Origin of the sequence: Streptomyces sp. NPDC007907 (genome assembly GCF_042959365.1) — a bacterium.
GTDB lineage: Bacteria > Actinomycetota > Actinomycetes > Streptomycetales > Streptomycetaceae > Streptomyces > Streptomyces indiaensis.
In genome coordinates this window covers 168,825-225,672 of the sequence record NZ_JBIBKR010000002.1, presented here as the reverse complement: position 1 = coordinate 225,672, position 56,848 = coordinate 168,825, and the positions used below count along the sequence as shown (strand labels likewise).

Genomic DNA, 56,848 nt, shown 5'->3' with positions numbered 1-56,848 from the left:
GAGCGGTCGGGGACGTCGCCCATGGGGGTGGGTGACGTCCTCGACCACGCCATGTGCCCGGGGGGCACCGGCTCGCACGCCCTGTGCCGGGCGGGCCGGCTCCGCACCATCTGCGAGGGCCCGCTCGCGCACGCCGGTTGCGGCGTGCCGGGCGCGTGCGCCGACGTCCGCGCCCGCACGCCGCCGCCCGCCCGGGGCCGGGGGCGCACAGCCGTCGGACGGGCGCACCGGCCGGGGCGCCGTGGATCCACCCCAGGGGTGAAGAGCGTTCAGCGGCCGTCGCCACCGGGCATCGTGCAAGGGAACGGCCGGCAATGGTGTTACGCCGTCCGGGTGCTCACATCTAAGCTTGGTTGCTCTCGCGGTTGCACGTCCGTATCGATAAGCGCACGAGGTGCCTACGGCCCGACTACGCTCGCGGCGTACCACCGGGGGATGGGGGGAGCAGGTGGAGAGGTCACGACCCGACGAAAGCCGGCGACGCAAGCTGCCGGCGGTTCCGGCCGTACTGCTCGGAGCGCTGGGCGCGCTGCTCCTGGGGACGTCGGTCGGCCTGGTGGCGGACCCGACGCGCCTGGTCGGCACCACCGGGTACGTCATCGCCACCGGGCTGCTGCTCGCCGTGGGACTGTACGGCAGCACGTACGGCATCGAACTCGCCGATCTGCGACGTGATCTGCGGGGCGTGGTGGCGGCCGTCACGCTGGGGGTGGTCCTCAAGGCGGCGATGATCTCGGGCGTGATGGTCTGGGCCTTCGACCGCCCGCAGTACCTGGTCCTCGGCATCGTCGTCGCGCAGATCGACCCGTTGTCGGTGGCCGCCCTCACCAAGGACGGGCACATGTCGCAACGCGCCCGCTCCCTGCTCACGGCCTGGGCCGCCTTCGACGATCCGATGACGGTCCTGCTGACGCTGTACGTCGCCGGGTACGCCTACACGGCCGCGGGGCACACGGGCACGCCCTCGGTGGTGGGGGGCGGAGCCCGGGGATACGCCCTCGGGCTGGTGCTGAACGGGCTGCTGCTGGCCGGAGCCCTGCTGGCGTGGTGGGCGTGCGGCAGGCTGTGGCCGGCCCGCCGGGAGGACGAGGAGCCCGTGCGCCCGAGGCGCCCGGTGACGCCGCTCGCGGTCCTCGTGGTCGTGGTCATGCTGGGGCTCGCCGCCGCGAACATGCTCATGCTGGCCGTCGCGGTGGCCGGACTGTTCCTGCGCGCACCGGTGTTCGCCCGCCCTCTCGCACGGGCGGTCACCGGTGCCTTCCTGCTCGCCACCGTCCTGCTGGGCCTGTTCGTCGCCCAGGGGGTGGCGTTCAAGCCCGGCCTGCTGCTGGGGGGTTCGGCGTTCCTCGCGCAGGCGGTGGTGGCCATCCTGCTGATGCCGCTCTTCGTCCGCGGCCTGTCCGCGAGGGACCGCATCCTGCTGGGGATCGGTCAGCAGAACGGGCTCACGGCCGTGCTGCTCGCCCTCACCCTGGAACGCGACTTCCCGAAGACGGTCGGCGTCGTCGCACCGGCCGTGGTGACCGTCAATCTGCTGCACTACGGTGCCCGGATCGGGTTCGGCTGCTGGTCGCGTCACCGGGCCGGGAAGAAGCGGCAACCCGCGGCCGGGCCGAAGCGTCTCCCCCGGCATCCGGACCCCGCCGACCGCACGCCGGGCGGGGCACCGGCCACGAGCGACGGACTGCGGTCCTCCGCATAGCCGCAGGGGTGTGCGGCGTCCCGGGGACGGGTCGCGGCCAGGAGAACGGGGAGGCCGGATGGTCGAGCGGGGTGGAAGCGGCGGGGGGCGCCCCCGCCGCTGCGGACGTGTCCACCGCGCCGGGCGCGGGTACGGCGTCCAGCGCCCCTCCCCCGCCCCTCGCTGGCGACCCGTCCTGCTCGGCGCCCTGCTGCTCCTCCCCGCCACCGCCGGGCAGGCCGCGGCCGACAGCGGCGGCAGTGACGTCCGCCTGGTGTACTGCCTGGCCGACGACCACCGTGACGAACTCGGGCAGGCCGCGTTACGCCTGGGCGTGGTGCGGCGCCCGTCGCGCCCCGCCGGCCCGGACACCGTCCGGGTGCCCGGTTCCGAAGGCGGCGTGATGTCCCTCGACGACTGGGCCCACAAGCATCAGAGTGACTTCGAGCGGGTCTGCGACGCGGTCATGGCCGCGGCGGGCGACCCGCCGGGGGCGTCCGCGGACAAGGGCGGCTCCGGCGGCCTGGGGGGTTTCCTCGACGGGGTGTACCTGCTGGCGGCCGGCGCGGTCCTCACCCTGGTCGGACAGGCGACGGAACGGATCTCGGCGGAGCGGCGCACGCGGGACCGGCAACTGACGGCGGCCGTGCAGGAATTCCGGAGGATCTCATGGCTGTATCTCGCGGCGTACGAACAGGATCCCGAGACGGACCACGCCGAGGCGTTACGGGCCCGGGAGACCCTCACCGGTCTCCTCGCCCAGGTGCCCGGCCCCGCTCCGCGCCGCGAGGCGGCCCGGCGGCTGGCCGATTCCCTGCCCCTGACGGACAGACTGCCGAGCAGCCGGGAGGGTCAACTCCTGCTGCCGCGCCAGAGAAAGAGCGAGGCGGACGCCGTGCGCACGACCCTGGACCTGCGGATCCGCGAGGTGGCGGATCTGCGACGCCCGGCGCCCCTGTGGTGGCTGCCCGGAACACGCGGCAGCGACCGTCCCACCAGCGCCGGAGGACCTCACGCATGACCAGCTCCGACTGGGCCAACCCCTACGGAGTGCGCAAACCGTACGGCTCGAACGGTCCGGCGAACGGTTTTCCGGATGCCGACGCCCGCGCGACGTTCAGCGCCGACCACCCCCTGGTGCCGTGGAAGCAGCCGGACCACATGGACCAGTGGGTGGACGTGGATCACTCGGGCGAGCAGCTGAAGCGCTTCCTCGCGCGCTGGCCCACCCTCGACGAACTCCTCGACGGGGGCTCCGGGGACGGCCGTGTGGTGATCGTCAGCGGACTCCCCGGCATGGGCAAGACCAGCCTCATCCACCGGTGCATCCACGAGGCGCGGCAGCGGGTGGCGAAGGGGGCGTCCGAGGCGGGCGACCCGCTCGCCGTGTGCGTGCCGACCGCGGGCCTGATGAACGACGGCCACCGCATCAGCGTCGGACCGGACGGGTCGTTCGCACCGGTCGAACTGATCAACACCCGCATACGCAAGGAGATCGCGAAGAGGCTGTTGCGGCACGCCTTCCCCGAGGAGCGCGTCCGGTCGATCGTCGCGGAGGAGGATCCGTACCAGGCCTACGGCGACATGCGGGATCTGCTGGACCAGCACAACGCCCTGCTCTTCGCCGTGATCCCGCACATACGGTGGAACGACGCCGGCCTGCGAACCGACTTTCTGCGCTCCTGCCTGAGCGCCGCGCACCCCAGGATCGTACTGTTCGTCGAAGTGAGTCACGGTGCGGCGGAGACGGCGAGGGAAGAAGTGGCCGCCACCCTCCATGGTTCGGCGGCGGTCACCCATCTCGCGTTGCGCGAGCTGGACGCCGAGGACATCTGGCGGTTCAGTCACAGCGCCCGGGCGGCGAACGGCGGCCCGGGCGGTCTGGTCGAGCCGGACAGGAGCTCCCTGGTGGCGGCGCACTCCGAATGGAGACCGTCCGACGTACGCGAGCTGCGGAGGGTGTTCCACTCGGCAGCGGACGCGCTGCGCAGCGCGCCGCATCCCTGGCCGATCGACGCCGACGCGCTCAGACCCCACTGGGAACGGCGGCGGGCCGGACGCGCCTCCCTGCTCCGTGACCCGATCCCGCCCCGCTCCGGTGGCTGACGCCCACCCCCGACCGCGCCCTCACAGGACCCGCAAGGAGTGCCATCGTGGCCGCAGCAGACAATGCAGACACCTGGTACAGCAACCCCTTCCCCCTGGTGCCGGTCGTGCGGCTGGGCCCGTCGGCGGACCTCGGCGAGGCCCCGGTGGAGGCCGCGGACTCGGGCAACGCCCATGTCCCGACCCAGATCCTTGAGGATCTCCAGGGCCTGGTGCGCGACTACCTCCGGGACCGCCCCCGGGGTGGCCGGCGGGGCCGGGCGATCGCCGTGGTGGGCGAGTTCGGCCTGGGCAAGTCCCATGCGGCCCGGGAGGTCTGCAACGCGCTGGCCCGCCCGGACGGCCCCGCCCTGTGGATCGTCGACGAGCCGGCGCAGGACTTCGGCCGGATGTACCGCGACCGGCTGCGGGGCCCTGCCGACAGCCCTGAGGGGCGTGCCGCGTTCGAGGAACTCGTCCGGGACTACTACGCGTACGTGACGGCGGTGCGGGTCGGCGAGCAGAGCGCCGACACGCGTCCTGGCCGGCCGGACGACATCCCGTTGGGTGACATCGCCCTCGACGACATCGCCACCGGGCTGCGCGACCGGGTCCTCGACCCGGACAAGGTGGTGTCCGCCCTGCGCTACGACCCCGAGGTGATGCACGCGGACCTGCGCGTCACCCTCGGCGAGGTGACGGAGCACCGGCGCTTCGCCACCGCGTTCGCCCTGCTCCAGGATCCGCGGTTCACCTCGCTGGTATGGGCGTGGCTGAGCGGCGACGAGCCCGCGCAGCAGTTGAAGGAACGCGGCATCAAGGACGCCGTCTCGGGCATCGACCCGGTGTTCGACGCGCTGGCCGTACAGGGCTTCCTGCACGGCCGGGTGGGCAAACCGTACGTGCTGCTGATCGACTCGCTGGAGAAGGTGCTGGACTGGCCGGAGGAGTCCCGGCGCACGTTCGTGGACGCCTTCGAGCGGCTGGTCAACGTGTATGTCAGCCGGGGCGGTCTGCTGCTGTTCTGCACCTCGCCGCGCGGTCTGAACGCGTTCCGGCCGAGCCTGCACGAGCGGGTGGTGCAGCTGTGGCCGACCCGGTTCGGCGCGGAGCTCACCGGGCGGCTGGTCGCCGAGTACGTGGGGTCGGGCCCCCGGCCCGAGGCGGCCGCGGGGTCGGACGCGATCGAGCGGTGGCCGGCGCCGTTCGGGTCCGAGTCGGTCGGCATCCTCCAGGAGCTCACCGGCGGTGTGCCCCGGGAGATCCTCAAGACCTGCCGTCACGCCTGGCAGTTGAGCGAGGACGGCGGCGGCGCGGTCCGGGAGGTGAGTGCCGCGACCGTGCTGCGGGCCGTGCGCGAGCTGCACGACAACGTCTCCGAGGACCAGGTGCTGTCCACGGTCCACGACGCGCTGGCGCTCGGACAATGGCGCATCGCCTCATCCGACCCGGTCCCGGCACGCGGTTCCGACGCCGACGGGCCGTTGGCGGTGGCGTACTGGCTGGAGCCGGTCCCGAACGCCTACATCGCGATCGTGGTCACCCCGTCGGTGCTCGTCGCGGACGACGAGGAGCGCATCACCGCACGGGTCCGGGCCCTGCGCGGCGCCCTCCATCCGGCGCAGGCCGAGGTGCTGCTGGTGGTCAACGGCCATGTCTCGCGCACCCTGCGGGACCGGCTGGCGCGCTCCCTGGGCTCGCAGCCCCTGGTATACCGCCCGGGTGACTTCGCGCAGGCCGTGAACCAGGCCTTGGACCGGCTGCGCGCCCGCCTCACCCAACTGCGCCAGGAGGCCGATCTCGCCGAGCTGACCACCGAGTTGCGCAGTGCCCTGGGGGAGCACGGTGCCCAACTGGGGCAGCTGCGGCGGACGGTGAGCGATCTGGCCCGCCGTGATCTGGTCGCGGCGGCGCCCGGCCCGGTGCGTACGGCGCTGCCGGAGCCCGTCGAGGGGCGCTTCGAGGAGGTGTTCGCGCTGCTGGACGCGTCCGTGGAACGGCTGGCCGGTCATCCGGCGGGCGGTGACGCCGCCGCCGGTCCGGCCCTGCGGGCGGGGCCGGCGGAGCTGGCGGCGCTGGGCTGCGCCACGTTGGTGCGGCAGTTGACGGAGACGTTCCGTACGGGCGCCGACGCCTGGTTCCGTGCCGTCTCGGCCGGTGTGCCGAGCGAGGAACAGTGGGCGCGGCTGCGCGGGGTCTGCCGGCAGTACGAGACGGCGGTCGAGGTGCTGCCCGTGCAGGCCCTGGGCGGGGCGGGCCCGGTGCACCGGCCGACCGTGGCACGGGCGGTGGAGGCACTGGCCGACGAGGTGTGGGGCGACCTGGTCAGTGCCGTGCGGGCTGCGTGACCTCGCGCAGGGCGCCCGCCAGCAGGTGCAGCCGGTTCTCGGCATGGGCGACCTGCCGCTGGTCCAGGGTCACCCCGAGGACGTAGTCGCGCGGCGTGAGCCAGACCACGTACACGGCGCCCTCCTGGACGTCCAGGACGAGGCGGTCGACGGGCGGTGCCACCACCAGCCGCAACGCGTCGGTGAGCCGGGCGAGATGGCCGCGCAGACTCCGGGCGAGGTCGCGGTAGGAGGTGCGGCGTGAGCGCACGCTGGTCTCCAGGAAACGCGGGCCGAGCTCGGGGCTTTCGAAGACGTCGCCCGCGCAGACGAGTTTCCAGTCCCGGTAGTACGCGGCGTACTGCAGGTCGAGGGGGTTGACGTGGCCGCCCCACAGGGCCCGCAGCCGCATCTCGGAGAGGCCGTCGTGCCCGGCCGCCGCCGTCCCGAAGTCGATCCGCAGCCGGCCCTTGTCCTCCGGCAGGGGTTCCATGACGTCCATGAGGCCGCCGGGCAGTTCGTCGGGCAGGTGGTGCACCTGGGTGCGGATCGCGGCGACGAGGGAGTTCATGGCCTCGTCCACGGCGGGCATCCCGCCGGCCGTGTCGGTGTGCGCGGACAGGTACTCCCCCGCCTTGACGCGCCCGCCCCACAGGCCGCCGTGCGCGTTGGCCACCACGACCCGCATCAGCTCACCGGTGCCCAGCGGCCGCATCAGCGCGCCCAGGTCCTGGGTGCACAGCAGCAGCCGGCTGCCGGGCAGCGCCTCGTTCGCGATGTCCTCGCCGCCCACGGTGATCAGGCTGCTCAGCGGCGGGCAGTCGCCCCGGCGGACCACGAAGTCGATGATCCCGTTGCTGTAGTGGGACACCGACCTGAGTGCGGGGACACCGGCGAAGGTTCCTTGGCACAGCGCTGTTATGAGGCCGTGGCCCTCCGGGGACCAGTGGGACTCCGTGAAGAGCTCGGTCTCCGGGTGCGGGGCTGCTGCCACGTACGCTCACCTTCCGTCGGGGAACCGCCGGGGCGACGGCGCCGGTCCTAGATGCCGGGCAGTTCCAGGTCGATGTCGAAGTCCCTGGCCGGTGCGGTGGAACCGGAGGCCCGGGAGGCGAGCCAGGCGTGGTGCGCCCCCACGCGCCGCCCGTCGGGGCGATGCCCCATGTCCAGGTCCCGCAAACGGCGCAGGGCGCTCTCCGCGAGCCGGGTCGCCTCCTCGGTCCGTCCGGCCGCGGCGAGGGTGGCCGCGAGGGAGTTCTCCGCGGCGGACACCCAGGCGTGGCTGTCGCCGAGCCGGTCGGTCAGGAGGTGCAGCGCGGCCCGGCCGGTGGCCTCCGCGTCGTCGACGGCGCCGGTGGCCCGCAGGTACACCGCGTGCCGGACTCCGGCCAGTGCGGCGTAGGGGTGCCCGGCACCGAGGGTGCTGTCGACGGCCCTGCCGCACAGCCGGGCCTCGTGTTCGGCTTCGTCGTGCTTGCCGAGGGCGTGCAGGTCGGCGGCGAGACTGAAGCGGCAGCGCAGACTGATCAGATGGTCGGCACCGAACCGGCCGGTCGTCTCGGCGAGCACCCGCCGGTCGCGTTCGAGGGCCTTCTCGTAGCCGTAGACGCGCTCGTGGGAGCGGGCGGAGTTGTAGGTGATGCGGCGTTCGCTGACGGCCAGGCCCAGTTCGATGATCAGGCGGGTGCCGGTGGTGACGTCGCCGTGGCGGTGCAGCCACTGCCGCAGCAGGTCCTGGGACTCCGCGTCGCGTCCCAGGGTCCGGTAGACCCAGGCGAGCAGGTCGGCCGCGTGCCAGACGGCCGGATCGTCCTCGCCGCCGACGGCCTGGCGGTTGCGGAACCGGGCGAGGAGCCGGGCCAGCGCGTCGGGGGCCCGTCCGCTCAGGGCCTCGGTGAGGGCGAGGTTGTGCTCGACCTGGACGGTCGCGGGGTGCTGCGGTCCGAGCAGCAGCGTCAGGCCCTCCAGGACCGGGCGGGCCTGGAACAGCGCGTCGGAGAACCTGCCCAGGGAGCGCAGGTTGGCGCCGTAGGAGTCGGCGGACAGCAGCGTCCTCGGGTGCAGGGGGCCGAGCAGCCGGCGGTGGCCGCGCAGGGCTTGTTCGGACAGCCGGCGGGCGGAGTCGTAGGCGCCGGTGAGGCGGTGGGCGCGTGCGGTGAAGTTGAGCAGACGCAGGTACTCCGGTGACGGGTCGTCGTCGTCCGCCGGGGCCCAGGACGCCTGGGCGCGTTCGGAGATGTCGAGGAGGCGGGCGAGGTCGGCGCTCTCACCGCGCTGGCTGAGGGCGTTGAGGTGGCGCAGCAGGGAGCGCCGGACACGGGGGCGGTGGTCCTCCCACAGGCGCAGGGAGTACACCTCGCGGGCCCAGTCGGCACTCAGGCCGCGGTCCTCGTCCGGGGTGAACTCGGCGAGGGTGCCGCGCAGCACCTGCTCGATGTGGGCGCGCTCGGCCGGGTCCATGGCGGTGCGGACGGCGTCCCGTACGGCGTGGTGCTGTCCGAGGGGCTGGTCGGGCCGGTCGAAGTCGACCTCCAGGAGTCCGACCCTGGACAGGGCCCACAGGGCGACGCTCACCATGTGCTCGTCGGGCATCCGCGCGTCGGCGGGGATCCGGCGTACCGGTGCGGCCTCGGGCCCGTCGTCACGGGCGAGTTCGGAGAGGATGCGCCGTGAGCGGAGCAGTTCCAGGCCCATGCCGCGGCCGGTGAGCAGGGAGGCCGCGTTCAGCAGCCACCCCAGGGCGTCGCTCGTACGGCTCTCCGCACGCCAGGCGGCGGCGCCCGGGGTGTGCAGCACGGTCTGCCGTGCCACCCGCACCATGACGGGCACCGGCGGGGCGGTGCCGTCCTCTTCGAGCAGGGCCTGCTGGGCCGTGCGGTATTCGGCGAGGAGGTGGGCGACGGCAGCCCGGGCGGCGGCCTGGTCGCCCATGTTGTCGTCGCGCCGGTGGGCCGCCGCGCGTTCGGCGAGGCAGAGGGCGGCGATGCGCAGGGCGAGCGGGACGAAGCCCAGGACCTGGCCGACCCGCTGGGCCTGCTCCTCGTCGATCTCCGCGAGCCGTTCGCCGAGGACGGCCCGGCACTCGGCCGGTGACATGGGAGGCAGGGCGAACGACGCCATGCCGGGCGTGGCCGGGGCGCTGCGGCTGGTGATCAGCACGTGCCCGCGGGTGTGCGGGGTGGGCAGCATGTCCTGTAGCCCGTCCGGGGATTCGGCCCCGTCGTACACGAGCAGCCAGCTCTGCGTGTCGGTGCGGGAGAGGTGCTCGAACAGGGCCGGGGAGGCGCCGTCGCCGGTGGTGATCAGGTCGAGCCGGCCGGCGAGCCGGTGCAGGCCGCGGCGGGCGCGCGGGATCTCCCAGGAACGCACCCACCACACCACGTCGTAGGCGGAGCCGAAGCGGTGGCACAGCTCGCGGACGATCTCGCTCTTGCCCCAGCCGCTCGCGGCGTGCACGACCAGCGGGGTGTGGTCCCGGCCCGCCGCGTGCAGCTCCTCCAGGAGAGCGCCGATGACGTCGTCCCTGCCGACGAAGCCGCTGTAGCGGGGGGCGACGTTGGTGACAGCGGGCAAGCGGGGGAACCGGGCGCCTGGCGTGCCGTCCGCCGGGGGCGGGGCGCCGAGGCCGAGCCCCGCGTACAGCCGTCGCACCGCCTCGTCCTCGTCGGTGCCGCGCAGGTCGATGCGCTCGTGATGGGCTGCGCCCGGGTCGGGGAAGGGCTCGTCGGCCAGGACGATGCGGACGTCGGGGTGGGACAGCGCGGCCAGCTGGGCGAGGCCGGCGTGGTCCATGTCGGCCGGGGAGAGGAAGAGCAGGGCGGTGCCCGGGGCCGGCCGGTCGCCGGAGTAGGCGTCCAGGGCGCGCAGTTCGGTGCGGATGCCGCCGCGCCGGAACTGGTCCTCCAGCCAGGCCGCCCAGGGCGCGTGGCGCTGGGAGTGGACGAGGGTGACCCGGCTCAGCGGCAGCGGGCGACGGTTGCGGAGCCAGTCGGCCAGCCGCTCGTAGTAGGGACGCAGCCCGGTCACCGAGCCCTCCGGCTCGCTCTCGACGGCCAGTTCCCGGGTGTCGAGGTAGAGCGGGTGGTACGGGATCTCCAGGAAGGCGACCTCGGAGGTGCGGGAGGCCCGTGAGAGGGGCCCGAACTTGCTGCGCACCCGTTCGCGTGCGCCGCGCAGCCGGTCGTGCGACTCGACGTTGCTCTTCAGGCCCAGGGCCAGCAGCCGCACGGGCCGGCCGGACCGGCCGCCGCTCATCTGCTCGGCCAGCGCGGCGGCGCCGTCGATGGACCAGGCGGTCATGGCGAAGCAGAGCACGAGGGAGTCGGCGAGCGAGCCGAATCTGCCCTCGGCCGGCGCGTCGATCGCGTCGGGCAGCGGCGCCTCCACAAGGACGTGGTCGTGGCCGAGGGCCCGGGGATCGGAGGTGAGGGCGAGCAGGGAGGCGGCGTCCGGGCGGGCGACGGCGTGGATGCGCCCGGGTTCGGGCTCGGGCACCGGGGCGTCGCCCGGCGTGGCGGTGGCCCGGCCGTCCACGACGAGGACGCTGCGGTTGCCGGCGGCCAGCAGGTCCGCGACGTTGCGCACCGTCGTGCTGACGCCGAGGTTCTCCGCGGTGGAGCAGAAGAGGGCGAACCGTCCCGAGCGGTCGGCTGCGTGGATGTCGGGCATGGCCACTCCGCTTCGGACGGCAGGTGCTGGACGGTGGGGCACGACAGTCAGGGACGGCCAGTATAAGACGGGTTGCCCCTGATCAGACGGTTTCGCGCGAGGGCCGCGTCGGCGCGGGGGCCGGTCATTGGCTCTCGTTGTGGCCGGTGACGAAGGGCTCGTCCGGGTCGCCGCCGGTGCGCAGCCTGCGCAGGGTCTCGCCCAGTACGGAGGGCGGCAGCGCGGCGAGGTCGTCCAGGGGAACGGCGGTGAGGTCCAGTACGACGGACTCCAGGTCGGCCTCGTCCCGCTCGGCACCCGCTTCCTCGAGCTCTGCCATGGCCCATCCTCCGCGGTGCCCGACGGACCGCCGTGTGGCGGCTCTCCACGCCCGGCGCATGCGTGTCCCGGGACTCGGTGTCCAGTGTTGACGTCCCCACGGGCCGCCGCTGGAAAACGGCGACTTTCGGGCGGTGGCGGCCTCTAACGACGGATTCTCGATGTTGACGGCCTGTCACCCCCACCGAATACTGGGCCCCATGGCGTGGACCGGCCGGGCGGGCACGGGCCGGTCGCATGCGAACCGGGGGTGCGTATGAATCGGCTGCGCCATGCGGAGCCGCCGTGGCCGGCCGCGGCCGACGTCGTGGCCAGGGAGGCGGCCGGCTGGGTGCCCGCGCCGTTCCACTCCTTCGTCCTGAAGGTGCACAGCCGCTGCGACCTCGCCTGTCAGTACTGCTACATGTACCGCTCCCAGGACCGGAGTTGGCGTGAGCAGCCGCGCACCATGGCGCCGGAGGCGGTGGACCGCACAGCCGACCGCATCGCGGAGCACCTCGCGGCGCACGGTGTGCGGGAGGCCGCGGTGGTGCTGCACGGGGGTGAGCCGCTGCTGGCCGGTGAGGCCGCCGTCGGACGCACCGTCTCGGTCCTGCGTGCCGCGGCCGGTCCCGGCGTACGGCTCCACCTCGCGCTGCAGACCAACGGCGTCCGGCTGACCGAGCGCTGGCTCGACCTGTGCGCCGAGCACGGGATCCGGGTCTCGGTCAGTCTGGACGGGGACCGGGCGGCTCATGACCGGCACCGCCGCGGCGCGGACGGGCGCGGCAGCCACGCCCGGGTCGCCGACGCGCTGCACCGCTTGGCCGACGGGCCCCATCGCGGGCTGTTCGCGGGCCTGTTGTGCACCATCGATCTGCGCAACGATCCGGGGCGCTGCTACGAGCACCTGCTGACGTACCGCCCGCCGGCCGTGGACTTCCTGCTGCCGCAGGGCAATTGGGGGACTCTCCCACCGGGGCTGCGCCCGGGGACACCGTACGCGGACTGGCTGTGGCAGGTGTTCGAGCGGTGGTACGGGGCGGGACGGCGGGAAACCCGGGTGCGGCTGCTCGAGGACATGATGACGCTGCTGCTCGGCGGGACACCGCAGACCGAGGTGCTGGGCCTGGCCCCGGTGAGGTACGCGGTGGTGGAGACGGACGGTTCGCTCGCCCAGGACGACACGTTGCGCACCGCGTATCACGGCGCCGCCCGGACGGGTCTGCACGTGGAGCGTGATTCCTTCGACGCGCTGCTGCGCCATCCGGGTGTCGCCGCCCGGCAGTGGGGGGTCGACGGGCTGTCCGCGCAGTGCCGTGCCTGCCGGCTGCGGCAGGTGTGCGGGGGCGGGCACTACGCCCACCGCTACCGTGCGGCCACCGGGTTCGCCAATCCCAGTGTCTACTGCGCCGACCTGACGGCTCTGATCACGCGGGTCAGGGGGCGGCTGGCCGCGGACCTGGACGGGCTGCGCGCCGCTGCGGCGGAAGCGGCATGACGGGGCCGGTGCCGCTGCGTGTGCCCGGCAGGCTCTTCACCGCGCTCGCTTCGGGAGGCGGCGGGGCCGACGCCCTGCGTCTGCTGGCCCGTGCCGAGCACAGTCGCCGGCTGGCCTGCGCGCTGGCGGTGACGGAGACCGCCGGTGAGGTCGGCGGTGGCGTGGCCGATGCCGTCGCGCGCGCGTGGGACGTGCTCACGGCCGCCCACCGGACCGATCCGGAGGCCGTGGCCTCGGTGCTGTCCCATCCGTCGGCGGGTACCGCGCTGACGTGCCTGCTGGCCCGGCTGGACAGGGTCGTCGCGGGCGGGCCCGGGGTGGCGTGCGCGCCGCCGGTCCACTGGTTCAGTGCTCTGTCCGCGGCCGCCGCGGTCCGCGCGGGGGTGCCCGGACGGGTGCGGTGGGCCCTGGCGACGGACGAGGTGTTCCTGCCCTCGCTCGGCGGTGCCCGCTTCCCCGGTGCCCGGCCCGGTGACGTGGCCGAGGTGGTGGTCGACGCGGACGGCGCGGCCCGGCTCCAGGTGGCGGCAGGCAGTCGTCCCGCCCGCCCGGTCGAGGTGCCGCGGGTCCCGTCCGGGCCGTCGGGCCGGTGGCGGGCGGCGCACCGGCTCGTGGTGCCGGACGCCGGTGGGCCGCTGCTGCTGGACGACGCCGACCCGCTGCGCTTCCCCGGTGTCCCCGCGCGGCCGCTGGGACTGGCGGAGGACGACCTGTGCCGGTGGCGGAGCACGGCCCGGGAGGCCTGCCGGCTGCTGCGGGCCCACCACCCGCAGACCTACGCCGAACTCACCGCCGGTCCGCGCACGTTGGTCCCGGTCGACCGTCCGGGCAGCTTCAGCGGCAGCAGCGCGGAGGCGTTCGGCGCCATGGCGCTGTCCCGGCCGCGCTCCGCACGGGGTCTGGCCCTGTCCCTGGCGCATGAGATGCAGCACGCCAAGTTCGCCGCCGTACTCCACCTGTTCGACCTGTTCGAGCAGGACGGCGAGGAGCTCTACTACGCGCCCTGGCGCCCTGATCCGCGCCCCCTGCTCGGCCTCTTCCACGGGGCATACGCGCACCTGGGCGTGGCGGAGTTCTGGAACCGCTGCCGGGCCGTGGAGCGGGATCCGGCGGAACGCGCCCTGGCCGAGGCGCAGTTCGCCCGCTGGCGGGTCGGCGCCCGGCAGGCCACCGAGGTCCTGCTGGCCTCCGGTCGCCTGACCGCGCTCGGCGAGCACTTCGCGCAGACGATGCTGGGCACGCTCGACGCCCTGTGCCGCCTCCCGGTCCCGGCCGAGGCCCGCCGCCGGGGCCTGGCCCTGGCGGCCGACCACCGCGCGCAGTGGGTCCGCAGGAACGGGGTGCCGGAGGCACAGCTGATCTGAACGCCCCGGGCCCGGCGACCTGCCGTGCACCGCCGTGGATTCGCCGGCCCCCGCCCGGCGGTGGACCATGGAGGCAGGGGAAGCGGGGCTCTCGGCAGGAGACGCCGGTGGTGGACACGGATGTACCGCGTGGGCGCGGGCCCGGTCGGGCTGACCGCGGCGGCCGAGCTGCGACGGCAGGGGGTCCGCTGCCGGATCATCGACAGACTGCCGGACCGGCTGCCGTACGCCAAGGCGGTGGGTGTCCAGCCGCGCACGCTGGAGGTGTGGGACCGGATGGGCATGGTGCGGGCCGCCCTGGAAGCCGCCGTGCCGCTGCGCGGGCAGCTGGTGTACGCCGACGGCCTCGAGCAGGCGCGCTTGGAGCTGCGGCTGCCGCCGGAGGTCCCCTACACGCCTTCGCGGCCCTGCCGCAGTACGAGACGGAGCGGATCATCGAGGAGCAAGCCCGCTTCGGCACCGGCATCGAGCGGGGCACGCACTCGGGCGGGTCTTCCGCCGGTGACGGACACCGGATTGCGAAGCGGCCGGGACGGCCTGCGAACGCAAACGGACGGGTGGCACCGGCCACCCGCCCGTTCATGTCGGCGCGCTCCCGCAGGATCCTTCAGGACTGCGGACGGCGGCCGTGGTTCGCACCGTTCTTGCGGCGGGCCTTCTTCTTGCGACGTCGCTTCGAGGACATCGGACCTCCTCTTTCCGGCTCTCGGTCACCATCCACCGGATTGCGCGTCCGGTGACTACAGAGCCACTTTCCAACGGGCACGAACGCAAACACAGACGATGCGAATGCACACGGGTGGCCTATGTCACGGGCTGGGCCCCGGCCCGGGCGCGGTCGCACCCGCCCAGGGAAATGCTCAAGGGCTGTTTCGGATGCCTCCGAAACAGCCCTTGTCGGTGACTCTTACGAGTCGGGACGACAGGATTTGAACCTGCGACCCCTTGACCCCCAGTCAAGTGCGCTACCAAGCTGCGCCACGTCCCGATGCGTCCCGCGGGTGAACCGCGTGATCACGCAGGTCAACCCTACCGCATGGGGACCTGTCCCCCGGCCCGCGCCGACGGCCGGTCCGGGCGGCGGGTCCAGCCCGCGAGTCCCACCGTCGAGACGGCCACGGCGAGGACGGCCCACCAGGGGAGCCCGGCCTGGGTGGCGAGCCCCGCGAGGCCCGCGACGCCCAGGAGGGCCGTGGCCACGCCTCCGGTGATTTCGGCTCGTCGCACGGACCGTTCCCGTGTCTCGTCCACGTCCTTCTTCCCCTTCGCCCGCACGCTCGCACGCCTCGGCCGTGACACCGGCCGGGCATATGCCGCAACAATACGCGAGTCGGCGGGAACTCCCGACCAGGGCATAGGGGTTGAGACGGACAGGGGAGCCGCACAGGCCCGTGTCAGCTGTCGGGCGAGGGGCACCCCGACGCACGCACTGGAACGACGGAGTGTCCGCCCGGCCCGCCCGCAACCCCACACTCTGTCCAGGCCGCTCCCCCGCTCACCAGGGCTAAGGTCACCGCATGACGCACAGCTTCGTACTGCACATCCCCGACGCCGAGCTCGAACCCGAGCCCCTCGCGCCCGAGCAGATCGTCTCCGGGACGCCCGAGGTGACCGGGAAGGTGGTCTGGGAGTCGGAGGACGGCCGTCAGGTGCGGGGCGTCTGGCAGATCACTCCCGGCGTGGTCACCGACACCGAGGCCGACGAACTGTTCGTCGTGATCAGCGGGTCGGCGACGATCGAGGTCGAGGGCGGGCCCACGCTCACGGTCGGGCCGGGCGACATGGCCGTCCTGCGCGAGGGCGACCGCACGACGTGGACGGTGCACGAGACCCTGCGCAAGGCGTACGCGATCAACCTCTGAGCGGTGCCCACGCAGTCGCCGAGCGGCGCGGGCTCCGTCACTTGGCGGGGCACGCGCCGGTGTTCGCGTGGTCAGGGGCCGGGCGCGGGCGCCGTCGACCCGCGGATCTCCAGCGTGGGCGAGACCAGTTGGACGCGGCCCGCTCCGCCGGCGTCCTCGAAGCGTTCCAGGAGGCAGCGGGCCGCCCGGCGTCCGACCTCGTGGCTCGAGTTGTCGACCGTCGTCAGCCACACGTGCCGCAGCCGGGCGATGCTCGTGTTGTCGTAGCCGACGACGGACAGGTCGTGCGGGACGCGCAGGCCCAGTTCCTCGGCCGCCGAGAGCGCGCCGATGGCCGCGATGTCGTTGACGGCGAAGACCGCCGTGGGCCGGTCGGGGCGGCTGAGCAGCCGGACGGTCGTGCGGTAGCCGCCCTCCTCGGTCATGTCGCTCGGCTCGACCAGCACCTCGTCCGCGAGACCGTGTCGGCGCATCGCCGCCTCGAAGCTCCGGCGGCGCAGCTCGCCCACCGCTCCGTAGCCCGCGATGTGCGCGATCCGGCGGTGCCCGAGGCCGATCAGGTGCTCGGACACCAGACGGGCGCCCCGCTCGTCGTCGCCCGCCACGACGTCGACGCCGGGCGGCGCCGGTTCGCGGGAGCCGGCCAGGACGACCGGGATGCGCCCGGCGTCTTCGAGGGCCGCCGGGTCGGGGAGTGTGCCGACCACCACCAGGCCGTCGACGCGCAGGTCCAGCAGCGGGTCGGCCGGGTCCTGGCCGGTGCGGCGGTTGAGGCGGGCGTCGGCCAGCAGCATGCGCAGGCCGTTGGCGTGCAGCAGGGAATTGAGGCCGTCGAGGAGGTCGACGAACCAGGGGTTGCGCAGATCGTTCAGGAGGACGCCGACGGTGCGGGTGCGCCGCTCGCTGAGGCTGCGGGCGGCGGCGTTGGGGCGGTAACCGAGCTCCCGAGCCGCCCGGAGCACGGCGTCGCGCTTCTCGGGGCGCACCTGGTCGGAGCCGCGCAGCACGAGGGAGACCAGCGACTTCGAGACACCGGCCCGCTCGGCCACGTCCCGGATCGTCGGCGGTCTCATGGGATGGACCGTTCCATGGGGCGGTACGGCTTGTCAAAGGGGGCGGCACGGCTCGTCAAAGGGTTGACAGCGTCGGCAGACCCGCCCAGGGTGGCCTGGACAGGTTCTGGAACGGTCCAAAGAGGGGCTCTCATGGTGGACACGCTCGGCGTCGCCGTCATCGGATTCGGCTGGATGGGGCGGGTGCACACGCAGGCCTACGCGCGTGTGCGGCACCACTACCCGCAGCTGCCCCTCGCTCCGGAGCTGGTCACCGTCGCCGAGGAGGTGCCGGGCCGGGCCGAGGAGGCCGCCGCGCAGTTCGGGTTCGCCTCCGCGACCCGGGACTGGCGTGAGGTGGCCGCCGATCCTCGGGTGCGGGCGGTCAGCATCACCGCGCCGAACTTCCTGCACCGTGAGATCGGCGTCGCCATGGCCGAGGCGGGCAAGCACATCTGGATCGAGAAGCCGGTGGGCCTGACCGCCGAGGACGCCGGCGCGGTCGCGGACGCCGTCGCCGCGGCCGGTGTGCAGGGCACGGTGGGCTTCAACTACCGCAACGCGCCCGCCGTCGAAGCGGCCCGGGAGCTGATCGCCGCCGGCGAGATCGGCACGGTCACGCACCTGCGCATCCGGCTGTTCAGCGACTACGCCGCGCATCCCGAAGGTGCGCTGACGTGGCGCTACGAGCGGGAGCGGGGCGGCAGCGGGGTGCTGGGCGACCTGGCCTCGCACGGCGTGGACCTGGCCCGGTATCTGGTCGGCGACCTCGCGTCCCTGACAGCCGACACGGCGATCTTCGTCCCGGAGCGGGCCCGCCCGTCCGGTGCCACGTCCGGCCACAGCCGCGCCGCCGGAGGCGAACTCGGCGCGGTCGAGAACGAGGACTACGTCAGCTGCCTGCTGCGTTTCGCCTCCGGGGCACGCGGTGTCCTGGAGGCCTGCCGGGTGTCGGTCGGTGAGCAGAACAACTACGGCTTCGAGGTGCACGGCACGAGGGGCGCGGTGTTCTGGGACTTCCGCCGCATGAACGAGCTGGGGGTCAGCCGCGGCACCACGTACCAGGACCAGTCCGTCACCACGGTGTACGTGGGCCCGGGCCACGGCGAGTTCGCCGCGTTCCAGCCGGGTGCGGCGAACGCCATGGGGTACGACGACCTGAAGGTCGTCGAGGCGTACCGCTTCCTGCGGTCGGTCGCCGAGGGCACCCCGCACGGAGCGACGCTGACGGACGCCGTGCACAGCGCGGCCGCGCTGGACGCGATGGCGCGGTCGGCGCGGAGCGGGAGCTGGGCGGAGGTCACCGGGCGGGCGTGACTCACGCCCTCAGGTGGAGCTGGTGAGCCTGCGGCCCAGGTAGACCTTCACCGGCACGAGGGCCAGCCACATCCACATGATCCCGGGGCCGGCCACCAGGGCCAGCGGGACGGTCGCGAGGAAGACCACCACGGACGAGGCGCTGTCCAGGAGGTAGAGGGTGGTCGCCGCCTCGGAGGGCCTGTCGTGGCGCAGCCAGGGGCGTTTCGCCAGCACGGCGGCCACCCCCAGATGGCAGGCGGCCAGCGCGGCGACGGCGCCCGCGTACACGGCGACCGACACGGACTGGGCGCCGTACTCGGCGAGCAGCCGGGTCGGGAACGGCACGAGGGCCGCGACGCCGAGACCGACCATCGAGATGCCGATCACCTGGCCGTCGATCTCCCGCACGTCCTGGAAGATCCGCCGGTGGTCGCGCCAGAAGCTTCCCAGCACCGCGACGCTCAGCGCGTAGGCCCCCAGGTCCGGGAGCAGTTCGCGCAGGGCCGCGCGATACGCGGCGGGCTCGAGCTCCCGCGGCACGGACAGGTCAAGGACGAGCAGCGTGATGGCGATGGCGAACACGCCGTCGACCAGGGTCACCAACCGCTCGGGGCCGCCGTCCGGGCGCGAGGTCCACATGGGCCGACGGTAGGGGCGGGGCCGGGACTCCTCACGTATCCACGCCCGGTGTCGCCCCGGCGTTCACACGGCCGCCTGCGGCGGCATGTTGTACGGCGTCACCACCTGGATGGCCGACGGCAGGATCGGTCCGGCCGGCGGCAGCGCGTCGTGGGCGCGCATGACGGTGTGGCAGGCCTCGCGCACGTCCTGCCGGAGGTCGTGGTGGAGCACGGCGGACAGGCGGTGCTCGCGCAGCAGGCGTGTGTTGTCGTGGTCGAGGTCGTGCGCGACGAACACCGCGCAGTCGCGGCCGAGGTCGTCGAAGGCGCGCAGCGTCGCGATGTTGCCGCCGCCGATCGAGTACACCGCGCGGATGTCCGGGTCGCGTTCCAGTGCGGCCCGCACGAGGTCGTACTGGGTGGTGTCCAGCCCCTGGCCCTCGGCGATCTCGACCAGCGTGCGCCCCGGGTGCCGAGCGCGCATGGCGCTGCGGAAGCCCATCTCGCGCTCCTCCTCGTTGCGGAAGAACCCGCTGCTGAGGCTGGTGAGGATGTTGCCGGGGCGCTCCCCCAGCCACTGGCCCATCAGATAGGCGGCCGTGGCGCCCGCCGCCCGGTCGTCTATGCCGACGTAGGCGCGGCGGGCGCTGGCGGGCAGGTCGGTCACCAGCGTCACCACCGGGACGCCGGCGGCTTCGAGCCGGCCGACCGCGGCGGTCACCTCGGGGACGTCCGGGGCCTTGAGGATCACGCCCTGCGAGCCGCGCCGTGCGATGCGGTCGAGGATCCGCACCAGCTCCGTGGCCGGGCCGGTCTCGCGGAAGTGGAAGCGGGAGCGCAGCACCGCCGGACGCAGGGACGGCAGCTCGGCCTCCAGGGCGGCGCGGATCGCCGTGGTGAAGCGCTCGGGCGCCTGCATCACGATGTCGACCATGAACGTCCGGCCGACGAGGCGCACCTGGGTGCGCTGCCGGTCGAGATCGGCGATGGCCTGGCGGACCTCCCGGGCGGTGCTCTCGCGCACGCCGCCCCTGCCGTTCAGCACCCGGTCGACGGTCGCCTCGCTCAGGCCCGCCTGACGGGCGATCTCCCGGATCGGGAACGGGTGGCCCATGCGCCGGCTCCTTGAGGGGTTTTTGATGGCTCGCTGCTGGTTGTTCGAAGGGTTTGTACTGACAAGAATGACAGGGCTGCGCCGCTCCGTGACCCCGAAGGGACGACGATGTCCTTCACTTCCGTACCCCACCGTGCCTGGCTGTCCGAGCAGGACTGTGATCTCGACGCGTTCCGCGACCTGGTCGAACGGGTGACGGACCGCGCCGACTACCCGCATGCCTGCGCGGTCGAGCGGAACGTGCCGGTCTACGACTGCGGGCTGCTGGAAGGCGACCGGGTGGTCCAGGCCGAGCTGGTGCGGGCGCTCACCGACGGGCCCGGCATCGTCGTCTTCCGCGGCGCCTTCCCCGACCCGGACGTCGTGGACCGGGCCACCGCCGTGTTCGAGGCGCTGATCGCCGAGCAGCGCGCCTCGGGCGCGGCCGCCGGGGACCACTTCGCCGAGCCCGGCGCGAACGACCGGGTGTGGAACGCGCTGGAGAAGGCGGCCCTGTACGACCCGGAGGCGTTCGCCGACTACTACGCCAACGACGTCCTGGCGCTGGTGGCCACCGCGTGGCTGGGCCCCGGCTACCAGGTCACCTCCCAGCTGAACGTGGTCAACCCGGGCGGCGCCGCCCAGACCGCGCACCGCGACTACCACCTGGGCTTCCTGTCGAACGAGGTCGCCGCCGCCTATCCGGCGCACGTGCACCGCCTCTCCCCTGTGCTGACGCTCCAGGGCGCGGTCGCGCACTGCGACATGCCGGTGGAGTCCGGGCCGACGATGTACCTGCCGCACTCGCAGACGTACGAGCCGGGCTATCTCGCCTGGCGGCGACCGGAGTTCCGGGCGTACTTCGACGCGCACCGGGTGCAGCTGCCGCTCGCCAAGGGCGATGCCGTGTTCTTCAACCCGGCGCTCTTCCACGCGGCCGGCACCAACCGCTCGGCGGACATCCGGCGCATGGCGAACCTGCTCCAGGTGTCGTCCGCCTTCGGCCGCGCGATGGAGACGGTGGACCGGGAGGCCGTGGCCAACGCGGTGTACCCGGTTCTCCTCCGGCGCAAGGCCGAAGGCGCGGACCAGGCGTGGCTGGACCACGTGATCGCGGCGAGCGCCGAGGGCTACCCCTTCCCCACCAACCTCGACGGTGACCCGCCCGTCGACGGCCTGGCACCGCCCTCGCAGGCGGACCTGGTGCGGCGTGCGCTGCGCGAGGAGTGGACGCCGCGGACGCTCCGGGCGGAGCTGCGGGCCGGTGCCGAACGGCGAGAGAGCTGAGGAACCCGATGGGACTTCTCGACGACAAGGTCGTCCTGGTCAACGGCGGAAGCCAGGGGGTCGGCGCGGCCGTCGCGCGGGCAGCGGTGCGCGAAGGGGCGGTGGTGGCCGTGACCGGGCGGCGCCCGGAGCCCGGCGAGGCGCTGGTGGAGGAGCTGACCGCCGCGGGCGGCAAGGCGATGTACGTGCGGGCCGACCTGTCGGACGCCGAGCAGGCGAAGGCCTCCGTGGCCCGGGTCGTGGACACGTACAGCCGCGTCGACTGCCTGGTGAACTCCGCCGGGCTGACGTCCCGGGGGACGCTGCTGGACACCACGCCCGAGCTGTTCGACCGGCACATCGGGATCAACCTGAAGGGCCCGTTCTTCGCGATGCAGGCGGCGGTGGCGGACATGGTGGGCCGTCAGGCGCCCGGCACGATCGTCAACATCATCACCTCGTCGGCGCACGGCGGGCAGCCGTTCCTCGCGCCGTACGTCGCCGCCAAGGCCGGGCTGATCGGGCTGACCCGCAACGCGGCGCACGCGCACCGCTGGGACCGGGTCCGGATCAACGGGCTCAACATCGGCTGGACGGCGACGGAGGGCGAGGACGCCACGCAGAGGGCGTTCCACGGGGCGGGGGACGGCTGGCGCGAGGAGGCGGCCGCGAAGCTGCCGATGGGCAAGCTGGGGCAGCCCGACGAGATCGCCGACTTTGTTGTGTTCCTGCTGTCGGAGCGGTCCGGGGTGGTCACCGGGTCGATCATCGACTGGGATCAGAACGTGTTGGGGGGACTCGACTGAGGATGTGCCGCGCATTGCCGTCGGTGATGTGCGGCGCCGTTGTGGCTGATCGCGCAGTTCCCCGCGCCCCCAAAAGCGAGGGCGCAGCACCACCCCCCGTCTACCTCTAGGAGCAACACCCATGCGTATCGGAATCCTCGGCCTCGGCCGCATCGGCGCCTTTCACGCCGAAACCCTGTCCGGACTCGACGCCGTCGGCTCCCTCGTCCTGACCGACCCGTTCGCGGACGCCGCCAAGGCCGCCGCCGAGCGGTTCGGGGCCGAGGTCGTGGACTCACCGGAGGCCCTGCTCGCCGCAGGTGTGGACGGCATCGTCGTCGCCGCCGCCACGGACGCCCACCCGGCGCTGATCCTGGCCGGTGTCGAGGCCGGTGTCCCCGTCTTCTGCGAGAAGCCCGTCGCCAGGACCATGGCCGAGGGGGTCGAGGTCCTCAAGGCCGTGGCCGGCCGGGACGTGCCGATCCAGATCGGCTACAACCGCCGGTTCGACACGGGGTTCGTCAACGCCCGCGCCGCCGTGCGGAGCGGTGAGCTCGGCAAGCTGCACACGGTCCGCTCGACCACGCTCGACCCGGCGCCCCCGCCGGCCGCGTACATCGCCGCGTCCGGCGGCATCTTCCGCGACTGCTCGGTGCACGACTTCGACATCATCCGCTGGGTGACGGGCCGCGAGGTGACCGAGGTGTACGCCGTCGGCGGCAACCGCGGCGCGGACTTCATCAAGGAGGCCGGCGACGCCGACACCACCGGCGCGATCCTCACCCTCGACGACGGCACTATCGCGGTGGTCTCCAACTCCCGGCACAACGCACGCGGTTACGACGTCCGCATGGAGATCCACGGCTTCCGGGACTCCATCGCCGTCGGCCTGGAGGACAAGCTGCCGCTGCGCTCGGTCGAGCCCGGGGTGACCTTCCCGGCGGGCACGCCGCACGACTTCTTCATGGACCGCTTCACCGAGGCCTACCGCGCCGAACTGACCGCGTTCACCGAGGTCGTCGCCGGCACACGTCCCTCCCCCTGCACGATCGAGGACGCCCTGGAGGCGGGCTGGATCGCCGACGCGTGCACCCTGTCGCTGCGCGAGCACCGTCCTGTGACCATCGAGGAGGTACGGGTGGGCTGACGTGGCGGCCGCCGCGGCTCAGGGAGCGCGCCAGACGTTGGAGAACGCCTCGTCCTCGATGGCCCGCCGACGGCGGACGGCGCCCAGTTCCGTCACGGCGTCGACCACGGCGGCGAGCACGGCCTGGGGCGCGTCGTCGGGCTCCGGGAGGTCCTCGGGCACCTCGTCGCGCACCCCGACGGCCGCCGCGAGTACGGCGAGCACCGGCTCGTCGGTCGCCCGGCGGTGCCGGGCACGCTGCCGGGCAGGTGACTCGACCGGTGCGGGCCAGGTGCTGCCGCGGAAAGGGAGCCAGGAGCCCCGGGGCCGCGCGACGAGCCCCTCCTCCTCGAGGACGGTCGAGTACTCCTGGGCCAGTCCACGGCCCCGGCGCCACAGCCAGTCCTCGATCGGCTCGTACGGCTTGTCGCGCACGAGCGCCGTCGCGGCCCGGTCCAGCAGCGGGTCGTCGAGGGGCGGCGCCAGGCGGGACACGATGCGGTCGCCGTCCAGTGTCACCACCTCGCCACCGAGCAGGTCGATCAGCTCGGCCCCGGCCAGCCCGAGCGACAGGTCGCCCTGCGTCACCTCTCGGCTCGTGGCCGCGTCCATCGCCACGATCATCAGGTCGCGTGCTGTGCCCATCACCGCTCCCCTCGAAGGCACTGATCACGCTACGCCGTTGCCGCCGGAGCGGCGACCAGGATCTTCGTACACACCGTCGACGCACGAGCACCGTCCCGTGACGAACCAGGAGAAAGGCCAGGCATGAGCGAACCGGTCCGGGAACCACCGCGCACAGGACGCTGCCGCCGGCCGGCGGCGCCCTGATGGACCTCGGCTGCCACAGCTGCACGCGCTGCGGATGCTCGCCTCGCCGCCCGAGTCCGGGACGGCGCCGCGCTGCCGCTGGACGCGGACGACACGGTGCGGACGAGGGAACTCATCGACGCGTGCCACCTAAAGGCGGGCCTCGAACCCCGGCCGCGCTCCCGTGTCCGAGGCACGCCGCGAGGGGACCCTGGAGCGACCCCGGGTCCCCTTCTCACGTGTACAGCGCGGGCTTGTCCACCAGATCGATCTCCACCCGGCCCCCGTCCTCCAGTGCCCTGACCCCCGCCTCGCAGACCGCCGCCGCGGCGTAACCGTCCCAGGTGCTCGGGCCGGTCACCTCGCCGCGGCGGGTGGCGTCGACCCAGGCCTGGATCTCCTGGTCGTATGCCGTCTCGAAGCGTTCGGTGAAGTCCTGGGCGATGGTGCCGCCCCAACGGCCGGCCATGTGGGTGACCAGGGCGTGGCCGTCGCCGATGCGGGCGGTGCCGCGTTCGCAGACCACCTCGGCCTGGACCTGGTAGCCGAAGCCGCAGTTGACGAAGATCTCGACGTCGCTGAGGGCTCCGCCGTCGGTCTCGAAGATCACGAACTGGGGGTCCTGCAGGTGGTCCGGGGCGTTGGCCGACGGGGTGGGGCGCAGCACCGTGACGGCTGTGATCTCGTGGCCCAGCAGCCAGCGGGTCGCGTCGGCCTCGTGGGCGACGGAGTCGCTGATGAGCATGGAGCTGGTGAAGAAGGGCGGGCTGGCCACGTTGCGGTGCCGGTTGTGCACCATGAGCGGGCGGCCCAGCTGACCGGTCGTCAGCAGGGCCTTCAGCTTCCCGTACTCGGGGTCGTAGCGGCGCATGAATCCGACCTGGACCCGGCGGTGGCCGAGACGCAGTTCGGCTTCGAGGACGCGCAGGGCGGAGGCCGCGTCGGGGGTGAGCGGCTTCTCGCACAGGACGGGCAGATCGTGCTCGAAGGCGGCAAGGAGGGTGGCCTCGTGGGCAGGGCCGGGGGAGGCGATCAGGACGGCGTCGACGTCGGCCGCCGCCATCGCGGCCGCCGGGTCGGTGTGGGCGGTGCAGCCGTCGACATGGGCGGCGACGGCCTTGGCGCGCTCCGCGTCGACGTCCACGACGGCGGCCACGCGTGCTCCGCTGGTGACGTCGCGGATGCGGCGCACGTGGTCGGCGCCCATCCTTCCGGTACCGATGACCGCGATGCCCAGGGGGGCGCGCTCCGTCATGGCCGTCCTTTCGGGTCAGGCGCCGCAGGACCTCAAGAACGTGCGGGTGCGCACCGCGATGGGCAGCGGCTTGTCCGGCTCACAGGGGTACATGTCCTGCTCGACGATGGCGAACAGGTCCACGCCGAGCTTCTGGGCCGCCGTGAGGACCGGACCCAACTCGGGTACGCCCGCGGGCGGTTCGCACATCACGCCGCGCGCGACGGCGGGACCGAACGGGACCTCGTTCTTGACGACGTCGGCGAGGATCTCCGGGTCGACCTGCTTGAGGTGCAGATAGCCGATGCGCTCGCCGTACGTCTCGATCAGCTTGACGCTGTCGCCGCCGCAGTAGGCGTAGTGCCCGGTGTCCAGGCAGAGGTTGACGGCGCCGGAGTCGGTCGAGTCGAGGAACCGCTCGACGTGCTCCTCGGTGTCGATGTGGGTGTCGGCGTGCGGGTGGACGACGATGTCCAGACCGTACGTGTCCTTCACCTCGCGGCCGAGGCGCTCCATGCCCGTGGTGAGGTTGCGCCACTGCTCGACGGTGAGCTCGGGGGCCTCGAGGATCTCGGCGGTCTTGTCGTCCCGCCAGAACGACGGGATGACCACCAGGTGCCCCGCGTCCATGGCCTGGGTGAGCGCGGCGACCCGGCTGACCTGCTCCCAGGTGGAGTCCCACTCGGAGGGGCCGCGGTGCAGTCCGCAGAAAATGGTGCCGGCGGAGACCTGGAGGTTCCGCTTGGCCACCTCGTCGGTGAGCCGGGCCGGGTCGGTGGGCAGGTAGCCGTACGGGCCGAGTTCTATCCAGGAGTAGCCGGCCTCGGCGACCTCGTCGAGGAAGCGTTCCCAGGGGACCTGCTGCGGGTCGTCGGGGAACCAGACGCCCCAGGAGTCGGGGGCGGAGCCGACCCGGATGCGGTCGAGCGCGAGGGCCATGTCAGGACTTTCCTTCCGAGGACGTGGCTACGGGGGCGGTGAGGTCCCCCTCTTCGGGGAGCTCTTCGACGTCGACACCGCGGACCTGGCTCAACTCATGCTTGAGGGAGGCCAGTTCGGCGCCGCCGGCCATGTGGTTGGTCAGTTCCTCGAGGGAGACGTCGCTGCGGGAGGCGGACAGTTCCATGGTCCCGAGGCGCAGCACGCTGAAGTGGTCGCCGACCATGTAGGCGTGGTGCGGGTTGTGGGTGATGAAGATGACGCCGAGGCCCTTCTCGCGGGCGGCGGCGATGTACTTCAGCACCACGCCGGACTGTTTGACGCCGAGGGCGGCGGTCGGCTCGTCCAGGATGAGGACGCGGGCGCCGAAGTAGACGGCGCGGGCGATGGCGACGCACTGGCGCTGGCCGCCGGAGAGCGTGCCGATGGGCTGCTCCATGTCGTCCAGGACGATGCCCATGTTGCGCAGTTCCTCGTCCGCGGTCTTCTTCATCTTCTCGATGTCGAGACGGCGCAGGGGCCAGGGGCCCTTGGTCATCTCGGAGCCGAGGAAGAAGTTCCGCCACACCGGCATCAGGGGGACCACGGCGAGGTCCTGGTAGACCGTTGCGATGCCCTTGTCGAGGGCCTCGCGCGGGGTGGAGAAGCGCACCGGTTCGCCGTCGACGAGGAACTCGCCCTCGGTGTGCTGGTGCAGCCCCGAGATGATCTTGATGAGGGTGGACTTGCCGGCGCCGTTGTCGCCGAGGACGCAGGTCACCTTGCCGGGGTGGACTTCGAGGCTCACGCCGTGCAGGGCGCGGATGTTGCCGTAGGACTTGCCGGCACCGCGCAGTTCGACGAGGGGACGCTCGTCGGCGGGCGGGGTGTCCTTCAGGACGGCACCGTGGGTGCCCGTTTCTTCGCTGGTCATCGCGGTCACCTCCGGGTCGCCGTGCGCTGGACCCACAGATTGATGAGGACGGCGCCGAGGAGCATCACGCCGAGGAAGGCCTTGAACCAGTCGGGGTTCCAGCCGGCGTAGACGATGCCCTGCTGCACCATGCCGAACATGAAGGCGCCGAAGACCGTGCCGATCGCGGAGCCGTAGCCACCGGTGAGCAGACAGCCGCCGATGACGGCCGCGGCGATGTAGATGAGCTCCTGGCCCACGCCCTCGCCGGACTGCACGGTGTTGAAGGAGAACAGCTGGTGCATGCCGACGAACCAGGCGCCGAAGCCGACCAGCATGAACAGGGAGATCTTGGTGAAGGTCACGGGGACACCGACGGCGCGGGCGGAGTCCTTGTTGCCGCCGACGGCGAAGATCCAGTTGCCGTACTTCGTGCGCAGCAGCACCCAGGTGGCCAGGGCCGCGAAGACCAGCCACCACACCACGGTGATCTTGACGTTGACCCCGCCGACCTCGAACGTCGAGGCGAAGATCTTCTGCGCCTGGGCGAAGCCGTCCATGTCGCTGATGTCGTCGGTGGCGACGTTGCCCGTGACGAGCTTGGTGATCGCGAGGTTCACGCCCTGGAGGATCAGGAAGGTGCCCAGGGTGACCAGGAAGCTCGGCAGGCCGGTCTTGACCAGCAGCCAGCCGTTGAAGGCGCCGATCGCGAGCGACACGAGCAGGGCGACGATCACGCCGACCCAGACGTTCAGGGTCAGCTGGTAGCTGAGCATCGACGCGGTCAGCGCCGAGGTGACCACGGCGACGCCCGCCGAGAGGTCGAACTCGCCGCCGATCATCAGCAGGGCCACGGGCAGCGCCATGATCCCGATGGTCGACGACTGGTACAGGATGTTGGCCATCGAGCTGCCGTCGCGCACCGGGGGTGCCGCGAACAGGAAGAACACGAGCACGGCCACGGCGCCGAGGAACACGCCGACCTCGGGCCGGGCGAGCAGCCGCAGCGCCAGCGGGCGCCGCCGCGTCCGGCCGTCCGTCTGCTGGGGGCCGGGGGCCGGCGGTGTGCCCACCGCCGGCTCAGCCTGCTGGGTCATGCTCATCACCGGGTGCCCTTCGCGGCGAACTCCCCGATCGTGTCGACGTTGGACTTGTCGACGAAGGCCGGTCCGGTCAGCACGGGCTGCTCACCGCCGCCGCTGTAGTTGCCGTTGTTCTTGTAGAGCCACAGGCCGTCGACGGCCAGGTAGCCCTGGAGGTAGGGCTGCTGGTCGACGGCGAACTGGATGTCGCCGCCCTTGACGGCCTTGATGAGGTCCTTGTTGAGGTCGAAGGTGGCGACCTTCGCCTTGCTGCCGGCGTCGGACACCGACTGCACCGCGGTCAGCGCGAAGGGCGCGCCGAGCGTGACGACGTAGTCGATGGACGGGTCCTGCTTCAGCTTGGCGGTGATCGTCGACTTCACGGACGGCATGTCGGTGCCGTTGACGTTCTGCGGGTCTACCTTGCCCTCGAAGGTCTTGGCGACGCCGTCGCAGCGCTGGGTGAGGCCGACGTTGCCCTGCTCCTGCATGACGCAGAGGACCTTCTTGGCGCCGACCTCGTTGAGCTTCTTGCCGAAGGCCTCGCCCGCCACGGACTCGTCCTGGCCGAAGAACTCCAGCAGGTTGAGCTTCTTCCAGTCGCTCAGGCCGGAGTTGAGGCCGACGACGGGTATGCCGGCCTTCCCGGCCTTGCCTATGACGCCCTTGAGCGCGTCCGGCTTGGCGAGGGTGACGGCGATGCCGTCGACCTTCTGGTCGATCGCGTTCTGCACCAGGTTGGCCTGGTTGCCCGCGTTCGGGTCGGCGGAGTAGACGAGCTTGATGTTGTCCTTGGCGGCGGCGGCCTCGGCGCCCTTGCGGACGGTGTCCCAGAAGGTGTCGCCGGGCGCCTGGTGGGTGACGAGGGCGACGGTCATGCGCGGCGTGGTCGCCTTGCCGGCCGAGGCGTTCGCGGCGCCCTCCTCGGACTTCTTGCCCCCGGAACTGCTGGAGCAGCCGGCGAGGGTCAGGGCCGCTGCGGCGGCGAGGGCGACTACGGGCGCGAGCCTGCGAGAGCGGGGGTGGGAAGAGCGGTCCATCTTTCCTGGCACCTCACTGTGCTACTGCGGGGAAAGGAAGGGATCACGAAGGGATCCGTGGTCCCGGAGCCTTACGGAGTCCGGATCATGATGCCGCAAACCGACTGTTGCGATGGCACGGGATACAAGTCCCTGCCGCGCCCGCTGTCAATACTTTGTTAAGACATCATTTCACAAGCAGGTCCGAATGTAAGTACAAACTATTGACAGCACCACCCTCGGAGACCTACACCTGGGAGGCGGCAGGTCCCGTGGATCCACGCCCCCACCGTGTCAGGGCGCCCCGGGGCCCGCATCCCCAGCTTCCCGAGGAGGTCGCGCATGGCCGAGCCAGCCCCGTATTTCGATGTGATCACGATGGGCCGCATCGGGGTCGACCTCTACCCCCTGCAGACCGGCGTCCCCTTGGAGAAAGTGGAGACGTTCGGGAAGTTCCTGGGAGGTTCCGCGGCCAACGTGGCGGTGGCCGCCGCCCGCCTCGGACGCCGCACGGCGGTGATCACGCGCACCGGCGACGACCCGTTCGGCACGTACCTGCACGAGGAGTTGAAGGGCTTCGGGGTCGACGACCGCTGGGTCACCCCCGTCGCTGCGTACCCGACGCCGGTAACGTTCTGCGAGATCTTCCCGCCGGACGACTTCCCGCTGTACTTCTACCGCCGCCCCAAGGCGCCGGACCTGGAGATCCGCACCGACGAGCTGGACTTCTTCGCCGTCCGCGACGCCCGGATCTTCTGGATCACCGGCACCGGACTGAGCGAGGAGCCGAGCCGTTCCGCCACCCTCGCCGCCCTCAAGGCCCGCGACAAGGCCGGCACCACCGTCTTCGACCTCGACTGGCGCCCGATGTTCTGGGGTGATCCCGAGGAGGCCCGCCCGTACTACCGCGAGGCCCTGCGGCACGCCACGGTCGCGGTCGGCAACCTCGACGAGTGCGAGATCGCCACCGGGATGCGCGAGCCGCAGGCCTGCGCGGACGCGCTGCTGGAGGCCGGCGTGGAGCTGGCCGTCGTCAAGCAGGGCCCCAAGGGGGTGCTCGCCGTGCACCGCGGCGGCACCCGGGCCGAGGTCCCGCCGGTACCGGTCGAGGTGGTCAACGGACTGGGCGCGGGTGACGCCTTCGGCGGGTCGCTGTGCCACGGTCTGCTGGCCGGCTGGGACCTGGAGAAGACCATGCGCCACGCCAACGCCGCCGGCGCCCTCGTCGCCTCCCGCCTCGCCTGCTCGTCCGCGATGCCCACCGCCTCCGAGGTCGAGGATCTCCTCGCCGGGGCGCCGGTGCCGAGCACGAGCCACTGAAACGGAGCCTTCCTTGAACATCGGCATCCCCGACCTCACCACGGTCAGAGCCCGCAACCCCGAGGCCGTCGCCGAGGCGGCGGCCCGCAGGGTGCGCCGACCGCTGGTCGGTGACAGCGGCCGCCTGATGATCGTGGCCGCCGACCACCCGGCGCGCGGCGCCCTCGGGGTCGGCGACCGGCGTCTGGCCATGGCGGACCGCGCGGACCTGCTGGAGCGGCTGTGCACCGCGCTGTCGAGGCCCGGCGTCGACGGGGTGCTCGCCACCGCCGACATCCTGGAGGACCTGCTCCTGCTCGGGGTGCTGGAGAACAAGGTCGTCATGGGCTCGATGAACCGCGGCGGACTCGCCGGGGCCTCCTTCGAGATGGACGACCGCTTCACCGGCCACCGCGCCGAGGACATCGACCGGCTCCGCTTCGACGCCGGCAAGCTCCTGGTCCGCATCGACTACGACGACCCGGGCTCGCTGACCACGCTGGAGTCCACCGCGCGGGCGATCGACGCCATGGCGGCCCGCAGGCTCCCCCTCTTCGTCGAGCCCTTCATCTCGCGGCGGGTCGACGGCAGGGTCCGCAACGACCTGTCCGCCGAGGCCGTCACCCGGTCCGTCGCGATCGCCTCGGGACTGGGCGGCACCTCCGCCTACACCTGGCTGAAGCTGCCCGTCACCGACGACCCGGACGCCATGGCCGGGGTCCTCCAGACCTCGACGCTGCCCGTCGTGCTGCTCGGCGGCGAGGTGGGCGAGGACCAGGAGGGTGCCTACGAACGCTGGCGCAAGGCCCTGCGGCTGCCCACCGTCCAGGGCATGGTGGTCGGACGGTCGCTGCTCTACCCGGCCGGGGGCAGTGTGGAAGAGGCCGTGGACACGGCCGTCGGTCTGCTGTGATCCGGAGGAACCAATGACGTACCACCTTCCCGCCGGCAAGGCCCTCGGCGGCCCGTACGCCGTCGACGTCACGCCCGAGAAGGCCGGCTGGGGCCATTCCAGCCTGCGGGTCCTGGAACTGCCGCCCGGTGGCACGCACTCCTTCGACACCGGTGACAGCGAGTGGATCGTCGTCCCGCTGAGCGGCGGGTGCACCGTCGCCGCCACGGACGACTTCGGCCAGGACACCTTCGAACTCCGCGGCCGCGCCGACGTGTTCAGCGGCGTCAGCGACTTCGCGTACGTGCCGCGCGACGCCCGCGCGACCGTGACGTCGGCCGGGGGCGGCCGGTTCGCGCTGACCGGCGCGCGCTGCACCCGCCGGCTGCCCGCCCGCTACGGCCCCGCCTCCGAGGTGCCCGTCGAGCTGCGCGGCACCGGCACCTGCTCCCGGCAGGTCAACAACTTCGGCGCGGCCGGAGTCTTCGAGTGCGACAAGCTCATCGCGGTCGAGGTGATCACCCCGGGCGGCAACTGGTCGTCGTTCCCGCCGCACAAGCACGACGAGCACCGGCCCGGCGAGGAGTCCGTGCTGGAGGAGATCTACTACTTCGAGTTCGCCGGCCACGACGGCATCCCCGGCCTCGGCTACCAGCGCGTCTCCCCCTCCGGCCCGGGCCGGGACACCGACGTGCTCGCGGAGGTGCGCGACGGCGACGTCGTCCTCATCCCGGACGGCTGGCACGGGCCGTCGATGGCCACGCCCGGCCACCACATGTACTACCTGAACGTCATGGCGGGCCCGGAGGCCGAGCGCGCCTGGCTGATCTGCGACCACCCCGACCACGCCTGGGTCCGCGACACCTGGCCGGACCAGCCGGTCGACCCTCGGCTCCCCCTCTACACCGCCCCGGAGATCTCCCTATGAGCGCCCCCACCCGCCGACTGACGACCGCCCAGGCGCTGGTCCGGTTTCTGTCCGCCCAGTACACCGAGCGGGACGGCGTGCGCCGCCGGCTGATCGCCGGGACCTGGGGCATCTTCGGCCATGGCAACGTTGCCGGAGTCGGCCAGGCGCTGGTCGAGTACGCCGATGTGATGCCCTACCACCAGGGCCGCAACGAGCAGTCCATGGTGCACGCGGCCGTCGGCCACGCCCGCCAGCTCAACCGTCTCTCCGCGCAGGCGGTGACGACCTCGATCGGCCCGGGCGCCACCAACCTGGTCACCGGCGCCGCGCTCGCCACCATCAACCGGCTGCCGGTGCTGCTGCTGCCCGGCGACTACTTCGCCTCGCACGCCCCCGACCCCCTGCTCCAGCAGCTGGAACACCCCGTCGAGGCCGACGTGTCGGTCAACGACACGCTGCGCCCGGTCTCGCGGTACTTCGACCGGATCACCCGCCCGGAGGCGCTGATCCCCTCGGCGCTCCAGGCGATGCGGGTGCTGGCCGACCCGGCGGAGACCGGCGCCGTCACCCTCGCCCTGCCGCAGGACGTACAGGCGGAGGCGTACGACTGGCCGGAGGAGTTCTTCGCCGAGCGCGTCTGGTCCGTACGGCGTCCCGCTCCGGACCCGGTGGAACTGGCGGCGGCCGTCGAGGCGATCCGGTCGGCCGGGCGGCCGCTGATCGTGGCGGGCGGCGGCGTCCACCACAGCGAGGCCGAGCAGGCGCTGACGGCGTTCGTGGAGGCCACCGGCATCCCCGTCGCCTCCACCCAGGCGGGCAAGGGCTCGCTGCGGTACGACCACCCCGCAGACCTCGGCGGAATCGGCCACACCGGCACCGCGGTGAGCGACGCGCTCGCCCGCACCGCCGACCTGGTGATCGGCGTCGGCACCCGCTACACCGACTTCACCACCGCCTCCGGCACGCTCTTCCGGAACCCGGACGTGCGGTTCCTCAACCTCAACATCACCGGCTTCGACGCGCACAAGCTGGCCGCGCGGACCCTGGTGTGCGACGCGCGGTCCGGTCTGGAGAGGCTGGCCGAGAGGCTGTCCGGGCACCGGGTGTCCGAGGCGTACGAGGCCGACTACCGCGCCGGCAAGGAGCGCTGGGACGAGATCGTCGAAGCCGCCTACCGGGCGGACGACGACAGCGCGGTCCCGACCCAGACGCAGGTGCTGGGCGCGCTGGACGCGACCGTCGGCGACGACGACGTGGTGATCAACGCGGCCGGTTCACTCCCCGGCGACCTGCACAAGCTGTGGCGCTCGCGCAGCCCGCGCCAGTACCACCTGGAGTACGGCTACTCCTGCATGGGCTACGAGATCCCGGCCGGCATCGGCGTCCAGCAGGCCGCCCCCGGCACTCCCGTGTGGGCCCTGGTCGGCGACGGCACCTACCTCATGATGCCGACGGAGATCGTCACGGCCGTCCAGGAGGGCCTGCCGGTCAACATCGTCCTGATCCAGAACCACGGCTACGCCTCCATCGGCGGCCTGTCGGAGGAGACCGGCGGCGAACGCTTCGGCACGGCCTACCGCTTCCGGGCCGCCGACGGCACCTTCACCGGTGCCCCGCTGCCCGTCGACCTCGCCGCCAACGCGGCCAGCCTCGGCATGGACGTGCTGCGCGCCAAGACCGTGCGCGAGCTGCGCGAGGCGCTCACCGCGGCGCGTGCCTCCGACCGCCCTACGTGCGTGTACGTCGAGACCGACCCGGCACCGACCGCTCCCCCGGCCGAGGCCTGGTGGGACGTACCGGTGGCCGAGACCGCCTCCCGCACGGCCGCCGTCGAGGCCCGCGAGCGCTACGACCGGAAGGTCGCGGACCGCCGGCGCCACCTGTGAACTCCCCTGACACCCCGCTCCGTGAAAGGCCCATGCGCACCATGAAGACCCTCACCCACTGGATCGACGGCAAGCCCGTCGAGGGCACCTCCGGCCGGTTCGGCCCCGTCTACAACCCGGCGACCGGCGACCAGGAGAAGCAGGTCGCGTTCGCGACCGTCGAGGAGGTCGACGCCGCCGTCGCCTCCGCCAGGGCCGCCTTCGCGAGCTGGGGCGGGTCCTCCCTGGCCACGCGCACGGCGATCCTGTTCAAGTACCGCGAACTGCTCGACGCCCACCGGGACGAGATCGCGGAGCTGATCACCGCCGAGCACGGCAAGGTGCACTCCGACGCGCTCGGCGAGGTCGCGCGCGGCATGGAGATCGTGGAGCTGGCGTGCGGGATCTCCGTCCAGCTCAAGGGCGAGCTGTCCACCCAGGTCTCCAACCGGGTCGACGTCGCCTCGATCCGCCAGCCGCTGGGCGTGGTCGCCGGCATCACGCCGTTCAACTTCCCGGCGATGGTGCCGATGTGGATGTTCCCGCTGGCGATCGCCTGCGGCAACACCTTCGTGCTGAAGCCGTCGGAGAAGGACCCGTCGGCGTCCCTCCGGCTGGCGGAGCTGGCCACCGAGGCGGGGCTGCCGGAGGGCGTCCTGAACATCGTGCAGGGCGACAAGACGGCCGTGGACCGTCTCCTGGAGCACCCTGACATCGAGGCGGTGTCCTTCGTGGGCTCGACGCCGATCGCCAAGTACATCCAGTTGAAGGCCGTCGAGCACGGCAAGCGGGTGCAGGCGCTCGGCGGCGCCAAGAACCACATGCTGGTGCTGCCCGACGCCGATCTGGAACTCGCCGCCGACCAGGCGATCAACGCGGCGTACGGCTCGGCGGGCGAGCGCTGCATGGCCGTGTCGGTGGTCGTGGCCGTGGGTGACATCGGTGACGAGCTGGTCGGCAAGATCGCCGAGCGGGCGAAGAAGCTGAGGATCGGCCCCGGTGACGACCCCGCCTCGGAGATGGGCCCGCTGATCACCCGCGAGCACCGCGACAAGGTGGCGTCCTACGTGGCGTCGGCCGCCGAGCAGGGCGCGGAGGTCGTGGTCGACGGCACGGGTTTGACGGTGGAGGGTCACGAGAACGGCTTCTTCCTCGGCGTCTCGCTGCTGGACCGGGTGCCGCTGACGGCGGACGCGTACCGGGACGAGATCTTCGGCCCGGTGCTGGCGGTCGTCCGCGCGCAGACGTACGAGGAGGCCATCCAGCTGATCAACTCCTCGCGCTGGGGCAACGGCACCGCGATCTTCACCCGGGACGGCGGCGCGGCCCGCCGCTTCCAGATGGAGGTCAAGGCGGGCATGGTCGGCGTCAACGTGCCGATCCCGGTCCCCGTCGGCTACCACTCCTTCGGCGGCTGGAAGGACTCCCTCTTCGGAGACCTGCACATCTACGGCAACGACGGCATCGCCTTCTACACCCAGGGCAAGGTCGTCACCACCCGCTGGCCGGACCCGTCCGACGGCGGTATCAACCTCGGTTTCCCGAGCAACTCCTGACACCCGAGGGGGGTTCGTCCATGGCGAAGACCGGTGGCCGGGCGGCCCGCAGCACGGCCGCCCCGGCGCTCGGCCCGCTGGACTTCGCCCTGGACAGGGGCAGTCCCGTGCCGCTCTACCACCAGCTCGCGCAGCAGCTGGAGGCGGCGATCGAGCGCGGGGTCCTCGCCCCCGGGAACCTCCTGGGCAACGAGGTCGACCTGTCCGTGCGGCTCGGTCTGTCGCGCCCCACCGTCCGCCAGGCCATCCAGTCCCTCGTCGACAAGGGGCTGCTGGTCCGGCGGCGCGGGGTGGGCACGCAGGTGGTGCACAGCCAGGTGCGGCGCCCCCTGGAACTGAGCAGTCTCTACGACGACCTGGAGGCGGCCGGGCAGAGGCCGGCCACGGAGGTCGTGCGCAACGAGCTCGTCCCGGCCTCCTGCGACGTGGCCGCCGCCCTCGGAGTGCCGGAGGGCGGCGAGGTCACCGTCCTCGACCGGCTGCGCCGCACCCACGGCCGGCCGGTAGCCCTGCTCCGCAACTACCTGCCGGCGTCCCTGCCGGCCTTCGACACCACCCGCCTGGAGGCGACCGGCCTGTACCGCATGCTGCGTTCGGCGGGCATCACCCTGCACAGCGCCCGTCAGACCGTCGGCGCCCGGGCGGCCACGGCACAGGAGGCGTCCCGCCTGGACGAGCAGCAGGGCGCGGCGCTGCTGACGATGCAGCGCACGGCGTACGACGACAGGGGGAGCCCGGTCGAGTACGGAACGCACGTCTACCGGGCCTCGCTGTATACGTTCGACTTCCAGTTGCTGGTCCGGCCTTGACCGCACTCGGGGGTCGGAGGCAGAGTCGTACATATACACCGTAAACGTACGGCGTCCCAGAGGCCTGGCTCATGAGTGCACCGTCCACCATCCTGATCACCGGCGGAGCCGGTTTCATCGGCAGTCACGCCTGCGCCGAACTCCTCGACCATGGCTACGAGTTGATCGTCGTCGACGACTACTCCAACAGCACGCCGCAGGTCTTCACACGGGTGCAGCGGGTCGCCGGACGCTTCGTGGGAGCTGTGTACGAACTGGACATCCGTGACCGGCGAGCCCTGTCGGCGGTGTTCCACCGGCACGCCGTGGACGCCGTCGTGCACTTCGCCGCCCTGAAGTCGGTCAGCCGGTCGGCGCGGATGCCCCTGGAGTACTACGACACCAATATCGCCGGCACCACGTCCCTGCTGCGCACCATGCAGGAGCACGAGGTGCACCGGCTCATCTTCTCGTCCACCTGTTCGATATACGGTGATGCGGCGCACGGGCCGCTCGACGAGTCGGCGCCCGCCCGGCCGACCAACCCCTTCGCCGCCTCCAAGTGGGTCTGCGAGCAGATCCTGGCCGACGTGTGCGACCGCCGGCCCGAGTACGCCGTGATGTCCCTGCGCTACTTCAACCCGGTCGGCGCCCACCCCAGCGGGCTGCTCGGCGAGGCCCCGCACGACCCGCCGGGCAAATTGGTGCCGTCGCTGGCCCAGGTGGCCTCGGGGCAGCAGGAACGGCTTCGCGTGTTCGGCAACGACTACCCGACGCCCGACGGGACCGCGATCCGCGACTACGTGCACGTCATGGACACCGTCGAAGCGCTCCGGGTGGCGCTGGACCGGCTCGGCGACCAGTCCGGCATGCGGGTGTACAACCTCGGCAGCGGCGAAGGGAGTTCGGTCCTCGACGTCCTCACCCAGTTCTCCCGCACGACCGGCCGGAACATCCCGTACGAGGTCGGCCCGCGACGCCTCGGTGACGTGGCAGAGTTCGTCGCCGACGCGCGCGCCGCCGCACGCGACCTGCACTGGCGCCCCACCCGGGACCTGGACGCGATATGCCGGGACGCCTGGCGGTTTCACAGGCTTCATCCGCACGGTTACGCGAACTCGCCGCATCGCCCCAAGCTGAAGGAGTACTGAGTGATCCGATCCGACCTGACCGCGGACCGGCCATGACCTCGAACGCCGCCCCGGGCTGAGGGCCACCCGCGTACACGGCTGTTCCGGGCTTCACCGACCGACCAGAGGAGGCGTGTGCCATGCCGTCGGTCCACAGGCTGATGGCCGCCCACATCGCGCTGACCGGGGCAGCCTGCTGTCTGTATCTGGCCTGGCCCGGTCTGCGGCAGCCACTGTGGGCGGTCGTCGTCCTGGCCGGGGCGGTGGCCGTCGTCCTCGGGGTCCGCACCCACCGGCCCGGTCACCGATGGCCCTGGCTGACGCTCGCCGCCGGGCTGACCGTGGTCGCCGTCGGCGGCACTCGGGCCCATGTGCAGGGGGCGTACGTCCAGGTCTCCGGACCGGCTCCGTCACCGGTGGACGCCTTCGGCCTCGTCGCCTACCCGCTTCTCGCCCTGGGGGCGTTCGGTCTCGTCCGGTACCGCCGGGGAGGGCGTGCCCTGCCCGGCCTGCTCGACGCGCTGATGGTCACCACGGGACTGGCCCTGGTGGGATGGATCCACCTGGTGGAACCGCTCGCCACGCGGGGAGGTCTGACCTGGCAGCAGCGTGCCCTCGCCCTCGCGTACCCGCTGGGCGACATGATGCTGCTGGCGATACTGGCCCGGCTCCTGCCCCCGAGACCGCTGTCCGGCCGCGACCGCGCCGCGGGGTTGCTCGTCCTGGGCACGGTGGCACTGCTCCTCTTCGACCTCGCCGCAGGAATTCTGCTGCTCGACGGCGGAATGCCCTCAGGCGCCCTGCCCGGCTTCGGCTGGATCCTCCTGTGCACGGCGTGGGGGGCGGCCGCGCTGGATCCGTCCATGACCGGGCCGGCGACGCCCCGGCCGCCGCCGCGGCCCCTCCCGGGGCCCCGGGTCCGGCTCGTCCTGCTCGCCCTGGCCACGCTGGTGCCGCCCGCGTTCCTGCTCGTCGAGCGACAGGCGGACCGGATCCGCGGCGCGGCGGTACCGGCCGCCCTCGCCTGTGTCCTCTTCCTGCTCGTGGTCCTGCGGCTGGCGGGCGTGGCCGCGGCCCACCCCAAGGGCTCGGCCCATGAGCGGGTGCCGCGCACGCCACCGCGGGCGAAGGATCCGCACGCGGCGGGTGAGGCGTACTTCCGCACACTCCTGAGCAGCACCTCGGACGTCGTCCTGGTCGTCGGCGACGACTCCACCGTCCGCTACGCCAGCCCCTCGGCGCGGGCCCTGTTCGGCCGCCCCGAGGTGGCCGGGAACGCACTGCGGGACCTCATCGACCCCCAGGACCGGCAGCGCGTCGACAGGACACTGGCCGCCCTGGACGGCGGTCCGGGCCGGGACGTCCACGACCACTGGAGGGTGGCGGGGCGGGGCGGTCTCGTCGAGGCGGAGGCGCACTGCCGCGACCTGCGGACGGACGAGAGCGTCGGAGGTCTCGTCGTCACTCTGCGGGACGTGACCGAGCAGCGGAAGGTGCGGCACGAACTCTCGCACCGGGCCTTGCACGATCCCGTCACCGGCCTGCCCAACCGCACCCTGCTGCTGGAGCGCATCGGCAGGGCCTTGCTGCGCGACCGCCGGGAGTCCTCCCTGGCCTGCGTCCTCCTCATCGATCTGGACGATTTCAGGACCGTCAACGAGACCCTGGGGCACGCGGCCGGCGACCGGATCCTGAAGGCGGTGGGCGCGCGGCTGTCGGAGACGCTGCGGCGCACCGACACCGTGGCCAGGCTGAGCGGTGACGAGTTCGCGGTGCTGATGGAGGAGGCCCGGCAGCCCCTCGACGCGGAACTCCTCGCCGAGCAGGTGATCCAGGTGCTGGACCGGCCCTTCGAACTGCCCGAAGGGCCGGTCCACGTCTCCGCGGGCGTGGGGGTGGCCACCGCGCTGGACAGCGCCGACGCCGAAGAACTGCTGACGTGCGCCGGACTGGCCGTCTATGCGGCCAAGTCCGCCGGGAACCGGCAATGGCGCCGTTTCGTGCCGAGACTGCGCGTCCGGGGGGCCGAGCGGCACGACCTGCACGCGCGGCTGGACCGTGCGATCGCCAGGGAGGAGTTCGCCCTGCGCTACCAGCCCGTGGTGGACATCGCCGGCGGCCAGGTCATCGGCTTCGAAGCGCTGGTGCGCTGGCCGCAGGCCCGGTGCGGGCTGGTCTCGCCGGTGCGGTTCATCCCGCTCGCCGAGGAGACCGGCCACATCAGGCCCCTGGGCGCCTGGGTGCTGCGCAAGGCCGCCGCTGACATGGCCCGCGTCCAGCAATCCGCCGACGGGGGCGCGGCACCGTACATCAGTGTCAACGTCTCCGGGCGTCAATGGCAGGACATCGGGTTCCTGGACGAGGTGAGAAGGGCCGTCGCCACACCGGGTCTCGCCCCCGGCTCGCTCCAGCTGGAACTCACCGAGTCGGTGCTCGTGCGCCGGGACGACCGGCTCGACCAGGTCCTCCGGTCGTTGAAGGAACTGGGCGTGCGCATCGCCGTCGACGATTTCGGGACCGGCTTCTCCTCGCTGCGCTACCTGCGCGACTTCCCCGTCGACATCCTCAAGATCGACAAGACGTACATCGACGACATCCCGCGGGACCCCCGGCAGGCGGCACTCGTGCGGGGGATCGTGTCTCTCGCCAGGACGCTCGGGCTGCAGATCATCGCCGAGGGCATCGAGCAACGCCGGCAGCGGGACCTGCTGACGGCCATGGGCTGCCGGTTCGGGCAGGGCTACCTGTTCGCGCGGCCCATGACGGTGGAACAGAGCGCGGTCGCGCTTCGGCGGCACTACGGCGACCCTTTCCACTCGGACGTCCGGTGACGGGCCCCATGGGCAACCCCGTCCACAGGGGCCCCATGGGCAACCCCGTGGACGGGGGGCTGGGAGGGACCGTCAGGACAGGTGCCTGGGACGGCCCCGGCGCGGCGGTGCGGCGGACAGGGCGAACGCCGTCTCCGCCAGCGCGAGATGACTGAACGCCTGCGGGGCGTTGCCCAGCTGGCGTCCGGTCTGCGGATCCCACTGCTCGGCAAGCAGCCCGACATCGTTGCGGACGGCGAGGACGCGTTCGAAGACCTCGCGGGCGTGCTCGGTGCGGCCGTCGGCCGAGAGGCCGGCGGCGTACCACAGGGAGCACGCCACGAACGCGCCCTCTCCGCCGGACGCGCCGTCCGATCCGTCGCCGTCGCCGTCGCGCGAGCAGCGCCGCAGGAAGCCGCCGTGGTCCAGATGACTCATCGCCCGTACCGTGCCGCGCACCCGGGGGTCCGAAGGCGGCAGGAAACCCAGGCGGGGCATCAGCAGACTGGAGGCGTCCAGGTCCGGTGACCCGTAGGCCTGAACGAACGAGTGCTGTCCGGCGTCCCAGCCCTCGCTCAGCACCTGCCGGCGCACCTCGTCCCGCATGGCACGCCATTCGGCCGAGGAGCCGTTGCGGCCGAGGAGCTCCCCCATCCGTACGGCGCGGTCGGCGGCCACCCAGGCCATGACCTTGGAGTGCACGAACTGGCGCCGCGGGCCGCGCACCTGCCACAGTCCCTGGTCGGGCTCCCGCCAGTGCCGGAGCAGACAGCCCATGAGCGCCTCCACCAGGTCCCACACGTGCGCGGGCATGGGGATGCCCGCCCGCAGGGACAGGGAGAGCGTGTCCAGCACCTCGCCGTAGACGTCGAGCTGGAACTGGCCGACCGCGGAGTTCCCGAACCGCACCGGCCGGGATCCCTCGTAGCCCGGGAGCCAGGGTGCCTCGGTCTCGGGCAGCAGGCGCTGGCCGCCGACGCCGTACACGGCCTGCAACTGGGCGGGGTCGCCGGCGATGGCCCGCACGAGCCAGTCCAGCCAGGCGGTGGCCTCCTCCCGGTAGCCGCTGCGCAGCAGGCAGGACAGGGTGAGGGTGGAGTCGCGCAGCCAGCAGTAGCGGTGGTCCCAGTTATGGTCGCCGCCGATGCGGCCGGGCAGTGAGGTGGTGGGCGCGGCGACGATGCCGCCGGTGGGGGCGTAGGTGAGGGCCTTGAGAGTGATCAGTGAGCGCACCACGGCGTCCCGCCACGGTCCCTGGTAGCGGCACTGGCCGGCCCAGCGACGCCAGAAGTCGACGGTCTCCTTCATGGCCGTCTCCGCCGGCACGGACAGGGGTGCCGGCGGATCGGGCCGGTGGGACGGTGACCAGGCCAGCGTCAGCGCCAGCCGCCGTCCGGCGGGCACGGTGAACTCCCACACGGTGGCGTCGGTGTCGCCGAGCGCTGTGACCTGCCCGTCGGCGCCGAGCCAGACGGCGTCCGGCCCGGCGACCGCCACGGTGCAGTGCCCGGCGTCGCGCACCCACGGCACGACCCTGCCCTGGTGGAAGCGCAGCCGCAGATCGCTGCGCATCCGCACGGCACCGGACAGTCCCTCGATCACGCGGACGAGGCAGGGCAGCTGGGTGCGCGGCGGCATGAAGTCGGTGACGCGGACGGCGCCGTCCCCGGTCCCCCACCAGGAGTCCAGCACCAGCGTGTCCTGCCGGTAGGCGCGCCGCACGCAGCGGTCGGCACCGGGGTCCGCGGGAGCGACGCGCCAACGGCCGTTGCCGCTGTCGCCCAGCAGTGCGGCCAGACAGGCCGGCGAGTCGAAGCGGGGCAGGCACAGCCAGTCGACGGAGCCGTTGCGGCCGACCATGGTTGCGGTCTGGAGATCGCTGAGGAGGGCAAAGTCCTCGATCGGTACGCTCATGATCACCGTCCTCCGCCACCCGCGACGGACGCCGTCGTGGTTTACGGCGTATACATACATCGTCGCCCGGGCGGGAGTGCCCGTCAACCCGCATCCACCTCGACTTGACGCTTCAGCACGAATCGGCACAAGATGCTCGTATACGTCGTAAACGTACGGCGACGCGCCCGCGCCGCCGGCTCGCGACGGAGGTGAACTCCCGTGCACATCTGCGAGGGGATTCCCCCGTGTCTCAGGCGCCCCCCGGTCGAACTCGAGATCGTCATCCCCGCCGTCAACGAGGAGCGCCGTCTGCCCCGCACCATCGCGACGACGGTGGGCTACCTCCGGGGGCAGGTCTGGTCGTCGGCCGTCGTCGTGGTCGACAACAACTCCGTGGACTGCACGAACGACGTCCCTGAGCGCTTCGACAGCCCCGGCACCCCGGTCCATGTCATCGGGTGCAGCGAGCCCGGTAAGGGTGCCGCCGTACGGCGGGGCATCGTCACCTCGACGGCCCGTTACGTCGGCTTCCTCGACGCCGACAACGCGACCCCGGTCGAGACCCTCGACAAGGTGCTGCCCCTGCTGCGGCAGGGCTGCGCCGCGGTGATCGCCTCACGGCACGTCGACGGTTCCCGATTCGAGGTCGAGGAGTCGGCGATGCGCCGGTGCGGCGGCTGGATGTTCCGGCGGCTCACCCGTCTGACCCTGCCGGACATCGCCGACACCCAGTGCGGCTTCAAGTTCTTCGACGGGCGGCTCGCCCGGGAAGTGGCGGCCCGCTGCCGCGTCGACGGGTTCGCCTTCGACGTGGAGTTGCTCGCCCGGATCGTGCGGGCCGGCGGCACGGTCGTCGAGGTCCCGGTCGCCTGGACGGACATGCCCGGATCGACGTTCTCCGCCCGACACGACGGCATCCGCTCCATGGCGGACGTGCTGCGCATCTCCCTCTCACGGTGACACGTCATGAATGCACTCGAGCACCTCGCCCGGACCAACGTGCTGTTCCTCAACTGGCGAGATCCTGCCCACCCCCAGGCCGGCGGAGCGGAGGCGTACTGCTTCGAGATCGCCAGGCGGCTGGCCCGGTCCGGCGCGCGGGTGACCCTCTTCACCGCGCGCTTCCCGGGCTCCAAGCACGTCGAGTGGACCGACGGTGTGCGCGTGCTGCGCGACGGCGGCACCTACGGCGTCTACCCCGCCGCGGCCCGGCACCTGCTCGGGAACCGGCACACCTACGACGCCGTGGTCGACTTCCAGAACGGCATACCGTTCTTCTCCCCCCTGTTCACACCCCGCTGGACCGCGGACGTGTGCGTCATCCACCACATCCACCAGAAGCAGTTCGACCTGTTCTTCCGGTGGCCCATGAACGCCGTCGGGCGACTGCTGGAGAAGCAGATCAGCCGCCTGGTGTACCGCGGGCACGCCATCGTCGCCGTCTCCCCCTCCACACGGGAAGGGGTCCGCGCCGAACTCGGTTTCCGCAACCCCGTCTATCTGGTGCCCAACGGCAGCCCGAGCCCGTCGACCGTCCCGGTCGTCCGGGCCGCCGCACCGACCATCGCCGTCGTCACCCGGATGACCCCGCAAAAGCGCGTGGACCTCCTGCTGCGGGCCCTGCCCGCACTCCGCGAACGGTGGCCCGGCCTGCGGGTGGATCTCGCGGGCGACGGCGGTGAACTGCCCGACCTGCGCGCACTCGCCCGCCGGCTCGGCCTCGACTCGACCGTCACCTTCCACGGCCATGTCACCGAGGAGCGCAAGCGGGCCCTGCTCGGCGGCGCGTGGCTGACCGTGGTGCCCTCCGTCGCCGAGGGCTGGGGCCTGACCGTGATCGAGGCCAATTCCATGGGCACCCCCGCGGTCGCCTTCGACGTCCCAGGACTGCGCGACGCCGTCAGCCAGGGCCACAACGGCTGGCTGGTCCCCGACGGCGGGCCGCTGTCCGACGCGCTCGCCACGGCCCTCACCGAACTGTCCGACGCCGATGCCCGCGACCGGGCCGACCGGCGCTGCCGCGCCTGGAGCGCGCGGTTCTCGTGGGACGACAGCGCCGAGCGGCTCGCCCAGGTGATCCTCGAAGAGGCCGGGCGCGTGCGTCGGCACCGCAGGTCGCGCCGACGGGACAGCGACCTGACGGTCCTCACCTCGTTCCGGTCCCCGAACGGCGACCACGTCGAACGCACCCTGAAGACCCTGCTGCGGGAGACCGACCGGTGGACCCGCCAGGGCGACGCCTTCCAGTTGCTGCTGCACGGCTGCGACGAGTTGCGCGCGTTCCAGGCGCTGCGACGGCTCGGGGTGCCCGACGCGGCCTTCCGGCTGGCGCACCGGCGCGAGGAACTCGTCGCGCCGGAGACGGACAGCCCCGATGAGGACGTCCGGCCGTGGCCGACCACCGACCAGCCCGCTGCCCGGGACCGGCGGGAGCCCGCATGAGTGCCCCGCGTTCCGCGACGATGCACCGTCCGGCCAGCCGCCCGGACGTGGTGAAGGCCGTACACGGCGCCCGCTGGTTCACCGGGGCGGCCCTCGCCGTGGGCGCCGTGAACTACGGGTACGCCCTCGTCCTGACCAGGCTGCTGGACGTCGGCTCCTACGCGCGGTTCGTCGCCGGGCAGTGGCTGCTGCTGAGCGCGGCCACCGTGGCGACGGTGACGGTGCCGTGGGTGCTGGCGCAGGCACTGGCCCGTGCCCGGTCGGACGCCGAGCGGGGCGATGCGGGCCGTTTCGCGGTCATCACGAGCACCTGCGGCGGCCTCGTCATGGGCAGCGTCGTCGCCGCCGTCACCACTCGGTTCGCCGGGTCCGCCACGACGCTGGCGCTGGCGCTGAGCACGGTCCTGATCTATGTGACGACGGTGACCGCGGGCTGGCTCCAGGGCGAGGAGCGGATGCGGACGCTGTCGCTGCTGCACGTGGCCGAGGTCCTGGTGAAGATGGCGGCCGGGGTGTTCCTGGTCGTGGCCCTCGGACTGGGCGACAGCGGCGCGCTGGCGGCCTTCGGGATCGGCGCGCTGCCGCTCCTGCTGTGGTGGCCGTCCCTGCCGCACGGCAGCGGCCGGCCCTGGCGCAGCGCGTCGGCCAACCGGGACCTGTGGCGGCGGGCGCTCGGCATCGCCCGGCTCCAGGGACTGGTGGCGCTCATGGCGGCGGTTGACGTGGTGCTGGTGACGATGCTGCCCACCGACCCCTCGGAAGCGGCGAGTTTCCAGGCGAGCGTCACCCTCTCCCGGGTTCCGCTGTTCGTGGCCAGCGCGGTGTCCTTGGCGTTCTTCCCCGCCCTGTCCCGACGGCGGGCCGGCAGTCGGCTCAGCGCCAGCGCCGTACGAATGTACGTCCTCGGGGCCCTGCCACTCACGGCGCTGCTCGCCACCGTGCCGGGTTCCGTGCTGAGCACCGTCTTCCCGGCCGACTACAGCATGATGAGCACCTTGATGGTCTTCACCGCGCTCACGGGTTTCACCGTCGGAGCGGTCAATCTGGCCGTCACCTTCTCCCAGGCCGTGGACGACTACGCCTGCGCACGCTGGCAGATAGCCGGACTCGTGGGTTACACGCTCGCGATCCTCGCGGGCTGGCACATCGACGGCGTCCGGGGCATCGCCGTCGGCGGGGCACTGGGCGCCGCAGGTGCACTCGCCCTGCTGCTGGGCCGGCTCGTCCACCGCCAGGGCACGGTCTTCCTGAGGGGCACGCCCCTGCTGGAGCCGCTCGTGCTCGTGGCGGTGCTGGTGGTGCTGCGCCCGTTCCCGCTGGTGTGGCTGATCGCCGCGACTGCCGTCGGAATACGGGCCGTCGAGCGGTTCCTGCGCCGGCCGGGTGCGCCGGACCCCGCGGAGGACCAGACCGAGGTCACCGTCGGGCACTCATCGGCGGATCCGTCCGCCGGCCTTCCAGAGACGACCACCGACCGAACGGGCGGAGCCATGGCGCCTACGCGAACCGACCTCACGAACACCTACACCCCGGGCGCAGAGGAGCGACCCGACCGCCTGCTCGTGCGGGCCGTCTGGCGTGGCGACGCCCGGCCGGCCGGTGACGCCGCGCTGCGTCACGCGCTGGGGCTCGCCCGCGACAACCAGGTGGAGGGCCGCCTCGCACGCGCGTATCCGCTGCAACTGGCGGACGTCGTGGCCGAGGTGGACAACGCGAACGAGCTGTTCCGGGAGAACCTGACGGAGGTGACCGGCCGTCTGTTCGCGGCCGGCATCCCCACGGTGCTCATCAAGGCGGACCTGGCCGGTGACTACGTATACGGCAACTTCGACCTCGTGGTGCCCGACGGGCGCTGGGAGGCCGCGTGCAACGCCCTTGAGGGCTGGTACCTCGACCGTTCGACGTACTGGCTGGAGCGTTCGACGAAGGTGCTGCTGGAACCGCGCAGCGGCCCGGCGGCCCATCTGCACACCGCGGTGTCGTGGTTCGGCGTGCCGGTGCTGCCCACCCACCGGCTCTTCGAGCGCGCCGTCCCGTCCGGGGGGCCATGGCTGGTGCCGTGCCCGCCCGACGAGTTGCGCATCTGGCTTGCGCACGGCCTGTTCCAGAACCTCACCTTCGATCTGTCGGAGCTGTTCGCGATACGGAAGCTGCTGGCGCCGGGCATCGTGGCCGAGGCCCGGCACGAGGCGGCCCGCGAAGGATGGGCGGCCGGGGTCGACCGGGCCCTGGCCGTGGCGGCCGGGGCGATGCGTCGGCTGGACGAGGGCATGCCGCTCAGACTGCCGGTGCCCCTCCCGGTGGGCATGTCCTTGCAGGTGGGTGCGGTGCACGCAGTGCACCTCCTGCGCCACGGACGTGCTCGGGTCGCGGCGCGAGAGGCGGCCCTGCGGGTACCGCTCGTCGTCGCCAAGAGGCGAAGGATGCTCCTGTCATGAAACAGCGCCCCCTGCTGATCTGTGTGTCCGGGCCGGACGGCGCCGGGAAGTCGTCCCTGGTCGGTCGTATGACGACGGATCTGCGTGATCACGGGTACGCGGCTGCGGCCCAGTACTGCTACGGCTGCGTCGTGTGCCGTCGACTGCCCCAGCGCGTCCGGTCCCGTTTCACCGCCTCCCCCGGGAAGCCCAGGTCGATCGCCTCGGGCCTCGGCACGTGGGTCGGTCGGCTTCACGGCTGGGTGGACGCGGCGGAACTCGCCCTCCGCCTGGCGGGGGCGACCGGACGGGTACGTATGACGGCTCGGGGACGGCCGACCGCGGTCGTGACCGATCGCGGTCCGCTCGACGGTCTGGCGAAGTTCGACCCCGCACCCGGCTCCGGCCTGGCGGCCGTCTTCAGCTGGCTGATGAAGGCGTACCGGGTCACTCTGCTCCTCGACGCGGAGCCCGCCGTACTGGCGGAGCGCGACGGCGAATACGGGACCCGTTCCTTGGGGGACCTTCGGGACCACTACCGGCGCTGGGCCGCACGGCGGTCGTTCGTCCACGTGGTGGATGCCGCAGCTCCGCCCGCCGCGGTCACGGCCGAGGCCATGAGGCGGGTGCTGACGGAGCGGGAGACACCGGCCACGGGGGCCGGACGGCGGGGCGACACGGCGGACGGAAGGAAGCACGTGGTGATCTCGACCTTCGACGACACCCGCAACCCGCACTACCACGGCGGGGGCGCGGTGCTCGTGGACAAGGTCGCCCGGCGCCTCGCCGAGGAGCACCGGGTCACCGTCGTCACCGTGGCGGGGCACCGCGGAGCCGAGACCCGCGACGGTGTGCGGTACCGCTTCCTGCCGCTCGGCTGGGCCGGACCACGCTTCGGCCAGCTGCTGTACCACGCGCTGCTGCCGCTGACGGCCCGCCGACTGCCCCACGACCTGTGGCTGGAGGGCTTCACACCGCCTTTCTCCACCAGTTTCCTCCCGCTGTTCTCACGAAGCCGGGTGGTGGGGGTGGCCCAGGAACTCAGCGGCGCTGCCATGTCACGCAAATACCGCCTTCCCTTCTTCCTGGTCGAGCGGTTCGGGCTCCGGTTCTACCAGGACGTCGTCGTCATGAACGACATCGATGGCGCAACCGTCCGCCGGTACTCGCCCGAAGCCGTTCCCCACCTGATCCCCAACGGCGTCGAGCGGCCGCTCGTCGCCCCCGAGCGGTTCGGCACCGGCAACTACATCGCCTTCCTGGGACGCGTGGACGTCTGGGTCAAGGGACTGGACCTCCTCCTCGCCGCCCAGTCCCGCGGCGCGCCGTCGATGCCGTTGCTGCTGGCCGGTGCGGGCGCCCGCGGGGAGGAGACCAGACTCGCCGGGCTGCTCGACGAGACCGGCGGCGCCGCCCGCTGGGTGGGTGAGGTGACGGGAACGGAGAAACGGCGCTTCCTGGAGGGCTGCGCCTTCACGGTTCTGCCGTCCCGCAGCGAGACCTTCGGCATCGCGGCGCTGGAGAGCATGGCGTACGGCAAGCCGGTGCTGCACTTCGATCTGCCCACCCTGCGGTGGATGGACGGCGGTGGCGACGTCGCTGTCCCCGCCTTCGACGTGGACGCTCTGGCACGGCAGTTGCGCGATCTCGCGGCGGACGAGCAGATGCGCCACCGACTGGGGCGCATGGCGTACCGGACCGCGCAGTGGTTCTCGTGGGAGCAGACGACGGATCAGTACCTGGCACTCGTCCGGCGGCTGCTGGACCCGCCCGGTCCGTCCAGGAGTACCGCCGAGGTGACCGCCCGGGGAGCGAAGCGGGAGGGAGCAGGGTCATGGCAGCAGATCCACTGACCGCCGCGATCGACGCGGGCACGCCGCTCGTCGTGCTCTCCCCGCATCTGGACGACGCCGTCCTGTCCTGCGGTGGGTTGATGTCGCACGCCGCCGGGCGCACGAAAGTGAGGGTGGTGACGTTCTTCACGGAGGCCGGCGCCCCGCCGTACACCCTCTCCGGGCGACGGTACCTGAGGCAGGTCGGGCAGCCCGACGCCGAACTCCTGTACAGGGACCGGCGCGCGGAGGACCGCGAAGTGCTGGAACGGCTCGGAGTGGACTGGCGTCACCTGGGGCTGAGCGACTGCCTGTTCCGCCGCAAGCCCGGAGCGTCCGGCGGGCGGGCGGGCTGCCTACGGCGGGTGCTGCCCGAGTCCTGGTACGTCTATCCCACCTACCGGCTGCACATCTCCACAGGCCGGATCTCCCGGCACGACAGCGACACGCTGAGCCGAGTGCGGGCGTCGCTGGAACAGCTGGCGGCCCCTCCGCATACGGTCCTGCTGGCCCCCTCGGGCGTGGGCGGACACGTGGACCACGTGCTGGTGCGGACCGCCGCGGAGCTCAGTGGCCGGACAGTGGTCTACTACAGCGACTTCCCGTACAACCAGCAACACCGCCTCGACCTCGACTTCGTCGAGCGCAATGCGCTGGTGGAGGTGGAGTGGTCAAGGCAGCTCGCCCCCAAGGTGGAGTTGGTGCGCGGGTACCGCTCGCAGGCGGACGCACTCTTCCCCGGAGGCGTCATCCCCGTGGTACCGGAGGTCTACCTGCTCGCGGACGGTGACCGGGTGAGCCACGGCCCAGCAGGGGGTGCGCGATGATGGTTCTCGTGAGCAAGGCCATTCCGGTGTCGGTGGCGCGACTCCGGGCGTGGGGCATAGGAAGGCTCTGGGTGGTGGCCGGCACCGCCGCGCTGCTCACCGGGTTGGTGCGACTGCTCGGATTCGGCCCTTCGGCGGACGTGTGGGTCGACGAGGTCTACTACTGGCACATCGGTCACTCCGTGGAGGCCGGGGGCTTTCCGCGGTATAGCGGTGACCTGTTCTTCCTGCACCCGCCCGGTTTCTTCTATCTCGAGGGCGCCTGGGAGCGGCTCTTCGGCTGGCGGCCGGACGTCATCTCCGGGGTGTACGAGATGCGTCTGCTCAACGCACTGCTCGCCAGCGTCACCGTCGTGGTGCTGGTGCTGCTGGTGGCGCGCCTCACCAAGTCCACGTCCGCCGCGATCGCGGTGGGCCTGGTCTTCGCCCTCGATCCGTTCGTCCTGCGGCTCAACCAACGCGTCCTCATAGAGACGTCGATGATGCTCTGGCTGCTGCTGGGTTACCTGGTACTGCTGCCGTTGGCGCAACAGCATCCACCGGTCAGGGCATATCGTCGCGCTGCCGCAGGCGGCCTCCTCTTCGGCCTGGCCATCCTGACGAAGGACGTGGCGGCCCTCATCACCGTGCTGCCGCTGCTCGTGGCATCAGTGTTCGCCTGGCCGCTGCGGCGGCGGTCCCTGCCGTTGGTCGCCGCGGGCTGCGCCACGGTGCCGTACGCGGTTTACGTCAGCATCGTGGTGGCGGCGGGCCACTTCGACGTGTTCTGGACGGTGAAGACCCTGGGCATCAAACGGCTGCTGGGCCAGGTCCAGGCGACCGGATTCAACTCGCGTGGCTCGCCACCCCTCTCCGAGCGCATCGTCGAGGAGCTGACCAACTTCGGAACCACGTATGTGCTGCTCGCCCTTGGCATCCCGGCGCTGGTGATGCTGCTGCGTCGCGGTGGTCCAGCACAGCGTCTCATGGCGCTCTGGTACATGTCGGCAGCTTTCGCCACCGCCTACGCCGTCCTGAAGGGCACGCTGGAGGAGCAGGTGACGTACTTGCTGCTCATACCGACGATGGTGATCGTGGCGATGGCGGCCGTACAGCTGCGCGAGCGGCGGACCAAGCGCCGGCGGCGTGTCTCCTTCCCCGTCGTCGGAACGGTCCTTGCGCTGGCGCTGGCCCTGACATGGTCGTCGGTGGCGTACGCACGGGGCAGGGCGCAGCCGGACGACGGCTACGCACGGATGCGCCAGTACATGGTGGAGCACCTTCCCGCGAACAGTCCGGTCATATCGACGAGCAGCTCGGTGGACCTGATCCTTGACGACCGCTATCGCGTCGGCCAATGGCTCAAGCCGCAGGACCGGGCGAGGGCGAAGGTGTCGTACATGGTCGTGCCGTGGCGGTTGGTCGAGCAGGGTTATTCCTGGTTCACCCCGCGACAGGTGCACGGCCTCACCGAGCAGGGTGCCCTCCTGTTCTCCTTCCGCGGCCGCACGTACGGCACGATTGCCGTGTACCTGCTGCCCGTGCCGCCCTTGCAGCCTCCGGGTGCCGGAAAAGCGGGCGGTGGCGGTGGGTAGCCGGCCGGAGCGGCGCCGGGTGCTGCTTTTCACCAGTGGGCCCTGCGAGGGCGGGGCGGGAGCCGACACCCAGCTGGCCGCGTCGATCGCCGACAGCATGCCGGACCGGGACTTCCTCTGGTTCACGCGGTGGCCGTCACACGGGCCGCCCGGGGTGGCACGCGGCAGGGGCATCCCCATCGTGTCGCGGGACGGCGCCCCGCACGTCCCGGAGCGGCTTCAGGCGGCCTGCGCCGGGGGCATCCTTGCCCGCCGCTCGGATCTGGTGCACGCGGTCCTGACGATCGGCGGGACGTACCCGTTGTTCTCCCGGTTGCGAAGGTGTCTGCTCGGTGGTGGTCCGCTCATCCACACGGTGCCCGGGGTGATGGACGTCGGTCTGCTGGAGCGGGCGCGGCCGCTGGGCACGACGGTCGCCCTGTCGGAGTCGACGGCCGGGCAGCTGCGCGCGGCCGGGTTCGGAGACGTCCGAGTGATTCCGCCGACGATCCCGTTGGACCGCTGGCCGTGGCGGCCGCGCGCTCGGGGCACCCCCGTCGTGCTGTTCGCCGGTCACCATGACCCTCAGGGCGGCGCACGCGAGGCGATCGCCGTCGCTGCGGAGGCGTACCGATCGGGGGCGCGGTTCCGTCTCGTGCTGGCCATGCGAGGCCGGCCGGGGCAGAACGAGCGCGCGCTGGAGGCGGAGCTGCGGGCTTCGGCAGCCGCGGAAGGGCTTCCGGAGATCGATGTCCGCGGCCATGTCCCCGACATGCCGGGGCTGCTGTCGGCGACGGATGTTCTCCTCTTCCCTCCCCGGGCGCTCGGCGGGAAGGCCGACATCCCCTTCATCGTGCTGGAGGCGCTGGCCGTAGGCCGCCCCGTGATCCTCAGCGACCTTCCGCAGTTCGCCGCGCTGGGTGACGTGGTGCTGCGTGCTCCCGTCGGGGACCGGCTGAGAGCGGGCGAGCTGCTGACCCGGCTCCTCGAGCAACCGCAGTGCTGGGAGATGCTCGCGCGGCGTGGACGTGCCACGGTTGAAGAGCGGTTCGGGCTCGATCGCTTCCGAGCTCAGTACGAACTTCTGTACCAGGAGGTCGTGGCATGAAAGCGTCACGGCGGGGCGCGGTCCGCCGTGCGGTCCGGCGGGCCGCGCTCTACCGGAAGCACTTCGGCGTCATCGCGGCCGCCTTCCTCATCATGGCGTGCTTCCGCGTCCCCCAGGACGACAAGGGCTACTACTTCGGAACCCTGCAGACCAGTCCTCCCAAGGCGAGCCTGGAGCGGAGCAAGGGCATCGCGGTCGCCCATCTGCAGATCTCCTGGGACCAGTACGAGCCCCGGGAAGGCGTCTACTCCTCTGGCTACGTAGACAGCGTCAAACGCTCTCTCGGGCGGTTCCAGCGGTCGGGGTCGCTCGTGGAGGTGAGCCTCGGCCTGAACCACGCCCCGAGCTGGCTCTTCGAGAAGTATCCCGAAGCCGCCTATGTGAACCAGCACGGAGATCACCTCACGGAAACCCCCAACATGGTCTTCAGCCAGACCGTGCGGGAGAAGGCTCAGCGCTACATCAACGCGGTGGCCCGGGACATCGGGCTGGAACACTTCTGGGCGATCCGAGTCGTCGTGAGCGGCACCGGCGAGTTCACCTACCCCGCGGGGGACACGGATCGTCCCGGCCACACCTACTACTGGGCGTTCGACGAGAACGCCCAGAGTCCGAAGAGGGCGGGGCGGCCACCGACCGTCCCCGCGAACCCGTTTCCGGACTGGAAGCCGGGAGAGCGCGCCTACCGGGGAAACGCATTCACCGAAGCCCAGGTGCGGCAGTGGTACGACTGGTACCAACGGGCCCTCTCCGATGCCGTGAACTGGCAGATCAGGTCATACAAGGCGCTGCGTTACCACGGGTTTTTGAAAATCCTGATACCGGGCAGCGGCTATTTCCCGCAGGACTACCGCCGCGCCGTCAGCAGTCGTCTGGACCAGTCGGACGAGAACCGGCTGATCGCCCTCGGGGTGGGTTACTACAGGACCCTGGGCCAGATCCGCGACCGCCGGAACGTGCAGATCGTGCCGACCTCGCTCGTGGACGGCACGGGAGAGCCCAAGAACAATGGCTGCAGCCCCACCGATCGCCGGGTGAACGTGCTGGACCCACCCCGCCACGTTCAGGAGACCTGGTCGTCGATGCGCTGGATCAGTCGGGTCGCGCGGTACTACCACTTCTCCCTGCTGAGCGGAGAAAGCGCCGGAAACCATGTGAGCCCCTACTACCCCGGAGTCATGAACGATGCGGCGCAGCAGATGAAGAGCTGCGGACTGCAGGGCCTGATGTGGGCGTTCGACCCCAACCTCTACAACGGCACTCCGGGTTCGTCACTGGCGGACTACTCCGCGGTGATCTCCCGGTACAACTGACCGGCACAACCGAGGTGATCCCGATGGACGTCACGGTGCTGCGTCCCGACGAACTGACCGCCGCCGACCTCGCCGCCTGGGCCGCCATGCAGCGCGCGGACCTGCGACTGGCCAACCCGTTCCTCGCCCCCGAGTTCGCCATGGCCGTGGGCCGCCGTCGTGCCACAGCCCGGGTGGCCCGCCTCACTGCGGGCGCCGGCACCGTCGGGTTCTTCCCCTTCGAACGGCACGCCCTGGGATCAGGCAAGCCGATCGGCTGGGGCTTCTGCGACTGCCAGGGCCTCGTCCACCGGCCGGGCCTGGACTGGGACCCCCTGGAGCTGCTCAGGGCGTGCGGTCTGGCGCTCTGGGAGTACGACCATCTGGCCGAGGGCCAGACGCCCTTCGAGACCGGGGGCACGCCGCACACCCGGGCGGCCTCCCCCGTGATGGAACTCGCCGGCGGCCACCACGCCTACCTCGAACGGCTGCGGCCCAAGGTGCTGCGCGCCGCGCGGAACCAGGAACGCAGACTGGCCCGCGACGTGGGGCCGCTCCGTCTGGACTTCCACACACCCGACCCCGCGCTGCTGGACACCCTCTGCCGCTGGAAATCCGCCCAGCTCCGGTCCCGGGGACAGCGCGACCCGCTCTCCCAGGACTGGTTCCTGGCGATCCTCCGGGAGCTGCTCGATCTGCCGTCCGAGTCCTGCTCGGGCACGCTGACCGTGCTCCGCGCGGGCGGGACCCCCGTCGCCATGCTCTACGGGCTGCGGTCACGGGAGGTGTACGCCACCTGGTTCCCCGCGTACGACGTCCGCTTCGCCAAGTACTCGCCCGGGATCCTCCTCCATCTCAAGTGCGCCGAGGCCTCGGCCGAACGCGGCATCATCCACGTCGACCTGGGCAAGGGCACCTCCCGCTACAAGGACGCGCTGAAGACGGCGGACCTCACCGTCACCGAGGGCTACGTCGGCCGTCGCACCCCTGGGGCGGTCCTGGGCCGGCTGCGCAGGGCGTCGAGCCGCACCGCCCACACGGCGATCAACGCCGACCCGCGGGTCCACCGCGCGGTGGTCAGGGCCGTCGGCGCGGTGGACCGTTTGCGCTGACCGAGACCTGCCCGACCGGGTGCGGCCTCCCGGCCGACCGGAGTTCCGCGACCTACGATGTACGCGTACGCGCCCGCGGATGCCGGGCCACGTCGGGAGACCCTCCCGGGGACGAGGAGGCCGCATGACCGAGCAGCGAGCCCGAGGCCGTGGCAAGGGCGGTGCGGCCGCGCCGGCCCCCGCCCGCCGCGCCAGCGACCGCGGCCGGTACGGCCGGCTGAACCGGGAGCGGGTGCTGGCCAGCGCGCTGGCGCTGGTGGACCAGGAAGGCCTCTCCGCCCTCAGCATGCGCCGCCTGGGCACCGAGCTCGGCGTGGAGGCCATGGCGCTCTACCGGTACGCGTCGAGCAAGGACGCCCTGCTGGACGGGCTGGTCGAGGCCTTGTACCTGGAGCTGGAGGAGCGGCTGGCCGCCGACGGGGACGAGGACACCGACTGGCGGGCCGGGCTGCACCGGATCGCCCGGGCGACCTACGCCGTATGTCTCGCACATCCGCAGGCGGTGCCGCTACTGGCCACGCGGCTGCTGGCGGTCCCCCTGGCCCGGCGGCCCGCCGCGGTCCTGCGCGATCACGAAAGGGTGCTGGCCATCCTGCGGGGCGCCGGGTTCGACGAGGCGACGACGGCCGACGTGTTCCGCGCCTTCACGGCCTGGCTGCTGGGCTACGTCTCCGTGGAACTGCGTCCGGTGGTCGACAACCCGGACGAGACCGACCCGGCCTTCCGTCTGGGGCTGCACCGGTTGTCGGCAAAGGAGCTGCCGACGCTGCGGGAGACGGCGGCCGCACTCGTCGAGCAGGGCGGTCTGCAGGGCCTCGCGGCCGGTCTCGACGCCCTGCTCGACGGCTTCACGAACGGCTCCGCTTCCGCAGCATCCGGGTGAACGGCGTCTCCGGCCGCTCCAGGCGCTCGCCGTCGAGCGTGATGTCGACGACCTCGTTGAAGAAGGCGACGCGCCCCCGGATCGCCGCCACGGCGGGCAACGGCTCGGGGTAGGTCCACACGAGGTTGGGCGGCACGTCGGCCTCGCCGCGCCAGGACCAGTAGGAGGCGGTGCCCTTGTAGGGGCATCCGGTGTGGTGGTCGGTGGCGTCGAACAGGTCGAGGCGCACGTCCTCGCGGGGGAGGTAGTACCGCGTGGGCAGGGACGTCTCGAAGAGCAGGACCGGGGTGCGGCTGTCGGCGACGAGCTGCCCGTCGACCTCGATTCGCACGTGCCGGCTGCTGGGCAGCGCGTCGACACGTTTGTGCGGGTCACGGGGGTGGATGAAGATCTCCTCGTCCTCCTCGTACCAGTGGTCGAGGCCCGTGTCGGTGCGCAGGAACCACTCGAAGGCGATGTGGCCGGCCAGGTCGTCCGCGGGGAACGTCCAGGCCGCGTTCGCGCGCACCTCGCCGTCCGCGTCCAGGTCGTAGAAGACCCGGGAGCCGGTGTGGGCGCCCGTGGGCGGGCTCTTGGCCGGACGGAGGAGGTCGGTGCGGACGTCCCGCGCCGGGAAGGCGTACTGCGGGACGGGCAGGTGGGGCTCCCACACGAGCACCGGGTGCCGGCTGTCGACGACGGTGACGTCGCCCTTGCGGCCGCGCACCCAGCGCTCGCTGGGCTCCCACATGAGGCCTTCCGGGGTGGTGCGCAGCGAGCGGGCGCCGGGGTGGGCCGGGTGGGTGGTCATGGCCGGTGCTCCTTCCGGAGGTGGGTCCGGATGCCGTTCCCCTCCACGGTCCCACGCTCTCAGTGCGCCGCGTCCAGCCGCGCTCGCTGCTCCGGGGTCGGCTCCAGGTCCACCGCGGCCAGGTTCTCCTCCAGCTGGGCCACCGAGGAGACCCCGGCCAGCGGCACGACGGGCAGGTCGCCGCCGATCGGCCAGGCGAGCACCACCTGGTTGACGGTCGCGCCGCTCTCCCGCGCCACCTCCCGCAGTGCCGCGAGCCGGGGCGGGGTACTTCACGGGTGTCGCTCCCTCCGGTGCACCGGGTCTCGGGCACGCAGGGGAGTCTTCAGCTTGGAGTGCTCTCGAGGTCAAGGGCTCGCACACCGCAGACGCCCAAGCACACGCACACGCACACGCACACAACAAAAGGGGCCCCGCAGGCATCGGCCTGCGGGACCCTTCGCA

The 56,848-nt window shown here is 72.2% G+C and carries 45 protein-coding genes, 1 tRNA gene and 2 pseudogenes; 30 read left to right on the top strand and 18 right to left on the bottom strand.

All coding sequences use genetic code 11. The annotated features are described in order from the left end of the window. Positions 1 to 448: 448 nt before the first annotated feature. The 4 genes from ACFZDI_RS07055 to ACFZDI_RS07040 are packed head-to-tail and all read left to right on the top strand — an operon-like array spanning position 449 to position 6,114. Complete coding sequence (locus ACFZDI_RS07055; protein WP_391248339.1) at positions 449 to 1,702, top strand: hypothetical protein; 1,254 nt, start codon at positions 449 to 451, stop codon at positions 1,700 to 1,702. A 58-nt stretch (positions 1,703 to 1,760) separates the two neighbouring features. Continuing rightward, complete coding sequence (locus ACFZDI_RS07050; RefSeq protein ID WP_391248337.1) at positions 1,761 to 2,702, top strand: hypothetical protein; 942 nt, start codon at positions 1,761 to 1,763, stop codon at positions 2,700 to 2,702. Then, positions 2,699 to 3,787, top strand: coding sequence for a hypothetical protein (locus ACFZDI_RS07045; protein WP_234845400.1), 1,089 nt, complete (start codon positions 2,699 to 2,701; stop codon positions 3,785 to 3,787). Before ACFZDI_RS07050 ends, ACFZDI_RS07045 begins: the two co-directional genes overlap by 4 nt. 47 nt (positions 3,788 to 3,834) lie before the next feature. Continuing rightward, positions 3,835 to 6,114 carry a hypothetical protein gene (locus ACFZDI_RS07040; protein WP_234845401.1) on the top strand — a complete coding sequence of 760 codons (2,280 nt, stop codon included), beginning with the start codon at positions 3,835 to 3,837 and terminating at the stop codon, positions 6,112 to 6,114. Here ACFZDI_RS07040 and ACFZDI_RS07035 read toward each other — a convergent pair. From ACFZDI_RS07035 to fxsA, 3 genes are all read right to left on the bottom strand, one after another. Continuing rightward, positions 6,092 to 7,087 (bottom strand): hypothetical protein, encoded by a 996-nt coding sequence (locus ACFZDI_RS07035; protein ID WP_391248335.1) that lies wholly within the window; start codon positions 7,085 to 7,087, stop codon positions 6,092 to 6,094. The genes ACFZDI_RS07040 and ACFZDI_RS07035 overlap by 23 nt on opposite strands. Before the next feature lie 47 nt (positions 7,088 to 7,134). Beyond that, positions 7,135 to 10,761, bottom strand: a complete 3,627-nt coding sequence (gene fxsT / locus ACFZDI_RS07030; protein WP_391248333.1) for an FxSxx-COOH system tetratricopeptide repeat protein — start codon at positions 10,759 to 10,761, stop codon at positions 7,135 to 7,137. Between the two features lie 124 nt (positions 10,762 to 10,885). Next, on the bottom strand, positions 10,886 to 11,080 hold the full coding sequence (gene fxsA, locus ACFZDI_RS07025; RefSeq protein ID WP_234845404.1) for an FxSxx-COOH cyclophane-containing RiPP peptide: 195 nt from the start codon (positions 11,078 to 11,080) through the stop codon (positions 10,886 to 10,888). Positions 11,081 to 11,335: 255 nt separating this feature from the next. Between fxsA and ACFZDI_RS07020 the strand changes: the two genes are divergently transcribed. The 3 genes and pseudogenes from ACFZDI_RS07020 to ACFZDI_RS07010 form a co-directional block, all read left to right on the top strand. Continuing rightward, on the top strand, positions 11,336 to 12,559 hold the full coding sequence (locus ACFZDI_RS07020; protein WP_391248331.1) for an FxsB family cyclophane-forming radical SAM/SPASM peptide maturase: 1,224 nt from the start codon (positions 11,336 to 11,338) through the stop codon (positions 12,557 to 12,559). Continuing rightward, entirely contained in the window at positions 12,556 to 13,923 is a 1,368-nt protein-coding gene (locus tag ACFZDI_RS07015; RefSeq protein ID WP_391248330.1) for an aKG-HExxH-type peptide beta-hydroxylase, read from the top strand. Before ACFZDI_RS07020 ends, ACFZDI_RS07015 begins: the two co-directional genes overlap by 4 nt. Positions 13,924 to 14,043: 120 nt before the next feature. Then, positions 14,044 to 14,402: pseudogene (locus ACFZDI_RS07010) on the top strand (FAD-dependent monooxygenase); the annotation flags it as partial. A gap of 128 nt (positions 14,403 to 14,530) precedes the next feature. On the opposite strand, the gene ACFZDI_RS07005 reads toward ACFZDI_RS07010, so the two are convergent. From ACFZDI_RS07005 to ACFZDI_RS06995, 3 genes are all read right to left on the bottom strand, one after another. Next, positions 14,531 to 14,608: a 50S ribosomal protein bL37 gene (locus ACFZDI_RS07005; RefSeq protein ID WP_372486533.1), complete on the bottom strand. Its 78-nt coding sequence runs from the start codon at positions 14,606 to 14,608 to the stop codon at positions 14,531 to 14,533. Between the two features lie 229 nt (positions 14,609 to 14,837). After that, a tRNA-Pro gene (locus ACFZDI_RS07000) sits at positions 14,838 to 14,911 on the bottom strand. A gap of 41 nt (positions 14,912 to 14,952) precedes the next feature. Beyond that, a complete protein-coding gene (locus ACFZDI_RS06995; RefSeq protein ID WP_391248328.1) occupies positions 14,953 to 15,150 on the bottom strand; it encodes a hypothetical protein in 198 nt (65 codons plus the stop codon). A 290-nt stretch (positions 15,151 to 15,440) separates the two neighbouring features. Here ACFZDI_RS06995 and ACFZDI_RS06990 point away from each other — a divergent pair, with 290 nt between their 5' ends. Then, complete coding sequence (locus ACFZDI_RS06990) at positions 15,441 to 15,785, top strand: cupin domain-containing protein (protein ID WP_030840645.1); 345 nt, start codon at positions 15,441 to 15,443, stop codon at positions 15,783 to 15,785. Positions 15,786 to 15,856: 71 nt separating this feature from the next. Here ACFZDI_RS06990 and ACFZDI_RS06985 read toward each other — a convergent pair whose 3' ends face one another. Beyond that, positions 15,857 to 16,858 (bottom strand): substrate-binding domain-containing protein, encoded by a 1,002-nt coding sequence (locus ACFZDI_RS06985; protein WP_391248326.1) that lies wholly within the window; start codon positions 16,856 to 16,858, stop codon positions 15,857 to 15,859. Positions 16,859 to 16,990: 132 nt separating this feature from the next. Here ACFZDI_RS06985 and ACFZDI_RS06980 point away from each other — a divergent pair, with 132 nt between their 5' ends. After that, positions 16,991 to 18,154, top strand: a complete 1,164-nt coding sequence (locus ACFZDI_RS06980) for a Gfo/Idh/MocA family protein (protein WP_234845409.1) — start codon at positions 16,991 to 16,993, stop codon at positions 18,152 to 18,154. Between the two features lie 9 nt (positions 18,155 to 18,163). Here ACFZDI_RS06980 and ACFZDI_RS06975 read toward each other — a convergent pair whose 3' ends face one another. Both ACFZDI_RS06975 and ACFZDI_RS06970 read right to left on the bottom strand, forming a co-directional pair. Continuing rightward, positions 18,164 to 18,775, bottom strand: coding sequence for a TMEM175 family protein (locus ACFZDI_RS06975; protein WP_234845410.1), 612 nt, complete (start codon positions 18,773 to 18,775; stop codon positions 18,164 to 18,166). 63 nt (positions 18,776 to 18,838) lie between these two features. After that, positions 18,839 to 19,870, bottom strand: a complete 1,032-nt coding sequence (locus ACFZDI_RS06970; protein ID WP_391248323.1) for a substrate-binding domain-containing protein — start codon at positions 19,868 to 19,870, stop codon at positions 18,839 to 18,841. Between the two features lie 108 nt (positions 19,871 to 19,978). On the opposite strand from ACFZDI_RS06970, the gene ACFZDI_RS06965 reads away from it, so the two are divergent. From ACFZDI_RS06965 to ACFZDI_RS06955, 3 genes are all read left to right on the top strand, one after another. Continuing rightward, positions 19,979 to 21,136 (top strand): phytanoyl-CoA dioxygenase family protein, encoded by a 1,158-nt coding sequence (locus ACFZDI_RS06965; protein WP_234845412.1) that lies wholly within the window; start codon positions 19,979 to 19,981, stop codon positions 21,134 to 21,136. An 8-nt stretch (positions 21,137 to 21,144) separates the two neighbouring features. Next, a complete protein-coding gene (locus tag ACFZDI_RS06960; protein WP_391248321.1) occupies positions 21,145 to 21,921 on the top strand; it encodes an oxidoreductase in 777 nt (258 codons plus the stop codon). A 121-nt stretch (positions 21,922 to 22,042) separates the two neighbouring features. Next, a complete protein-coding gene (locus tag ACFZDI_RS06955) occupies positions 22,043 to 23,047 on the top strand; it encodes a Gfo/Idh/MocA family oxidoreductase (protein WP_234845414.1) in 1,005 nt (334 codons plus the stop codon). Between the two features lie 18 nt (positions 23,048 to 23,065). Here ACFZDI_RS06955 and ACFZDI_RS06950 read toward each other — a convergent pair whose 3' ends face one another. From ACFZDI_RS06950 to ACFZDI_RS06925, 6 genes are all read right to left on the bottom strand, one after another. Next, on the bottom strand, positions 23,066 to 23,671 hold the full coding sequence (locus tag ACFZDI_RS06950; protein ID WP_234845415.1) for a GPP34 family phosphoprotein: 606 nt from the start codon (positions 23,669 to 23,671) through the stop codon (positions 23,066 to 23,068). Positions 23,672 to 24,071: 400 nt separating this feature from the next. Then, positions 24,072 to 25,091: a Gfo/Idh/MocA family protein gene (locus ACFZDI_RS06945; protein ID WP_234845416.1), complete on the bottom strand. Its 1,020-nt coding sequence runs from the start codon at positions 25,089 to 25,091 to the stop codon at positions 24,072 to 24,074. A gap of 15 nt (positions 25,092 to 25,106) precedes the next feature. Beyond that, complete coding sequence (locus ACFZDI_RS06940; RefSeq protein ID WP_391248318.1) at positions 25,107 to 26,009, bottom strand: TIM barrel protein; 903 nt, start codon at positions 26,007 to 26,009, stop codon at positions 25,107 to 25,109. A gap of 1 nt (position 26,010) precedes the next feature. Further along, positions 26,011 to 26,922 carry an ATP-binding cassette domain-containing protein gene (locus ACFZDI_RS06935; protein WP_234845418.1) on the bottom strand — a complete coding sequence of 304 codons (912 nt, stop codon included), beginning with the start codon at positions 26,920 to 26,922 and terminating at the stop codon, positions 26,011 to 26,013. A gap of 5 nt (positions 26,923 to 26,927) precedes the next feature. After that, entirely contained in the window at positions 26,928 to 28,004 is a 1,077-nt protein-coding gene (locus tag ACFZDI_RS06930) for an ABC transporter permease (RefSeq protein WP_391248316.1), read from the bottom strand. After that, positions 28,004 to 29,023, bottom strand: a complete 1,020-nt coding sequence (locus ACFZDI_RS06925; protein WP_391248314.1) for a substrate-binding domain-containing protein — start codon at positions 29,021 to 29,023, stop codon at positions 28,004 to 28,006. Before ACFZDI_RS06925 ends, ACFZDI_RS06930 begins: the two co-directional genes overlap by 1 nt. Positions 29,024 to 29,344: 321 nt before the next feature. On the opposite strand from ACFZDI_RS06925, the gene iolC reads away from it, so the two are divergent. The 8 genes from iolC to ACFZDI_RS06885 all read left to right on the top strand — a co-directional run bounded on the left by iolC (position 29,345) and on the right by ACFZDI_RS06885 (position 40,273). After that, entirely contained in the window at positions 29,345 to 30,322 is a 978-nt protein-coding gene (gene iolC, locus ACFZDI_RS06920) for a 5-dehydro-2-deoxygluconokinase (protein WP_391248312.1), read from the top strand. Positions 30,323 to 30,335: 13 nt separating this feature from the next. Continuing rightward, positions 30,336 to 31,214: a deoxyribose-phosphate aldolase gene (locus ACFZDI_RS06915; protein ID WP_391248310.1), complete on the top strand. Its 879-nt coding sequence runs from the start codon at positions 30,336 to 30,338 to the stop codon at positions 31,212 to 31,214. A gap of 13 nt (positions 31,215 to 31,227) precedes the next feature. After that, positions 31,228 to 32,121, top strand: coding sequence for a 5-deoxy-glucuronate isomerase (iolB, locus tag ACFZDI_RS06910; protein WP_391248308.1), 894 nt, complete (start codon positions 31,228 to 31,230; stop codon positions 32,119 to 32,121). After that, complete coding sequence (gene iolD / locus ACFZDI_RS06905; RefSeq protein WP_391248305.1) at positions 32,118 to 33,989, top strand: 3D-(3,5/4)-trihydroxycyclohexane-1,2-dione acylhydrolase (decyclizing); 1,872 nt, start codon at positions 32,118 to 32,120, stop codon at positions 33,987 to 33,989. Before iolB ends, iolD begins: the two co-directional genes overlap by 4 nt. A gap of 41 nt (positions 33,990 to 34,030) precedes the next feature. Beyond that, complete coding sequence (locus tag ACFZDI_RS06900; protein WP_234845444.1) at positions 34,031 to 35,524, top strand: CoA-acylating methylmalonate-semialdehyde dehydrogenase; 1,494 nt, start codon at positions 34,031 to 34,033, stop codon at positions 35,522 to 35,524. A 20-nt stretch (positions 35,525 to 35,544) separates the two neighbouring features. Further along, the gene (locus ACFZDI_RS06895) at positions 35,545 to 36,333 is read left to right on the top strand and encodes a UTRA domain-containing protein (protein WP_391248303.1); all 789 of its coding nucleotides are present in this window, start codon (positions 35,545 to 35,547) and stop codon (positions 36,331 to 36,333) included. Positions 36,334 to 36,404: 71 nt separating this feature from the next. Then, complete coding sequence (gene galE / locus ACFZDI_RS06890; protein WP_391248301.1) at positions 36,405 to 37,463, top strand: UDP-glucose 4-epimerase GalE; 1,059 nt, start codon at positions 36,405 to 36,407, stop codon at positions 37,461 to 37,463. A gap of 119 nt (positions 37,464 to 37,582) precedes the next feature. Next, a complete protein-coding gene (locus ACFZDI_RS06885; RefSeq protein ID WP_391248299.1) occupies positions 37,583 to 40,273 on the top strand; it encodes an EAL domain-containing protein in 2,691 nt (896 codons plus the stop codon). Between the two features lie 72 nt (positions 40,274 to 40,345). On the opposite strand, the gene ACFZDI_RS06880 is transcribed toward ACFZDI_RS06885, so the two are convergent. Beyond that, on the bottom strand, positions 40,346 to 42,166 hold the full coding sequence (locus ACFZDI_RS06880; RefSeq protein WP_391248297.1) for a glycoside hydrolase family 15 protein: 1,821 nt from the start codon (positions 42,164 to 42,166) through the stop codon (positions 40,346 to 40,348). Positions 42,167 to 42,367: 201 nt separating this feature from the next. Between ACFZDI_RS06880 and ACFZDI_RS06875 the strand changes: the two genes are divergently transcribed. The 10 genes from ACFZDI_RS06875 (at position 42,368) to ACFZDI_RS06830 (ending at position 55,614) form a co-directional block, all read left to right on the top strand. Then, positions 42,368 to 43,108 (top strand): glycosyltransferase, encoded by a 741-nt coding sequence (locus ACFZDI_RS06875; protein ID WP_234845429.1) that lies wholly within the window; start codon positions 42,368 to 42,370, stop codon positions 43,106 to 43,108. Positions 43,109 to 43,114: 6 nt separating this feature from the next. Continuing rightward, positions 43,115 to 44,590: a glycosyltransferase gene (locus ACFZDI_RS06870; protein WP_391248294.1), complete on the top strand. Its 1,476-nt coding sequence runs from the start codon at positions 43,115 to 43,117 to the stop codon at positions 44,588 to 44,590. Beyond that, on the top strand, positions 44,587 to 47,028 hold the full coding sequence (locus ACFZDI_RS06865) for a lipopolysaccharide biosynthesis protein (RefSeq protein WP_391248291.1): 2,442 nt from the start codon (positions 44,587 to 44,589) through the stop codon (positions 47,026 to 47,028). The genes ACFZDI_RS06870 and ACFZDI_RS06865 overlap by 4 nt, the downstream gene beginning before the upstream one ends. Beyond that, a complete protein-coding gene (locus tag ACFZDI_RS06860) occupies positions 47,025 to 48,860 on the top strand; it encodes a glycosyltransferase (protein WP_391248289.1) in 1,836 nt (611 codons plus the stop codon). The genes ACFZDI_RS06865 and ACFZDI_RS06860 overlap by 4 nt, the downstream gene beginning before the upstream one ends. Then, the gene (locus ACFZDI_RS06855; RefSeq protein WP_391248287.1) at positions 48,842 to 49,666 is read left to right on the top strand and encodes a PIG-L family deacetylase; all 825 of its coding nucleotides are present in this window, start codon (positions 48,842 to 48,844) and stop codon (positions 49,664 to 49,666) included. The genes ACFZDI_RS06860 and ACFZDI_RS06855 overlap by 19 nt, the downstream gene beginning before the upstream one ends. 8 nt (positions 49,667 to 49,674) lie before the next feature. Beyond that, positions 49,675 to 51,240 carry a phospholipid carrier-dependent glycosyltransferase gene (locus ACFZDI_RS06850; protein WP_391248286.1) on the top strand — a complete coding sequence of 522 codons (1,566 nt, stop codon included), beginning with the start codon at positions 49,675 to 49,677 and terminating at the stop codon, positions 51,238 to 51,240. After that, positions 51,227 to 52,327 (top strand): glycosyltransferase, encoded by a 1,101-nt coding sequence (locus ACFZDI_RS06845; RefSeq protein ID WP_391248284.1) that lies wholly within the window; start codon positions 51,227 to 51,229, stop codon positions 52,325 to 52,327. Before ACFZDI_RS06850 ends, ACFZDI_RS06845 begins: the two co-directional genes overlap by 14 nt. Beyond that, positions 52,324 to 53,640 carry a beta-galactosidase gene (locus tag ACFZDI_RS06840; RefSeq protein ID WP_391248282.1) on the top strand — a complete coding sequence of 439 codons (1,317 nt, stop codon included), beginning with the start codon at positions 52,324 to 52,326 and terminating at the stop codon, positions 53,638 to 53,640. The genes ACFZDI_RS06845 and ACFZDI_RS06840 overlap by 4 nt, the downstream gene beginning before the upstream one ends. 23 nt (positions 53,641 to 53,663) lie before the next feature. After that, the gene (locus ACFZDI_RS06835) at positions 53,664 to 54,731 is read left to right on the top strand and encodes a GNAT family N-acetyltransferase (RefSeq protein WP_391248280.1); all 1,068 of its coding nucleotides are present in this window, start codon (positions 53,664 to 53,666) and stop codon (positions 54,729 to 54,731) included. Positions 54,732 to 54,855: 124 nt separating this feature from the next. Beyond that, positions 54,856 to 55,614, top strand: coding sequence for a TetR/AcrR family transcriptional regulator C-terminal domain-containing protein (locus ACFZDI_RS06830; protein WP_361115615.1), 759 nt, complete (start codon positions 54,856 to 54,858; stop codon positions 55,612 to 55,614). On the opposite strand, the gene ACFZDI_RS06825 is transcribed toward ACFZDI_RS06830, so the two are convergent. After that, a complete protein-coding gene (locus tag ACFZDI_RS06825) occupies positions 55,580 to 56,404 on the bottom strand; it encodes a DUF427 domain-containing protein (protein WP_344367718.1) in 825 nt (274 codons plus the stop codon). The genes ACFZDI_RS06830 and ACFZDI_RS06825 overlap by 35 nt on opposite strands. 59 nt (positions 56,405 to 56,463) lie before the next feature. Next, positions 56,464 to 56,673: pseudogene (locus tag ACFZDI_RS06820) on the bottom strand (aldo/keto reductase); the annotation flags it as partial. Positions 56,674 to 56,848: the final 175 nt, after the last annotated feature.

What these genes read in the sequence shown, in the direction of transcription:
- ACFZDI_RS06930 (WP_391248316.1), bottom strand. Translation starts at nt 28,004, where the DNA reads ATGAGCATGACCCAGCAGGCTGAGCCGGCGGTGGGCACACCGCCGGCC.
- ACFZDI_RS06835 (WP_391248280.1), top strand. Translation starts at nt 53,664, where the DNA reads ATGGACGTCACGGTGCTGCGTCCCGACGAACTGACCGCCGCCGACCTC.
- ACFZDI_RS06870 (WP_391248294.1), top strand. Translation starts at nt 43,115, where the DNA reads ATGAATGCACTCGAGCACCTCGCCCGGACCAACGTGCTGTTCCTCAAC.
- ACFZDI_RS06945 (WP_234845416.1), bottom strand. Translation starts at nt 25,091, where the DNA reads ATGACGGAGCGCGCCCCCCTGGGCATCGCGGTCATCGGTACCGGAAGG.
- ACFZDI_RS06830 (WP_361115615.1), top strand. Translation starts at nt 54,856, where the DNA reads ATGACCGAGCAGCGAGCCCGAGGCCGTGGCAAGGGCGGTGCGGCCGCG.
- ACFZDI_RS07005 (WP_372486533.1), bottom strand. Translation starts at nt 14,608, where the DNA reads ATGTCCTCGAAGCGACGTCGCAAGAAGAAGGCCCGCCGCAAGAACGGT.
- ACFZDI_RS06925 (WP_391248314.1), bottom strand. Translation starts at nt 29,023, where the DNA reads ATGGACCGCTCTTCCCACCCCCGCTCTCGCAGGCTCGCGCCCGTAGTC.
- ACFZDI_RS06865 (WP_391248291.1), top strand. Translation starts at nt 44,587, where the DNA reads ATGAGTGCCCCGCGTTCCGCGACGATGCACCGTCCGGCCAGCCGCCCG.
- ACFZDI_RS06965 (WP_234845412.1), top strand. Translation starts at nt 19,979, where the DNA reads ATGTCCTTCACTTCCGTACCCCACCGTGCCTGGCTGTCCGAGCAGGAC.
- ACFZDI_RS06980 (WP_234845409.1), top strand. Translation starts at nt 16,991, where the DNA reads ATGGTGGACACGCTCGGCGTCGCCGTCATCGGATTCGGCTGGATGGGG.
- ACFZDI_RS06840 (WP_391248282.1), top strand. Translation starts at nt 52,324, where the DNA reads ATGAAAGCGTCACGGCGGGGCGCGGTCCGCCGTGCGGTCCGGCGGGCC.
- ACFZDI_RS07020 (WP_391248331.1), top strand. Translation starts at nt 11,336, where the DNA reads ATGAATCGGCTGCGCCATGCGGAGCCGCCGTGGCCGGCCGCGGCCGAC.
- ACFZDI_RS06950 (WP_234845415.1), bottom strand. Translation starts at nt 23,671, where the DNA reads ATGGGCACAGCACGCGACCTGATGATCGTGGCGATGGACGCGGCCACG.
- ACFZDI_RS06970 (WP_391248323.1), bottom strand. Translation starts at nt 19,870, where the DNA reads ATGGGCCACCCGTTCCCGATCCGGGAGATCGCCCGTCAGGCGGGCCTG.
- ACFZDI_RS07045 (WP_234845400.1), top strand. Translation starts at nt 2,699, where the DNA reads ATGACCAGCTCCGACTGGGCCAACCCCTACGGAGTGCGCAAACCGTAC.
- ACFZDI_RS06975 (WP_234845410.1), bottom strand. Translation starts at nt 18,775, where the DNA reads ATGTGGACCTCGCGCCCGGACGGCGGCCCCGAGCGGTTGGTGACCCTG.
- fxsA (WP_234845404.1), bottom strand. Translation starts at nt 11,080, where the DNA reads ATGGCAGAGCTCGAGGAAGCGGGTGCCGAGCGGGACGAGGCCGACCTG.
- ACFZDI_RS06885 (WP_391248299.1), top strand. Translation starts at nt 37,583, where the DNA reads ATGCCGTCGGTCCACAGGCTGATGGCCGCCCACATCGCGCTGACCGGG.
- ACFZDI_RS06880 (WP_391248297.1), bottom strand. Translation starts at nt 42,166, where the DNA reads ATGAGCGTACCGATCGAGGACTTTGCCCTCCTCAGCGATCTCCAGACC.
- iolB (WP_391248308.1), top strand. Translation starts at nt 31,228, where the DNA reads ATGACGTACCACCTTCCCGCCGGCAAGGCCCTCGGCGGCCCGTACGCC.
- ACFZDI_RS06990 (WP_030840645.1), top strand. Translation starts at nt 15,441, where the DNA reads ATGACGCACAGCTTCGTACTGCACATCCCCGACGCCGAGCTCGAACCC.
- ACFZDI_RS06935 (WP_234845418.1), bottom strand. Translation starts at nt 26,922, where the DNA reads ATGACCAGCGAAGAAACGGGCACCCACGGTGCCGTCCTGAAGGACACC.
- fxsT (WP_391248333.1), bottom strand. Translation starts at nt 10,761, where the DNA reads ATGCCCGACATCCACGCAGCCGACCGCTCGGGACGGTTCGCCCTCTTC.
- ACFZDI_RS07015 (WP_391248330.1), top strand. Translation starts at nt 12,556, where the DNA reads ATGACGGGGCCGGTGCCGCTGCGTGTGCCCGGCAGGCTCTTCACCGCG.
- ACFZDI_RS07050 (WP_391248337.1), top strand. Translation starts at nt 1,761, where the DNA reads ATGGTCGAGCGGGGTGGAAGCGGCGGGGGGCGCCCCCGCCGCTGCGGA.
- ACFZDI_RS06855 (WP_391248287.1), top strand. Translation starts at nt 48,842, where the DNA reads ATGGCAGCAGATCCACTGACCGCCGCGATCGACGCGGGCACGCCGCTC.
- iolC (WP_391248312.1), top strand. Translation starts at nt 29,345, where the DNA reads ATGGCCGAGCCAGCCCCGTATTTCGATGTGATCACGATGGGCCGCATC.
- ACFZDI_RS06940 (WP_391248318.1), bottom strand. Translation starts at nt 26,009, where the DNA reads ATGGCCCTCGCGCTCGACCGCATCCGGGTCGGCTCCGCCCCCGACTCC.
- ACFZDI_RS06900 (WP_234845444.1), top strand. Translation starts at nt 34,031, where the DNA reads ATGAAGACCCTCACCCACTGGATCGACGGCAAGCCCGTCGAGGGCACC.
- iolD (WP_391248305.1), top strand. Translation starts at nt 32,118, where the DNA reads ATGAGCGCCCCCACCCGCCGACTGACGACCGCCCAGGCGCTGGTCCGG.
- ACFZDI_RS06960 (WP_391248321.1), top strand. Translation starts at nt 21,145, where the DNA reads ATGGGACTTCTCGACGACAAGGTCGTCCTGGTCAACGGCGGAAGCCAG.
- ACFZDI_RS06895 (WP_391248303.1), top strand. Translation starts at nt 35,545, where the DNA reads ATGGCGAAGACCGGTGGCCGGGCGGCCCGCAGCACGGCCGCCCCGGCG.
- ACFZDI_RS06825 (WP_344367718.1), bottom strand. Translation starts at nt 56,404, where the DNA reads ATGACCACCCACCCGGCCCACCCCGGCGCCCGCTCGCTGCGCACCACC.
- ACFZDI_RS06985 (WP_391248326.1), bottom strand. Translation starts at nt 16,858, where the DNA reads ATGAGACCGCCGACGATCCGGGACGTGGCCGAGCGGGCCGGTGTCTCG.
- ACFZDI_RS06955 (WP_234845414.1), top strand. Translation starts at nt 22,043, where the DNA reads ATGCGTATCGGAATCCTCGGCCTCGGCCGCATCGGCGCCTTTCACGCC.
- ACFZDI_RS06860 (WP_391248289.1), top strand. Translation starts at nt 47,025, where the DNA reads ATGAAACAGCGCCCCCTGCTGATCTGTGTGTCCGGGCCGGACGGCGCC.
- galE (WP_391248301.1), top strand. Translation starts at nt 36,405, where the DNA reads ATGAGTGCACCGTCCACCATCCTGATCACCGGCGGAGCCGGTTTCATC.